General features: G+C 58.5%; 44 protein-coding genes and 1 pseudogene (2 of these 45 cut by a window edge). 24 read left to right on the forward strand and 21 right to left on the reverse strand.

Going from position 1 to position 57671, the window contains the following annotated elements; translation table 11 throughout:
* The 3 genes in view from QD409_RS13970 to QD409_RS13980 are tightly spaced (each overlapping or abutting the next) and all read right to left on the reverse strand, a layout consistent with a single transcriptional unit that may run on beyond the window.
* Nucleotides 1-1194: the 5' portion of an MATE family efflux transporter gene (locus QD409_RS13970; RefSeq protein ID WP_245298145.1), read on the reverse strand. 177 nt of this gene lie to the left of the window's left edge; 1194 of the gene's 1371 nt are visible here — the first part of the coding sequence; the start codon lies at nucleotides 1192-1194; the stop codon falls past the left edge of the window.
* A complete protein-coding gene (locus QD409_RS13975; protein WP_092854724.1) occupies nucleotides 1194-2348 on the reverse strand; it encodes a GNAT family N-acetyltransferase in 1155 nt (384 codons plus the stop codon). Before QD409_RS13975 ends, QD409_RS13970 begins: the two co-directional genes overlap by 1 nt.
* Nucleotides 2333-2506: a hypothetical protein gene (locus tag QD409_RS13980; protein ID WP_430762929.1), complete on the reverse strand. Its 174-nt coding sequence runs from the start codon at nucleotides 2504-2506 to the stop codon at nucleotides 2333-2335. The genes QD409_RS13975 and QD409_RS13980 overlap by 16 nt, the downstream gene beginning before the upstream one ends.
* A gap of 169 nt (nucleotides 2507-2675) precedes the next feature.
* Between QD409_RS13980 and QD409_RS13985 the strand changes: the two genes are divergently transcribed.
* From QD409_RS13985 to fhuB, 8 genes are all read left to right on the forward strand, one after another.
* A complete protein-coding gene (locus QD409_RS13985; RefSeq protein WP_430762930.1) occupies nucleotides 2676-6671 on the forward strand; it encodes an amino acid adenylation domain-containing protein in 3996 nt (1331 codons plus the stop codon).
* A gap of 33 nt (nucleotides 6672-6704) precedes the next feature.
* A complete protein-coding gene (locus QD409_RS13990) occupies nucleotides 6705-8024 on the forward strand; it encodes a lysine N(6)-hydroxylase/L-ornithine N(5)-oxygenase family protein (protein WP_430762931.1) in 1320 nt (439 codons plus the stop codon).
* 1 nt (nucleotide 8025) lies between these two features.
* The gene (locus tag QD409_RS13995; RefSeq protein ID WP_430762932.1) at nucleotides 8026-8757 is read left to right on the forward strand and encodes a 4'-phosphopantetheinyl transferase family protein; all 732 of its coding nucleotides are present in this window, start codon (nucleotides 8026-8028) and stop codon (nucleotides 8755-8757) included.
* Nucleotides 8758-8909: 152 nt separating this feature from the next.
* Nucleotides 8910-9500, forward strand: coding sequence for a sigma-70 family RNA polymerase sigma factor (locus QD409_RS14000; protein ID WP_092854732.1), 591 nt, complete (start codon nucleotides 8910-8912; stop codon nucleotides 9498-9500).
* 51 nt (nucleotides 9501-9551) lie between these two features.
* On the forward strand, nucleotides 9552-10025 hold the full coding sequence (locus QD409_RS14005; RefSeq protein WP_092854734.1) for a GNAT family N-acetyltransferase: 474 nt from the start codon (nucleotides 9552-9554) through the stop codon (nucleotides 10023-10025).
* 60 nt (nucleotides 10026-10085) lie between these two features.
* A complete protein-coding gene (locus tag QD409_RS14010) occupies nucleotides 10086-10898 on the forward strand; it encodes an ATP-binding cassette domain-containing protein (protein WP_208858707.1) in 813 nt (270 codons plus the stop codon).
* On the forward strand, nucleotides 10888-11814 hold the full coding sequence (locus tag QD409_RS14015) for an iron-siderophore ABC transporter substrate-binding protein (RefSeq protein ID WP_092854738.1): 927 nt from the start codon (nucleotides 10888-10890) through the stop codon (nucleotides 11812-11814). Before QD409_RS14010 ends, QD409_RS14015 begins: the two co-directional genes overlap by 11 nt.
* Nucleotides 11811-13802, forward strand: a complete 1992-nt coding sequence (gene fhuB / locus QD409_RS14020; protein WP_092854740.1) for a Fe(3+)-hydroxamate ABC transporter permease FhuB — start codon at nucleotides 11811-11813, stop codon at nucleotides 13800-13802. Before QD409_RS14015 ends, fhuB begins: the two co-directional genes overlap by 4 nt.
* A gap of 267 nt (nucleotides 13803-14069) precedes the next feature.
* On the opposite strand, the gene QD409_RS14025 is transcribed toward fhuB, so the two are convergent.
* Complete coding sequence (locus QD409_RS14025; protein ID WP_430762933.1) at nucleotides 14070-16259, reverse strand: TonB-dependent siderophore receptor; 2190 nt, start codon at nucleotides 16257-16259, stop codon at nucleotides 14070-14072.
* 298 nt (nucleotides 16260-16557) lie between these two features.
* Between QD409_RS14025 and QD409_RS14030 the strand changes: the two genes are divergently transcribed.
* The 6 genes from QD409_RS14030 (at nucleotide 16558) to QD409_RS14055 (ending at nucleotide 26885) form a co-directional block, all read left to right on the forward strand.
* Entirely contained in the window at nucleotides 16558-17460 is a 903-nt protein-coding gene (locus tag QD409_RS14030) for an alpha/beta hydrolase (RefSeq protein WP_092854746.1), read from the forward strand.
* A 257-nt stretch (nucleotides 17461-17717) separates the two neighbouring features.
* Nucleotides 17718-18707: a cellulose biosynthesis protein BcsN gene (gene bcsN, locus QD409_RS14035; RefSeq protein ID WP_430762934.1), complete on the forward strand. Its 990-nt coding sequence runs from the start codon at nucleotides 17718-17720 to the stop codon at nucleotides 18705-18707.
* Nucleotides 18708-18764: 57 nt separating this feature from the next.
* The gene (gene bcsA, locus QD409_RS14040; RefSeq protein WP_092854750.1) at nucleotides 18765-20954 is read left to right on the forward strand and encodes a UDP-forming cellulose synthase catalytic subunit; all 2190 of its coding nucleotides are present in this window, start codon (nucleotides 18765-18767) and stop codon (nucleotides 20952-20954) included.
* On the forward strand, nucleotides 20954-23443 hold the full coding sequence (locus QD409_RS14045; protein ID WP_430762935.1) for a cellulose biosynthesis cyclic di-GMP-binding regulatory protein BcsB: 2490 nt from the start codon (nucleotides 20954-20956) through the stop codon (nucleotides 23441-23443). Before bcsA ends, QD409_RS14045 begins: the two co-directional genes overlap by 1 nt.
* Nucleotides 23440-24489 carry a glycosyl hydrolase family 8 gene (locus QD409_RS14050; protein ID WP_430762936.1) on the forward strand — a complete coding sequence of 350 codons (1050 nt, stop codon included), beginning with the start codon at nucleotides 23440-23442 and terminating at the stop codon, nucleotides 24487-24489. The genes QD409_RS14045 and QD409_RS14050 overlap by 4 nt, the downstream gene beginning before the upstream one ends.
* Nucleotides 24480-26885, forward strand: coding sequence for a cellulose synthase (locus tag QD409_RS14055; protein ID WP_430762937.1), 2406 nt, complete (start codon nucleotides 24480-24482; stop codon nucleotides 26883-26885). Before QD409_RS14050 ends, QD409_RS14055 begins: the two co-directional genes overlap by 10 nt.
* A gap of 420 nt (nucleotides 26886-27305) precedes the next feature.
* Here QD409_RS14055 and QD409_RS14060 read toward each other — a convergent pair whose 3' ends face one another.
* The 14 genes from QD409_RS14060 to QD409_RS14125 form a co-directional block, all read right to left on the reverse strand.
* Nucleotides 27306-28553, reverse strand: coding sequence for a Zn-dependent hydrolase (locus QD409_RS14060; protein ID WP_092854756.1), 1248 nt, complete (start codon nucleotides 28551-28553; stop codon nucleotides 27306-27308).
* Complete coding sequence (locus tag QD409_RS14065) at nucleotides 28550-29392, reverse strand: BtpA/SgcQ family protein (RefSeq protein ID WP_092854758.1); 843 nt, start codon at nucleotides 29390-29392, stop codon at nucleotides 28550-28552. Before QD409_RS14065 ends, QD409_RS14060 begins: the two co-directional genes overlap by 4 nt.
* Entirely contained in the window at nucleotides 29377-30309 is a 933-nt protein-coding gene (locus QD409_RS14070) for a ribokinase (protein WP_245298148.1), read from the reverse strand. Before QD409_RS14070 ends, QD409_RS14065 begins: the two co-directional genes overlap by 16 nt.
* Nucleotides 30309-31079: a glutamine amidotransferase gene (locus QD409_RS14075; RefSeq protein ID WP_092854762.1), complete on the reverse strand. Its 771-nt coding sequence runs from the start codon at nucleotides 31077-31079 to the stop codon at nucleotides 30309-30311. The genes QD409_RS14070 and QD409_RS14075 overlap by 1 nt, the downstream gene beginning before the upstream one ends.
* Before the next feature lie 26 nt (nucleotides 31080-31105).
* Complete coding sequence (locus QD409_RS14080) at nucleotides 31106-32194, reverse strand: phosphotriesterase (RefSeq protein WP_092854796.1); 1089 nt, start codon at nucleotides 32192-32194, stop codon at nucleotides 31106-31108.
* A 5-nt stretch (nucleotides 32195-32199) separates the two neighbouring features.
* On the reverse strand, nucleotides 32200-33213 hold the full coding sequence (locus QD409_RS14085) for an ABC transporter permease (RefSeq protein ID WP_430762938.1): 1014 nt from the start codon (nucleotides 33211-33213) through the stop codon (nucleotides 32200-32202).
* On the reverse strand, nucleotides 33210-34007 hold the full coding sequence (locus QD409_RS14090; RefSeq protein WP_430762939.1) for an ATP-binding cassette domain-containing protein: 798 nt from the start codon (nucleotides 34005-34007) through the stop codon (nucleotides 33210-33212). The genes QD409_RS14085 and QD409_RS14090 overlap by 4 nt, the downstream gene beginning before the upstream one ends.
* 89 nt (nucleotides 34008-34096) lie before the next feature.
* Nucleotides 34097-35038, reverse strand: coding sequence for an ABC transporter substrate-binding protein (locus QD409_RS14095; protein ID WP_430762940.1), 942 nt, complete (start codon nucleotides 35036-35038; stop codon nucleotides 34097-34099).
* Nucleotides 35039-35160: 122 nt separating this feature from the next.
* Nucleotides 35161-35775: a cupin domain-containing protein gene (locus QD409_RS14100; protein WP_430762950.1), complete on the reverse strand. Its 615-nt coding sequence runs from the start codon at nucleotides 35773-35775 to the stop codon at nucleotides 35161-35163.
* Between the two features lie 359 nt (nucleotides 35776-36134).
* Nucleotides 36135-37055 carry an SMP-30/gluconolactonase/LRE family protein gene (locus QD409_RS14105; RefSeq protein ID WP_430762941.1) on the reverse strand — a complete coding sequence of 307 codons (921 nt, stop codon included), beginning with the start codon at nucleotides 37053-37055 and terminating at the stop codon, nucleotides 36135-36137.
* A 32-nt stretch (nucleotides 37056-37087) separates the two neighbouring features.
* Nucleotides 37088-38038, reverse strand: a complete 951-nt coding sequence (locus QD409_RS14110; RefSeq protein WP_092854770.1) for an ABC transporter permease — start codon at nucleotides 38036-38038, stop codon at nucleotides 37088-37090.
* A complete protein-coding gene (locus tag QD409_RS14115) occupies nucleotides 38035-38979 on the reverse strand; it encodes an ABC transporter permease (protein WP_430762942.1) in 945 nt (314 codons plus the stop codon). Before QD409_RS14115 ends, QD409_RS14110 begins: the two co-directional genes overlap by 4 nt.
* Nucleotides 38976-40439: a sugar ABC transporter ATP-binding protein gene (locus tag QD409_RS14120; RefSeq protein WP_245298149.1), complete on the reverse strand. Its 1464-nt coding sequence runs from the start codon at nucleotides 40437-40439 to the stop codon at nucleotides 38976-38978. Before QD409_RS14120 ends, QD409_RS14115 begins: the two co-directional genes overlap by 4 nt.
* Before the next feature lie 108 nt (nucleotides 40440-40547).
* A complete protein-coding gene (locus QD409_RS14125; RefSeq protein ID WP_092854776.1) occupies nucleotides 40548-41564 on the reverse strand; it encodes an ABC transporter substrate-binding protein in 1017 nt (338 codons plus the stop codon).
* 297 nt (nucleotides 41565-41861) lie between these two features.
* On the opposite strand from QD409_RS14125, the gene QD409_RS14130 reads away from it, so the two are divergent.
* From QD409_RS14130 to QD409_RS14140, 3 genes are all read left to right on the forward strand, one after another.
* Nucleotides 41862-43100, forward strand: coding sequence for a GAF domain-containing sensor histidine kinase (locus tag QD409_RS14130; protein ID WP_092854778.1), 1239 nt, complete (start codon nucleotides 41862-41864; stop codon nucleotides 43098-43100).
* Nucleotides 43097-43828 carry a response regulator transcription factor gene (locus QD409_RS14135; RefSeq protein ID WP_092854780.1) on the forward strand — a complete coding sequence of 244 codons (732 nt, stop codon included), beginning with the start codon at nucleotides 43097-43099 and terminating at the stop codon, nucleotides 43826-43828. Before QD409_RS14130 ends, QD409_RS14135 begins: the two co-directional genes overlap by 4 nt.
* 103 nt (nucleotides 43829-43931) lie before the next feature.
* Nucleotides 43932-45461, forward strand: coding sequence for a UxaA family hydrolase (locus QD409_RS14140; RefSeq protein WP_092854782.1), 1530 nt, complete (start codon nucleotides 43932-43934; stop codon nucleotides 45459-45461).
* A 936-nt stretch (nucleotides 45462-46397) separates the two neighbouring features.
* Here QD409_RS14140 and QD409_RS14145 read toward each other — a convergent pair.
* A complete protein-coding gene (locus tag QD409_RS14145) occupies nucleotides 46398-47393 on the reverse strand; it encodes a GntR family transcriptional regulator (RefSeq protein ID WP_430762943.1) in 996 nt (331 codons plus the stop codon).
* A gap of 432 nt (nucleotides 47394-47825) precedes the next feature.
* Between QD409_RS14145 and QD409_RS14150 the strand changes: the two genes are divergently transcribed.
* Nucleotides 47826-48392: a cytochrome b gene (locus QD409_RS14150; RefSeq protein WP_430762944.1), complete on the forward strand. Its 567-nt coding sequence runs from the start codon at nucleotides 47826-47828 to the stop codon at nucleotides 48390-48392.
* A gap of 271 nt (nucleotides 48393-48663) precedes the next feature.
* Here QD409_RS14150 and QD409_RS14155 read toward each other — a convergent pair.
* Both QD409_RS14155 and QD409_RS14160 read right to left on the reverse strand, forming a co-directional pair.
* Nucleotides 48664-49520, reverse strand: a pseudogene (locus tag QD409_RS14155) (IS5 family transposase).
* Between the two features lie 747 nt (nucleotides 49521-50267).
* Nucleotides 50268-51125 (reverse strand): GNAT family N-acetyltransferase, encoded by an 858-nt coding sequence (locus QD409_RS14160; protein WP_092854625.1) that lies wholly within the window; start codon nucleotides 51123-51125, stop codon nucleotides 50268-50270.
* 262 nt (nucleotides 51126-51387) lie between these two features.
* Here QD409_RS14160 and QD409_RS14165 point away from each other — a divergent pair, with 262 nt between their 5' ends.
* The 6 genes from QD409_RS14165 to QD409_RS14190 all read left to right on the forward strand — a co-directional run.
* A complete protein-coding gene (locus QD409_RS14165; RefSeq protein ID WP_092854613.1) occupies nucleotides 51388-52716 on the forward strand; it encodes an NAD(P)/FAD-dependent oxidoreductase in 1329 nt (442 codons plus the stop codon).
* Between the two features lie 8 nt (nucleotides 52717-52724).
* Nucleotides 52725-53852 carry an acetylornithine deacetylase gene (argE, locus tag QD409_RS14170; protein WP_092854623.1) on the forward strand — a complete coding sequence of 376 codons (1128 nt, stop codon included), beginning with the start codon at nucleotides 52725-52727 and terminating at the stop codon, nucleotides 53850-53852.
* A gap of 30 nt (nucleotides 53853-53882) precedes the next feature.
* A complete protein-coding gene (locus tag QD409_RS14175; RefSeq protein ID WP_092854611.1) occupies nucleotides 53883-54806 on the forward strand; it encodes a 2-hydroxyacid dehydrogenase in 924 nt (307 codons plus the stop codon).
* Nucleotides 54807-54830: 24 nt separating this feature from the next.
* The gene (locus tag QD409_RS14180; RefSeq protein ID WP_092854609.1) at nucleotides 54831-55184 is read left to right on the forward strand and encodes a cupin domain-containing protein; all 354 of its coding nucleotides are present in this window, start codon (nucleotides 54831-54833) and stop codon (nucleotides 55182-55184) included.
* Nucleotides 55185-55201: 17 nt separating this feature from the next.
* On the forward strand, nucleotides 55202-55636 hold the full coding sequence (locus QD409_RS14185) for a GNAT family N-acetyltransferase (RefSeq protein ID WP_092854621.1): 435 nt from the start codon (nucleotides 55202-55204) through the stop codon (nucleotides 55634-55636).
* Nucleotides 55637-55736: 100 nt separating this feature from the next.
* Nucleotides 55737-57671, forward strand: partial view of a hydantoinase/oxoprolinase family protein gene (locus QD409_RS14190; RefSeq protein ID WP_092854607.1) — the 5' portion only. It continues 108 nt past the right edge of the window; the window shows 1935 of its 2043 coding nt (coding positions 1-1935); the start codon lies at nucleotides 55737-55739; the stop codon falls past the right edge of the window.

A 57671-nucleotide genomic window follows, 5' to 3' on the forward strand; every position in this document is an offset into this window, starting at 1 on the left:
CACCAGCAGATAGCCTTGCGGCGCAAGCCCCACGAGCGCAGACAAGCCCGCCCGGCCCCGAGATTGGAGCATGACGAGCAGCACGGATTGAAAGGCAGCCAGGGGAAAGACGGGAAAGAGCGCGCGCAGCCACGCAACCGCTTCGCTGATGACCTGTGGACTATCGGTAAACAGGCGGGCCAAAGGCTCTGCAGCGACAAACAGCAAGACGGAATAGAGCAGCCCGACAGGCACCGTTATAGCCAGCATAAAGCGGATTACGCTTTTAAGGCGCGATGCATCGCCGGCGCCGAAGGCATGGCTTACGATACTCTGGGCGCCAAGGCAAAAGCCGAAGACGGGAAGCTGCCCCAACGTCATCAATCTGACGGCAATCGCGGTCGCCGCCACTCCGGTATCGCCGCCATGAACCGCAGCTTCACGCATCAGTACGAGAAGGCCGAGACCAGTTACGACGCTGGTAGCCGCAGCAGGAATACCGATCCTGGCCATCGGCCACAGCAAGCGCCAGCGCACCAAACCGCTCGACACCCTGACCTTCCCCCATTTGCGAGCGAAATAGACGAGATAGCAGGCAATTGCCGCGATGGAAGAAAGAATGGTCGCAACAGCGGCGCCCGATGCGCCGAGTTTAAAGAAAAAGATAAAGACGGGATCAAGGAGGGCATTGAGCGCAAAGCTCGCGATCAGCACGATCATCGAAAAGCGCGAATTGCCCTCGGCTATCGCGATGAAATCGCAGATCGCCTGCAGCAGCCCAAGCGTCACACCGAAAGCAAGCAGCCGCCCGTAATCGAGACCCGGTGCCAACAGGCTGTCGCTCGCACCGAGCGCAACGACAAAGTCGGGCAGCCCGAGATAGATCAGCATAGACAAAAGAACGCCGAGCGGGACGGTGGCAGCAAGCGCGGTTGCTGCAATCGACGAGGCGGCCGTAAGATCGCCCTCGCCTAGATGGCGCGCCAGAAGCGTGGCAAGGCCGATGCCGAGCCCTTGGCCGGCTGCCGCAACCAGCAAAAACAGCGGCATGACCAGGCTGATACCCGCCAGCGTGTCCGGCCCGAGAGCACCCAAAAAGATGGCGTTAATCGCATGATGCCCGGCGCTGGCAGTCAATCCCGCAACCGCCGGAAGCGCGACCGTCAGAACGAGCCGCATGATACGCGGATCATTCATGTCGACGGCTGTTTTCATTATGCGGTGCTCCTCGGCAGCGAACCGAGCATAGGCAGGCCATCCTCGCCAAGAAGCCCGTCAAGATCAGGCGAAAGCAGCCGATCCATGAAGAAACGCTCACGCAGGAGCATGACCAACAGCGCCTTCTTGTGCGGAAACTGGATGTGTTTGACCTTGGCGAAGCCAGACCGATCAAGATTGCGAATCTGCTGCGCATGATGATGGATCGGCTCGCCGACGATACGCCGGGTGCGCGGGTCGGCAAGAAACATGTAGTGCATCAGCGATGGCAGCCAGGCACTGACAAAGGCTTTTCCGCGGAAATTGTCCTCACCGATCGCCACATGCCAGCCGCGATCAAAACCATCAGCATCATAATGCGGGCCGATCCGGTCCTCCTTGGCCCAATAAAGTTCGAAATAGCCGAAGGGAACGCCGCCGAAGGTCCCGATCAGCGGCAGCGTACGCGGGTCGGCAAGGCGGCCAGCGATGAAATCGCGGTGATAAGAGAGATCCCCGCTATCTTCCCAAATGGCTGCCACGCGAGGATCGTTCATCCAGCGATGGAAATGCTCGAGATCGGCCTCGATATCAACAACGTGGAAGCCAAGCTGGGTATTAAGCCAGGGAATGAACCGGCTATAGACCCGACCGGCAGGTTTCGGCGGCCTTTGCGGATGAAGGACGCCCTTGGTCAGGACCGACACTTCCGGATAGGCGTTGACGGCGCCTCCGAGCCAGGGCTTTGCCTGCTGAAAGAAGGATTCGGGACGCACCACCTGGTGGCCTCCGTGCCGCTCGACCGCGCCCAATTCCAGCAGGCGCTTCACAAGACCATGGTCTGCAAATTCGATCTCGAAGCAGTTCAGTTCCGGATTGCATGCCAGAATGGCTTCCAATACCGCATTGACGATATCCTCATTGGAAACCGGCGAGACTGCATCAGATATGGTGTCAAAAACCAAAAGCTTGGCATCGCGAGCGGACAGACAAGCAGAGGCAATTTCGACCCCCTGATATTCGACATGAAAGCTACCTTGCGCCTGCCCCAGCGAAACAATAAGCGGCTGATCGGAACCGAGTGCGTTGCTTGCAAACCCTGCCGGCGGCAAGCGCAACTCAAATGACTGTGTCGCCATCTTTTCGCTCATCATCGTCACAGCGACATCCATAATTTTCTCCGTTTTTCGAAATCGTGCGCCGCCGGGCTCAACAGATCATGCATCCGGCGTTTGTCTCGCAGTGACGAATGGTTCCCGGCTAAATTCAAAATATTTTTCGAAAAGATTTTTTGAGAATCTCCTGAATTTCCCGCGCCGTCGTTCGTCATGCAAATGCTTCTATGTAATTATCGGGAATACCGATCTCATCGGCGCAGCAAAGCCAGAAACATAAGGAATATAGACCCCACATTCATTACGGATGATTGGTATATATACTTTATTATATTTAAAATATTCGAGAAATACCGCAAAATCTTCGAGGAGACGAGTAAAGAAATGACAATTGTTGACCGGAACGCCAGAGCATTAAACGACTCCGATCTTGTCGCGAAGTGCTCGCTATCGCCGGCGCAGTCGCGAATCTGGCTACTGTCGGAGACAGGTAACGAGGTCATCTACGGACGACAGATTCTCGGCTTCGCCTTCCCTCCAGTTTCCCTTGCTGTGGCGAGAGAGGGACTTTCGGCACTTTCTCGTCACCATCCCCTCGTCACCTGTGAATTTGAGGCGCGTGCAGGCGGTGCTGTTCAGCAGATCCTGAAAAACGTCGGCAATGTCGATGCTGTCGAGAAGGGTCTGGCGGCAAACGAGGATGTTGACGAGGGGCTGGCGGCCGTCGCTTCCGCGGAACGACAGCGCCTGATGGATCTTGCCGGTGGCAATCCGGCCCGTTTCATTCTGCTGACGAGAAACGGCCAGGCGATCGGCACCATATTGTCTCTTCACGCGATTCTTGCGGATATCGCAGTACTCGATCTTCTCGCTACCGATTTCCTTCGCAATATCTATAGCGACACCGATGTCCCACTTGATGTTGCCGAAACAGCGATGCCCGACGCGGTGTCATGGATGACCGGCAACGGCGCTCCACGCAATCCGGCGGTCGAGTCGGTCGATTTCTGGTTTCAGCGCCTGACGGTGCAGGAAAATATCGCTTCGCTTCTGCCGCAAACATTAACCGGAACAGATTTGGTCGACGAAGCATGGTTCGAGCACATGCTTGATGTGCTGATGCCATCGCCGCCCGCGCGGGCGCAGCCAACAACCGAAATATCCGGCGCCGTCCTTGCCGCACTCGGGATCGCACTGCGTCGCCATTCCGGCTACGCCACACAGCGGATAGGCTTGGTCACCCGCCCGGAAACGCGTGTGGTCGCAGCCCGAAGCGAGGTCATCCTGATCCTGACGGCTGAGCTGAGCGGCGCCATGACGCTTCAGGGCGTCCGCGAGGCATTCGCTGAGGAAATCGACACCGCTGCCCGCCAATCAATGTCCTTTGAAGCTCTTGCGGACGCATTGCTGCGGCGGGACGAATCCTTCGACACGACGGGATTGGTCAAGACGCTTCTCGACATCCGTCCACCCCTGCGATTTACGCAGTCGGCCCAGGATATCCGTAGCCTGATCGAGCCGCAGGCGCGCCGCGACGCCGAGCTGGTCATCACCGTTTCGCAGACATCCGACACCAAGCTTCGCCTCAGCTTCGGCTTCGACCCGCAAAAGCATGACCGAAAGCAGATCACCCGCTTTGCCGATGATCTGGCAATCGCGCTCGTGCGTCTGCACAGCAACCCCAATGAGGAGATCAAGCACATCCCGTTCGTGTCGCCGGAGGAGCTCGACAGGCTGTCGGCGCCCTATCCCGATGCGCCCGAGCCCGACGATGGCGTGCCTATCCATGAAGTCATCGCCGCGCAGGCCAGACGGCGGCCGAAAGCCTTCGCGGTCGCACAAGGTGAAAAATCGATCACCCACGGCGAACTCGAGGCGGCGGCCAATCGGCTGGCACATCGCCTGATTGCCATGGGGATCGGACCGGAGAAGCGCGTGGCAATCGCGCTCGAAAAGTCGATCGACGCGATGATCGCCATTCTTGCCGTATTGAAGTCAGGCGGCGCATTCACGCCGGTCGAACCGGATCACCCGGAGGCGCGCAACCGCCATATCCTGACGGCGCCTGGTCTGACGCTCGTCATTTCCCGGACGCGGCACATCGCAAACCTGCCGAACGATATTGCGACGCCCTTCCTCAACCTCGATGCAATCGACCTTTCCGCGGAAAGCAGCGAAGCGCCAGCCACGGCGATCGCCCCGCAGCAGCTCGCCTACGTGATCTACACCTCCGGATCGACGGGCGTGCCCAAAGGCGTCGCGGTCGAGCATGCTCCGCTGGCGCATCACTGCAAGGCGACATTGCGCATCTACGAGATGAGCGAGGAGTCCTGCGAATATCCCGTGCTTCCATTCACCTCTGACGGCGGACATGAGCGCTGGATGGTGCCGCTGATGGCGGGCGGCGGCGTGGTGCTGACGCAGGACAAGCTCGCCACGGCTGAAGACGCCTTCGCGATGATGAAGCGGCACGGCGTCAACAATGCAAGCCTTCCTACAAGCTACGTGCGCGGCCTGGCCGAATATGCCGGCGAGAACGGCGACATACCGCGGTTGCGGCTCTATTCCTTCGGTGGCGAGGCACTGTCGCAGGCCGTGTTCGACATGATCACTGAAAATCTCAAAGCGCAGCTGCTGATCAACGGCTATGGACCAACCGAAACGATCATGACTCCGATGATCTGGAAGATCCCGGCGGGAACTCGCTTCGAGGGAGCAGTCGCGCCGATCGGGCGCGGTGTGGGCGATCGGCGTATCTATGTGCTCGATGCCGATCTTTCGCCTGTTCCGGTCGGCGTGATCGGCGAGATTTACATCGGCGGCAGCGGCCTGGCGCGCGGCTATCTCGGCCAGCCGGAGCTGACGGCGGACCGCTTTATCCCCGATCCCTTTTCGGAAGGCGGTCGGCTCTATAAATCCGGCGATCTCGGCCGCTGGCGGGAAGACGGCATCGTCGAATTCGCCGGTCGCGTCGACCACCAGATCAAATTACGCGGCTTTCGCATCGAGCCCGGAGAGATTGAGGCCGCGCTTCGGTCGGACCAGCGCGTCGCCGAAGTGGTCGTGCTGTTGCACAATAAGGACGGCCGCAGTTCGCTCGTCGCCTATGTCGTTCCTCGCGAGGGCGAAAGCTTAAATGTCACCGAACTGCGTCGCACCGCCATGACCGCCCTGCCCGACTACATGGTGCCGCAGACGATCATGTTGATCGACAAGCTGCCGATGGGTCCGAACAGCAAGCTCGATCGTGCGGCCCTGCCGGCACCGCGCATCGAGCGCGAGATCGTCGCACCGGCCAACGACAAGGAGAGAGCGATCCTCGATGCCTGGAAGGAAATCCTCGACATCGGCGACATCGGCGTCACGGAGAATTTCTTCGATATCGGCGGGCAGTCGCTGGCTGCGGTGCGGATCGTCTCACGCCTGAAGATGCGCCATCCAGAATGGCCGCTTTCGATCGCCGCTATGTTCAATCATCCGACCATCCGCGACCTGGCGCTTGCCATCGACGGTAGCCGCGACGAGACCGGCGTCGATATCGTCTACCTCCGCCGTAACGGCGACCGGCCGGTTCTCTACTGCTTCCCCGGCCTCCTCGTCAGCACGCGCGAATATATGCGCTTGGTTGACTATCTCGGCCCGGAGCAGCCGGCGACGGGCTTCATCTGCTACTCGCTGACCGAGACCAAAACGCTCAGCACCCGCGTCGAGGATATCACCGCTCGCTATGCGGAGGCTATCCGCAAGAAGGCCAAGGGTCGCCCTTGTGCATTCCTCGGCTGGTCATGGGGCGGGCTGCTTGCCTATGAGGCCGCCCGGCAGCTCGGCAATGACATCGATTTGCGCATGATCGGCATGGTCGATGTCTGCGACATGGACGAGGAGTTCACCGTCGGCATCATGCCGCGCTTCGAAGACGGCATCCGGGATCGCACCCATGCCGCCGTGCAGAGCTGGCTTGCAACCACGCCGATGCGCGAGGATTGGAAAAGGCTTTTCGCCGCCATGAACGAGGAGGTCTACGAACAGTTCCTCCACCACGTCGTCAAGCATAACGTCAAACTACCGACGGATGGCCCTGATATCGGCTCGGAGGAGCACACATTCTGGATCCTCATCGACAATGCGATGATCTTCCGAAACTATCGTCTCCCGCCATCCGATTTCCGCATTCATGCCTTCGCCGCCGAAGATTCCCTTACGCGCGCCCTCAACGTCATCGATTGGCGCCGCTATTCGCCGAACGCCACTGCATCGGAGATCGTTACCGGCACCAACCATCTGACGATCATCGGCAAGACACCCTTCCACCAGCGCTTCGCGCGACGGCTGGACGATGCCTTTGCGCCGCGTTCCCTCTCCGCAGGCATCGCCAAGTAACTCCCTCTTTCTAAATCATTCTGGAGCTGCATCATGACATCGTATGTACTCGACCTCGCAGGGGCCGGAATTGGTCCATTCAACCTCAGCCTTGCCGCCCAGCTCGATTCCATACCTGAGCTGTCGGTGCGCTTCTTCGAACGGAACCCATCCTTCGCCTGGCATCCGGGCATGATGCTGCCCGGCGCTGAGATGCAGACATCCATCCTCAAGGATCTGGTGACAGCCACCAACCCGACCAGCCCATGGAGCTTTCTTGCCTATCTCGTTGCACACAAACGCTTTTATCAGTTTCTGAATGCCGAATTTGAGGCCGTTCCCCGCAAGGAATTCGCCGATTATCTAGCATGGGTCGCGCGTGGGCTCACTTCGCTTTGCTTCGGCACAAGCATGCATGAAGTCCATGCCAATGACGGCGTCTTCTCCATTGCCACGGATGATGGCGCGATCACCGCCCGCAATCTTTCCGTCGGCGTCGGCAAAATGCCGGCTCGCCCCGCCTGGGCCGAACAACTGCCGAAATCGATGAGCTTTCACAGCAGCGAGGCCGCCGCGCGTCTCGGCGAGATCAAAGTCCCGCGCGTTGCTGTCATAGGCGGCGGCCAAAGCGGCGCCGAGATCGTCGATGCGCTTCTTGACCTGAATAGCGTCACGGCAGTCCACTGGATCAGCCGCCGACCGAATTTCGAGCCGCTGGATGCAACGCCCTTCACCAACGAGCTCTTCACGCCCGGCTATATGGAGCGCTTCCACCGGCTACCTGAGGAGTTGCGGCTCGTCCATACCGGCCGACAGGTTCTCGCGAGTGACGGCATCTCCGCATCGACCCTGAAGAAGCTCTATCGCCGGCTCTACGAGAGAAAGCTCGAGAGCGCCGGCGAGCCTGATCATGGCATATCGCTGCGCCCGTTCCGCGATGTCATTGCAGCCGAGCGGGATGGTCCCGAAATCGCGTTGACCATGCGCAACGGCTTCGACAACAGCATCGAGACGCTGGCGGTCGACATGATTGTGCTTTCCACGGGCTATCGGTTCGTCCTACCTGAATTCCTTCATTCGCTTGAGAACCGCGTCGAGCTGAACTCGATAGGCGAGCCGGTGCTGGAAAACGATTTCTCGCTGGCCTGGGACGGTCCGCGTGAAAACCGCATCTTCGTTCTCAATGCAGGCCGCCACAGCCACGGCATCGCCGAACCGCAGCTCAGCCTTGCCGCATGGCGCAGCGCCGTCATCGCCAATGCGCTGCTCGGCCGCGATCATTTCAGTCTCGGCCAGCTCGATCCCATCGTTCAATGGGAAACACAGACACATTCGACGCAACTTTCCTCGCATATGGGACAGGCGGCGGAATAAAGTGATTTCCTTCGAAGCGGGGAAAGAGATCGCGCAGGTGGAGCTTCACAGCCTTCACCTGCACGACGGCCTCTATATCCCGGAGCTGATGCTAAGCGAGGCGGAAAAGGTGCGTGCGGCAGCGTTTTGTTCACTCGAGGCGCGGCGTATGTTCGTTGCAGGACGTACGCTTTGCCGAAACATTGTCAGCAGGATTACCGACTGCACGCCGGCGGCTCTTTCCATAGCGATTACGCCGTCCGGGCGACCCTACCTGCCCGACCATCCCGATATCGACTTCAATCTCTCCCATGCGGGGAACATGGTGGTGCTTGCCGTTAGTCGCGGCGGCCATGTCGGCGTAGACATCGAACCGCTCAACTTATTTTCCGAAGCAGAAGTGCGCGAGATCCTGCCGCTGATCCTCTCCGCTCAAGAGCTCAACGATCTCCACCATCTGACATCACAGCAGCGCCAAAACGAATTTCTATCCCATTGGGTTCGAAAGGAAGCTGCTCTGAAATGCCTCGGCCACGGCTTCCTCGCCGACCCGCAAAGCGTGACCCTCATTCAAAAAAATACAACCTTTGGCATTATAGAATCCCCGCCGAGAGAGGCAGTTTTTGTTCACTCTGGTCAATTCAAGTGCGGAAACGGCAGCGATCTTCAATGGGCTGTCGCTGCTTCAACCATGATAGCTGAGCCAATATGGCGCCATAACCTCGACCTCGTTCATTTTATGAGAGTTGTTTAAAATTCCCATGAAATCACATGGATATATCGAGATTCAGAAGAAGATTGACTGCCTATCGATTTTATCTTGACTATTATTATCATGTTTTATAGGGTCCCTTCAAAAGGAGGGGCGCAACGAAATGCAACTTTGGATTTCATCGAGAGCCCGACATGATTGCCAACCATTCACAGCCGACTTCCAATGAACAACTCCAAACAGCGCTTCGCGCCTACCCGAAACTCCTCTCCGTCGCCCGCAGGATCACCGGTAGCATGACCTTGGCCGAAGACGTTGTGCAGGAGGTTTTGCTGCAACTGGTCTCCAAACCGCTCAGGCAAGATATCGCGGCACTGCCCCCCTATTTGATGCGCATGGTGCGCAATCTGGCAACCGACCATATGCGGCGCTTGCGATATGAGAGAGGTCTGTTTGTCGAAGAAGAAGTCGGCGGCAATGCATCTGCCTACGGAAGTCCCGAAGAACATCTGCACGAGGCTGAAGCATATAAGGCCTTTCGTTGCACCGTCGAGGCGATGCCCGCCAGGACCCGCAAGTTTTACGAGGAGCATTATTTCGACGATGTGCCCCAAAACGTCATCGCCAAAGAAGCCGGAGTATCCTGCGCGCTGGTTTGCGGCCTGTTGAGAGAAGCGCATTCGCGCTGCCTCGCAGCGTTAGCGCTGGAGGTCGATCAGAACATGACGTCCAGTCGTAACCAAAGGCGGGACCGGTCTTCGCGCTCTCGGGAGATGCGTGCCTGATGGCGGCGCGCCGCCATTTTCCGCAACCGTTACCCGGCAAGGGAGAAACACATGCTGGAAGCGATAGAGATAACCGAATCCAGGGGCGAAATCTGTCGTGCCGTCATGTCGGAGCTAACAGACTGGTTTACGGACCGGGCTGTTGTCGATGCCTGCGCAGAAGCTGCGGAAACTCTGCCGATGTTCGCCTGCGTCGAGGCTGGCACTATCGCCGGTTTCGTTTCGATGCAGGCGCGCACGCCTTCTGCCATGGAAATCCTGGTGATCGCAACTCGACGCCGATACCACCGAAGCGGCGTCGGCAAACGATTGCTCGCCGCCGCCGAACGGTTTGCGCGCGCTGCCGACTGCAAGCTTCTGACGGTGAAGACGCTCGCTCCAAGAGGCAAGGACGAGCCGCAATATGAGGCGACGCGGGCCTTCTACGACCGGAACGGCTTTATCCGTGCAGAGGTGTTTCCTACGCTTTGGAGTAAGGGCAATCCGTGCCTGTTCTTCGTTAAGCCGCTGACGGCAACTAACTGATCTCACTCATTTACAGACGTTCGACACATGCTGAAACCATATGCTTCGCCAAAGATGGCCATGAAAGACCAACCGATTGCTCAAGCCGACCTAGACCGGCACGCCGTCTTTACGACGGAGGGCCTGCGTTTCGAAGTCGACGGCAACCCCATCCTCCATCCGCTCGATGCGACTTTCAACGCCGGCGAGATTTCGGGATTGATTGGCCATAATGGTTCCGGCAAGTCCACCCTGATCAAACTGCTGGCGCGACAAATCCGGCCCGCCGGCGGGCGGATCGTTTTCGATGGCGCCTCGGTGCATTCCTACGACATGCGTGCCTTCGCCCGCGCCGTTGCCTATCTGCCGCAAGATACCACATCCGCCGCTGGCATGACCGCCGAGGAACTTGTCGCCTGCGGACGCTATCCCTGGCATGGAGCTCTGGGCCGCTTCACTGAGCTCGATCGGGAGAAAGTCGAGACCGCGATGCGGCTTACTCACGTCGATACTTTGAAGGGCCGCATGGTGGATACGCTTTCGGGCGGCGAGCGCCAGCGCGTGTGGATCGCCATGCTGGTTGCCCAGGACAGCCGCTGCCTCCTGCTGGACGAACCCACCTCAGCGCTCGATATCGCCCATCAGATGGAGATCCTGGGCCTGGTACGGGAACTCTCACGGACGAAAGGCCTGAGCGTTATTCTTGTGCTTCACGACATCAATGTCGCCGCGCATTTTTGCGACCATCTGTATGCGTTGAAGCACGGACGCCTGATTGCCGCCGGCCCGTCGCCCAGTCTCATGACAGCCGAGACGCTGCATATGATCTACAACACGAACATGGGCATCACGGCTCACCCCGTGCATGGAACACCGCTCGCCTATGTCATCTGAGCGACCTTACTATCCCTTGAAACTTTACTATCCCTTGAAACTTTCCCGCCGCCGCGCACTCCTTGCCGCCGCAGCGTTCTTTGCCGTTCCGCGAGCGGGATTTGCTGCCGAAACGGTATCCGGCCCGATCGTTTCCCTCGATTATGGTTTGGCTTCGACGCTGCTGGCGCTCGGTGTCACGCCGGCTGCCATCGCTTCGCTTGCCGATTGGGATAGATGGGTGGTGGAGCCGAAAATGCCGGCCGGCGTTATCGATCTCGGCACGACCAGTGAAATCAATCTTGAAGTCCTGGCGAGCATTAAGCCGGCACTGATCCTGACGACACCCTATCTCGCACCGCTTAAGCCACGGCTGGAGGCGATTTCGCCTGTCATGGAGCTGACGGTCTATGCCGAAGGCGGAGAAGCTCTCCAGCGATCGATTGAGGCCACACGGCTGCTGGCCGCTGCAATCGGGCGACACCAGCAAGCGGACGATTTTCTGGCGCGATCCGAACAATTCTTTGACCGCTGCGCGAACAGAGTTGGGAAGCTCAATCCTCCGCCATTGGCACTTATCAATTTCGTCGATCAGCGCCACGCCCGGATCTATGGCGGCGCCGGCCTTTACCAGAACGTCATGAGCAGGATCGGTCTCAAAAACGCCTGGACAGGGCCTGGCGACTATTGGGGTTTCGAAACGATCGGCCTGGAACAATTGGCAACGCTCGATCAAAGCCTGCGCCTGATCGCATTTGAACCTCTCCTTCCCCCCAATATATTCGACAATCTGCAGGACAGCCCTTTGTGGACCAGCCTGCCCTTCGTGCAGGCCGGACGTGTCTCGGTGCTGCCGGGCACTCTGATGTTCGGCATGGTGCAGGAGGCAGAGCGCTTCGCTCGCATCCTGCTCGACCATTTGGAAAAACTCGCATGAGCCATATGGAAGCAAATAAGGCCCTCGGCGCTCCCGTCGTGGCATTGACGCTTTTGGGGCTCGCCGGGTTGCTCGTCTGGCATCATGTTGCCCCAGATTTTTCGCGCCTGCTGGTACAGGATACCTGTTACGATCCACAGCGCCTGTTGTTGCTCTATTCGACGCTGCCACGGATTGTTACCGCACTTCTTGCCGGCGCAGCGCTGGCTCTTTCGGGAAGCTTGTTACAGCAGGTACTGCACAATCCACTTGCCTCGCCTTCGACGCTCGGCATTTCTGCCGGCGCAAATCTCGCACTTGTCGCCGTCATGCTCGCCCTTCCGGCCCTTGAAGGCTTTGGCCGCGATGCCGTTGCTCTGTTCGGGAGTGCTGCGGCCGCTGCCGTCGTCTTTCTGATCGGCTCAAGGCGCGGCTTCTCGCCCTTTGCCCTGGTGCTTTCGGGATTGATCGTCAGTGTCTGGAGTGGTGCGCTTGCCGCCATTCTCGTTCTGATGAACGATCGCTATCTCTCCGGCCTCTTCATCTGGGGCGCGGGGTCGCTGGTGCAGCAGAGCTGGACCATTCCCCTTTCCCTTCTCCCGAAAATCGCGGTTCTTGCCGCCATTGCTTTTCTGATGGCGCGGCCGCTATCGCTCATGGAACTTGGGGACGGCGGCGCCAGTGGTCTCGGCCTTTCGGTAAGGCGGACACGCATTGCTGCGGTCTGCCTTGCCATCGCGCTTGCCGCCATCGTGACCAGTGCGGTCGGCGTTATCGGCTTCATCGGCCTTATCGCCCCGCGGATTGCTAAGCTTGCCGGCGCCCGCCATATGAGGAGCCAGCTTGTCTGGTCGCCGCTCATCGGTGCGGGATTGCTGCTTCTAACGGATCAGGCGCTGATACTGCTTTCCGGCGCATCCTCGACCTTCCTTCCGACCGGCGCCATCACCGCATTGCTCGGCGCTCCGCTATTGCTTCTGATGCTGCCGCGATTGAAGGTGGCACAACGCAACGTTCCGGTCTCGCCCCAGACGCTAGGCCGAACGGCACATACCTCACAAAAACCGCTCCTCATAGCAGGCATCGGACTTCTAGCCCTCCTTCTAGGCGCAGCCTTCTTCGGACGGGCGCCGGATGGCGCCTGGACGACTCTAGTCTACCTGCATTGGCCCGATGTCCTGCCCTATCGGTTGCCGCGGGTGATCGGCGCCTTCGCTGCAGGCACGATGTTGGGTGTCGTCGGGACAATCCTGCAGCGACTCAGCGGTAACGAGATGGCAAGTCCCGAAGTATTGGGTATCTCCGCCGGCGCGACCATCGGCGTAACGGCCGCCCTTTTTGTGTTTTCAGCTCCAGGCATGGCAGCTCAGCTCGGCCTCGGCGGCCTTGGTGCATTCGCCGTTTTGGTTGCTATTTTCCTTTTCGGCATTCGCTCCGGCTTCGCGCCGGAGCGGGTCTTGCTGACGGGTATTGCGCTCGGCGCCATGCTTGACGCCTTCATAAGCGTGCTTGCCGCTAGCGGCGATCCGCGCGCGATGATTATCATGCAGTGGATGAGCGGCTCGACTTATCTTGTTGACACAACGAGAGCAATTTCCGCAACAGGTGCGGCGGCCATGGGATTCGCACTGTCATTTCTTGGCTGCCGCTGGCTCGACTTGTTACCGCTCGGCCCGCAGGCCGCGCAAGCGATCGGCGTCCGCGTCAATCTCGCCCGCGCCGGTCTCTTTGCGCTCGCCGCATCCATGACTGCTGCTGCGACGCTCGTCGTCGGCCCTTTGAGTTTCATCGGCCTTATGGCCCCACACCTCGCGAGAGAGCTTGGGTTACGACGCGCAGCGCCCCAGCTTGCCGGTGCAGCCCTTGCCGGCGGCGGTCTCATGGTGCTTGCCGATTGGTTCGGCAGGATGATCGCCTTCCCATACCAGATCCCCGCCGGCCTGGTCTCGGCGCTTGTTGGTGCGCCTCTGCTATTGATGCTACTGATCAAGCGGCGCAGGGCCTCTTAAACGCATCGGAGCACGCTGCCAGTATTCGAGGTTCTTGCCGATGGAAGAAATGTTTCGCCCGCCGAATGCCAGCGAATATTGATCGCATCGGATCAAGGCCAGCATCTGAAGGAGCAGGCCTGACACGATCCATGTACCGTCCTCTGGATCGCTGCAGTTCGGGAAGATGGCTGAACTCAAGCGCATCTGGCAGGTCTTGCCGCTCTGTTTGCTTTTTTCAAGCGAAAATCGCGGGCGGCATGTGGAAACACGACGCCCGCGAAGAATTTACCAGCGATACTTCAACGATGCCGTGATGTTGCGGCCTTGTCCAAGGTAGCAATAGCCTTCGTTGCAAACCGTCAGTCGGCGGTTGGCGATATTGCGGACGTCGACCGATGCAGTCAGGCCTTTGTACTTCTGATCGACCGCGCCGAAGTCGTAAGAGAGTGCCGCATCCAGATAGACGCTGGCATCGTTCTTGGCGGTGTTCGCCGTGCTGGCATAGGTCTCGCCGGTGTAGCGAATGCCGGCACCGACCGTTAGACCCCTGGCAGCGGAATCCTCCTGGAAGGTATAGTTTGACCAGAGGCTGGCGATATTCTGCGGGGTTACCGCAGGCGTGTTGCCGGCATTGTTGCCGCGCGTGATTTCGGAATGATTGTACGAGTAAGCGGCAACCACGTCCCAGCCATCGGTTATGTTTGCCTTGGCTTCCAGCTCGATGCCCTTGTTGGTTACCTCGCCGAGCGAGGCATAGATGCCCGTCAGCGGATCGACCAGAACGGGCTTGTTTTTCTCGACAAGGTGATAGGCGACGGCCGACAGCAGGATATCGGTGCCCGGCGGCTGATATTTCACGCCAAGCTCATACTGCTCGCCTTTCGCGGGATTGAGGATACTGCCGGATGCGGATCGCTGGGTGACCGGATTGAACGAGGTCGAATAGCTGGTGAAGGGCGCAATCCCATTATCGAAGAGATAGAGAGCACCGGCCTGCATTGAAAATGCACTCTTGTTGAGACTGTCGTTCGTGGTCGTATTGGAAGAGACAAGAGTGGTATCGGTCGACTGCTTGACCCAGGTCTGGCGCCCGCCGAGCGTGAAGCGCCATTTGTCGACTTCGATCTGGTCAAGGGCATAGGCACCGAACTGCTGCAGGCTGGCGCCGACCCGGCTGAAGTTATAGGCCGGCGTTGGGCCTGACACTCCATAGGTCGGATTGGTGATATCGAAGTCATAGGCCGGGCTGGTCGTCGCATCCATCCCATATGCGAAGGAATCCCTCATACGAGTATAGTCGAGGCCGAACAGCATGGTATGGGCTGCCGGACCGGTATTGAACTTGGATTCGAGTTGGTTATCGACCTGGAAGACATTCATCCTATCGCCAATCGCAGTTGCACCACGATTGGCGACGGTTCCGGTCCAACCAAGCGTGCTGAGATAACGCGATTTTAGATTCAGGTGCGAGAAGCGAAGATTTTGGCGGAAGGTGAAGCCACCATCGAACTCATGCTCGAACTGGTAGCCGACCTGCTGCTGGCGGGTCTTTTGATAGTCATAATCGGGATCGCTGTCGCGAAAATCAAGAATATTGCCGTCGGGGCCTTTCATTGCACCGACATTGGCATCGGTCTCAGTCGACTGCGCCGATCCGTAGACCGTAAATCTCGTCGCATCATCAGATTTCCAAGTGAAGGACGGCTGGATGAAATAGCGATCGTCGGCAATGTCAAAATTGGTGTCACCCTTTCGCGCCAAGCCGACGATCCGGTACCACATGGTGTCGTCGTCCTTGCTGACCGGCCCGCCGAAATCGAACATTGTCTGGGCACGGTCAGAGGTTCCATAGAAAACCCCGACCTCCCTGATCGTCTCTTCCGTCGGCAGCTTCGATATCTTGTTGACGATACCGCCCGGCGAGCCGGCGCCGTAGAGCACAGATACCGGACCCTTGATGATCTCGACACGGTCGAGCGCATAAGGATCGGTTCGGAACATCGCGTAATTCATGTAGGGTTGCCGCAGCCCATCGCGATAATCGCCGTCGGTCGTGACATCATTGCCGCGAATATAGATCTGGTCGAAGCGCGGATCAAAACCATACGAGCCCGTCTGAACACCGGCGGAGTAGCGCACGGCCTCGGTAATGTCCTGCGCACCGCGCTCCTCCAATTCCTTCCGGGTCACCACCGAAACGGAACGCGGCGTCTCAACCAGAGGCGTATCGATCTTGGTGGCGCCGCTGCTTTTCTTTGCCGCTACCGTTGTATTATCGCTTGCACCGCTCGACTGCCCGCTGACGACGATCGGCGCAAGCTGGGTCGCAGCACCGTTGTTCGCGCCGGCAGCGGAATCTTGTGCAAAGGCGTTTCCACTCAAAGCAAACAGGGTGGCAAGCGCTGTAGCGCTGCGCGCAAGAGCGATCCTACTATCTATCAAGTTATTGATATAATTATATTGTCTCTGTTTCATAAGTTTTTTCGTCCATCCGTTTTTGAGAAAGATGGCGCAAATTAGATTGCAGCTCCGGCCGCCGTCAATAATATATGAGTATAATAGTCATCTTTTCATCGAATTCGATGCCGCTGCGATAAAATCGCCGAAATGGCGACACTGCGTTCTGCGAATATACAACCTCGAATTATATTTTTGACATATCGGAACTGCTTGTCAGATGTCGAATCTCATAATATGGAGAATTACAGTCATCTTTTTTAAGCGCCTTTACGATCCTGCAAGGCAACCGCATTTTCGGTCTTTCGGGGAGACAATGTCCCAATCGTCATCATGCAGCTCAACGGTCCAGTCGAGGCCGGTCACTCTTGCCGGCGCGACATTTGCCGATCTGAAATTCGAAAATGCCGATCAGCCGCACAGGATCTTCCTTTACCGCCCCGACAAGCCGGCGCCGCCGGAGGGATGGCCCATTCTTTACCTGACGGATGGGAATGCCTGTTTCGCAACTGCGCTCGACGCCCTCAAAGTGCAGGCCTCCTATCCGAACGGAACCAATGTTAGCGAAGGTGTCATCGTCGCCATCGGCTACCCCACGGACGAACCCTATGATCCGCTTCGGCGTTCATGGGACTTGAGCCCGCCTCCCGGTCGGATCTATCCACCATTCTTCCCCAACACACCTGATGTCCGGACCGGCGGCGGAGCGCGTTTCCTGGCTTTGATCGAAGACGAGCTCAAGCCCTGGATAGAACGACAGGTGTCGATTGACCGATCGCGCCAATCGCTTTTCGGTCACTCGTTCGGTGGTCTCTTTACTCTCTACGCGCTGTTTTCGAAACCACACGCCTTCAGTCGCTGGATCGCGGCAAGCCCCGCAATCTATTGGGAAGATGCCGCAATCCTTTCATTGGAAAGCGAATTTCTCGCCGATCTTAAAGTTCCGCTGGACACAGAGCTGCATCTCTCTGCCGGCGGATACGAAGGCGAGAAACTCGCGCCTTTTCACAAGGGTACGCCCGAAGAGCAAAAAAGGCAGGAACGCGCCAAGGAAACACGCACCATCGAACTCGCCCGTGACATGGCACAGCGATGGGCAACAATGAGCTCCTTCACAGGGGCGGCTACATTCGAGGAATATGCCGGCGAGAACCATATGTCGGCCCTTCCGGTCGCCCTCAATCGGGCCGTACAAGTAGCGTTCCGAAGGACGTTATAGAAAACCGGGGTCACCTCTTCGGCAGCAGCTCGGGCTGCATGTGGCGTCATCTCTGGGCGGCCGCTCAACCGATTTTTCCGCGACATCATGATCGGCATTACTTTACCCTTTTGCCTGGGTCTCAATCGCTAAATTAACGATTGATTAACCATAGTCCTGCTTATTCGTGTTACCAAATACAAGGGCCTGATTCCCAACTCCGCCGCGCAATTTAGCGAATTTTATAACAGACAACCACTTTGCCGCGACCCGAAAAGATGCATCTTTCAAAGACGATAGCCCTGATTACGTTAGCCGGTTTGATGGCCGGTTGTACGACGACGGGCCACGTTCGGCAATCAATCGGCGTGGAAACGGTCGACAACGACAAGGCATTGGCCTTCCCACCGCCCGGTGGCCCGGCAATCGTCAATGTGGTCGAGCGCAGACATGCCAAGGATGTGGATCAGACGATTTCGCTCGCTACTTCCTCCTCCGTTCCCGGCCAGAATTTCCTCAAGGTACAGTTTCTCGGCATAGATGGATCGAACCCGGCTCTCGGAAGCAGGCCGTTCAATACCATCAACGAGCGTACGATCGCCCGCGAAATGGCCTCGGCCGTTCCGGGCGTGCGGCTCGCTCGCTCGGCGATCTTCGTCCAGAACAGCTACGGGCCTTTCGGCTACGCCTCCGGTCAGAGCATGGCCGGCGATACCTGCCTTTATGCGTGGCAGCAGGTTCAGGCAGGTTTCGCACCGTCGCGCGAGCAGCGCAATTTCGGCACGGTGCAGGTGAGGCTCAGGCTCTGCGACGCCCATTCGACGGAGCGCCAGCTCCTAAGCAGGGTGTATGGCTATACGATCGCCGGTCGTTTCGATGGCGCTGCCTTGAACCCCTTCGGTGCGCCGCGCGGTGCTGATGCCGTTCTGGGCAAGCCGGGCGAATTGGTCTATCCCGACGCTGCCCCTTATCGTACGGCCCCGATCAGCATCGGCTATCAGAGCCAGCCGGCACCCATACGCCCTGCCGTCATACGCAGGCCCGCAGTCACACCGCAGCAGCCCCAGGTGCAGCCGGCCCTGCCACCCATCATCGGCCCGCGCGTACCTTTGCCGGATGGACAGAACGATTCGCCGCAGACGGGCGGCGCGAATGGCTCGACGTCCATAATGGCACAACCGTCGAGGCCAAATACAGCGAGCAATATTGCCGTGCCTTTACCGGACTGTAACGGAGAATCGGGCATATCCGCGACGTGCAGCCGCTAGGCTGAGCGATCTCGGGGCGCCAGGATGGCGCCTGGCAATACCTTTGAAGGAACATCGATGCAGACAGCACGCAGCATCTTGATATGGGCCGTGATCGCGCTATGCGGGGTCGTTCTGATCACACTGCCCGTCAACCTTCAAACGCAGTTGATCGCCGGCACCGTCGCCGTCACCATTATGGCAATCATCAAGATTCTCAAGCGTCAGGGCACTTGGCGATTGGTGGCGCTTGCCTTCGGCACCGCCATCGTCCTGCGCTACGTATACTGGCGGACGACCAGTACCCTTCCGCCCTTAAATCAGCCTGAGAATTTCATTCCGGGGCTGCTGCTCTATCTTGCAGAAGTCTATAACGTGGCGATGCTGATGCTCAGCCTCTTCATCGTTGCCACTCCTCTTCCCCCGCGCACGGCGCGCGCATTGAAGACGCAGGACTTCCCGTCGGTGGACGTTTTCGTGCCCTCCTACAATGAGGACACCAATCTTCTTGCCAACACGCTCGCCTCTGCCAAAGCAATGGACTATCCGGCCGACAAGCTCAAAGTCTGGCTGCTCGATGATGGCGGCACGGCGCAAAAGCGGAACTCGACCAAGGTGCTGGAATCGCAAGTGGCCATTGCTCGCCACGACGAACTCAAGCAGCTCTGCGCCGATCTGGATGTCGAATATTTGACGCGAGAGCGCAATGAACATGCAAAAGCGGGTAATCTCAACAATGGACTTGAGCACTCCACCGGCGAGCTGATTGCCGTCTTCGACGCGGACCACGCGCCGGCGCGCGATTTTCTGATGGAGACGGTGGGCTATTTCGAGGACGATCCGAGACTCTTCCTCGTCCAGACGCCGCATTTCTTCATCAATCCGGACCCGCTGGAACGAAATCTGCGCACCTTCGACACCATGCCGAGCGAGAACGAAATGTTCTACGGCATTATCCAGCGCGGTCTTGATAAGTGGAACGCAGCATTTTTCTGCGGTTCCGCCGCAGTCCTCAGCCGCAGGGCGCTCGAATCGCAGAACGGCTTCAGCGGCATCAGCATTACAGAAGACTGCGAAACGGCGCTTGCGCTTCATGGCGCCGGCTGGAACAGCATCTATGTCGACAAGCCGCTGATTGCGGGCCTGCAACCGGCGACCTTTGCAAGCTTCATCGGCCAGCGCAGCCGCTGGGCGCAAGGCATGATGCAGATCTTGCGTTTCCGCTTCCCGCTGCTGAAACGCGGTCTGACACTGCCACAACGCTTCTGCTACATGTCTTCGACGCTGTTCTGGCTTTTCCCTTTCCCGCGCGTCATCTTCCTGTTCGCGCCGCTCTTCTATCTGTTCTTCGATCTCGAAATCTTCACCGCATCTGGCAGCGAGTTCCTTGCCTATACGCTCGCCTACATGCTCGTGAACCTGATGATGCAGAATTATCTTTACGGCTCCTTCCGCTGGCCTTGGATTTCCGAGCTCTACGAATATGTCCAGACGGTGCATCTGCTGCCGGCCGTCATTTCCGTCATGCTCAATCCCCACAAGCCGACCTTTAAAGTGACGGCCAAGGACGAGTCGATTTCGGTCAGCCGGCTTTCTGAGATCAGTCGCCCGTTCTTCGTCATCTTTGCGGTTCAGATCATCGCCCTGGCGGTGACTATCTATCGTGTTTACGCCGAGCCCTATAAGGCAGATGTGACGCTCGTCGTCGGCGGCTGGAATCTCATCAACCTCATCATGTCCGGCTGCGCGCTAGGCGTGGTCTCGGAACGGGGCGAGCGCGCCTCGTCGCGGCGCGTACGCGTCGATCGCCGCAGCGAATTCGGCACCGGCGACAAATGGAATTCTGCTTCGATCGAGGACGTCTCCGTTCACGGCGCAAAGTTGAACGTCTTCAACAAGGATCTCGGCCCGATAAAGGTCGGCTCGGAAGGCACGCTTCGCTTCCAGCCCTATAGCGGCGCCGAAATGGTCACGCTGTCGGTTGTCATTCGCAATATCGAACCGATGGGAGATATCACCGCGATCGGATGCCAGTATGTCCCGAAAGGTGCCGCCGATCATCGGCTGATCGCCGACCTTGTTTTTGCCAATTCGGACCAATGGACGAAATTCCAGCAGGCGCGTCGGCGCAATCCGGGCATCATCCGCGGAACGATCTGGTTCCTCGGCCTGTCGCTCTACCAAACCAGCCGCGGCTTGATCTATCTTTTCAGAGGGGTGGGCGGCGAGCGCTCAACTCAACGGCAGGGCGCAAAGGCGAAGAGCTGATGAATCGCGTCCTCCCAATTCTCATCTTGCTCCTGGGCGCCGCGGCCGCCCAAGCGCAGTCGACACCATTTGACATGTCGGGCGAACGCCCGAAAGGCGAGCCGCCCGTCACGCCGCGAATTTTCGCGCCCCAGACGACAACACCCCAAGCTGAACCGCCAAAGACGACCCTCCCTCCCGCAGCGACACCTTCGGCTGTTACCCCTCGGGTCAATCCGCCCGTTGCGATAACGCCGCAAACTGCCATTCCTCAGACCGTAGCCCCACAGGTCACGCCGCCCGTCGTTCCGGTTCAAGCACCGCCGCAAGCAGCACCGAAGGTGCAACAGATCGCATCGGCGACACCCGAGCTCCGCCGCTTTGTCGTTCCTTATTCGAAGCTGCGCCTGGAGGGTGAGATCGATCACAAATCCTGGTCGATCTACCTTACGCCCGAACAAGCGGCAGCTCCGGCGAAGTTCAATTTTTCCTACCAAAACGCGGTCGTCGTTGCCCCTGAAGCATCGCAGCTCACCGTGCTCTTAAACGATCGTATCGTGCACCAGCAGCAAATCGGCTCCTCCGACAACCCGTCTGATGTCAATTTCGACATTCCGCGCGGCCTGCTGCAGCCGGGCTCTAACCTGCTGACCTTCGAGGCGTCGCAACGACATCGCACCGACTGTGACATCCAGTCGACCTACGAATTGTGGTCCGATATCGATCCGACGAAAACCTTTCTGACATTCGCCGGGCGCGAGGCTGAAAAGCTTTCGACAACCGATGCAATACGCGCGATCGGCATCGACGAAGCCGGGAAGACGCAATTCAATCTCGTCGTGCCGGCGCTGGCGCAACCCGGCACCACCAAACCGATGTTGCGGCTCGCACAGGGTCTGTCACTGCTTGCCGGAATGCCGAACGAGACGTTCTCGTTCAGTCCGGATGCTTTGCCGCCGCCAGGCCCGGGCAAAATGACGGTTGCCGTCGGCACGCCTGCCGAATTGCAGCCTCTGTTTGCCGTGCCCGCCTCCGCTCAAAATGGCGCGTTGGCGACATTTGCGACGGATCCACGCAGCGGACAGCAGCTTCTGCTCATCAGCGGCCCGTCCTGGCAGGCGATCTCCTCGGCGATCGATATGGTGGTTTCGCCAACCGACCGGGATCCGAATACGCAGCGCGATCTGCTGGTCACGCAGCGCTGGACTGCGCCGGATGCCCCTTTCCTCTATTCTGGAACCAGCCTCTCTTTTGAGCAACTGGGCGTCAAGACGACGGAATTTTCAGGACGGCGTTTTCACACCAGCTTCAACGTTGCAATTCCGTCCGATTTTTATGCGAACGCCTATGGTGAAGCCACCGTCCTTTTGGATGCCGCCTATGCGAAGGACGTGCGACCTGGCAGCCATATCGATGTCTATGTCAACGGCAACATCGCCACGACAAAGCCGATCACCGCGACGGGCGGCGGCATCCTCAAGCAATTGCCCATTCGCATCACGATGCGCCATTTTAAACCCGGCCTCAACACGGTGACGCTCGAGGTAATGTTGCTGGCCGACGAGGATTCGGCCTGCGTGCCCGCCACCACGTCAAGCACGACACCGCGTTTTGCGCTGTTCGATACCAGCCAGTTCCGCATTCCGGATTTCGCAAGGGTCGGGCAGCGACCCAACCTGGCCGCCTTCGCCGGCACGGGCTATCCTTATAATCGCGATGCCGAGGCAACGGCCTTGTTCATCGATCGGATCGATGCCGATATGCTGTCCACGACCGCCACCCTCCTCGGTCAGATGGCGCTGGTTGCCGGCCATTCCATTGCCATTGAGCCGATAGCGTCGCCCAGCGCCGTTGGCAGCCGGAATGCGATCTTTATCGGCTCAATCTCGCAGCTCCCGTCGACGATCCTTTCGCAAATGAATATTGCCGCCACAAGCCAGGTCGCCTGGCGCTCGCCGACACCCGGACAAGGCACTACACAAGATGCCTCCGTCACCATCGCGGATTGGCGTACCCGCATCAGCGGCGGCGTAGTGCAGGGGCAACTCGATCGCTTTCAGGAGTGGATGCATCGTAATTTCGATATCTCGCTCAGCTCCCTGCGCTTCATGCCAGGCTCTGAGCAGGTTTTTGCACCGTCGAATGCCAATACCTTCCTGATCGCGCAGGCGGCAAACCCCACCAAGGACGCGACCTGGACCGTGATTACGGCACCAAGTGCCGGAGACTTGCGGACGGGCGTGGATGCCATGACCTCGCAAGTCAATTGGCCGCAGATCAGCGGCCACATCACCCTCTATTCCGCCAAGACGGGAAAGATCGACACCGTACCGGTCAACCGCTTCGACTTCGTCCTGTCCGGCCCCTGGTCGCTGACCAACTATCGTCTGATCGCCGCGAATTGGCTTTCCAGCAATATCCTTTCCTACGCATTCCTGTTGGTCATCGGCTCGCTGCTGCTCGGCATTGCCACAGCAAACATTCTCTCCAAGATCGGCAGGCGCGAATGAGACGCTGGTGCTCCATTCTGGCCATTTGCAGCGCCGCCATCCTGGTGGTCGCCCAGCCGGTTGCGGCTCAACGTGCTGCAATCGACCCGCACGACTGGATCGCCTACAAGGCAAAGTTCGTCGATGCGAGCGGCCGCGTCCTCGACAACGGCAACAGTGGCATCAGCCACAGCGAAGGCCAAGGCTACGGCTTGCTGCTCGCCTATCTCGCCAATAATCCGGCTGACTTCGAGCAGATCTTGTATTTCACGCGGACCGAACTCCTGTTGCGCGACGATGGTCTTGCGGCGTGGAAATGGGATCCGGCGGTAACTCCTCATGTGACGGATACCAACAACGCCTCGGATGGCGATCTGCTGATCGCCTATGCCCTGGCGCTTGCGGGATCTGCCTGGAACAACAAGGACTATCTGCAGTATGCCGCAGTCATGGCGAAAGCGCTTCTCTCCAATGTCGTCATAGATGCGGGCGGGAGGACGGTGCTCATTCCCGGTGTTGAGGGCTACACTGCGCCAGGGCGCAAGGACGGCCCCATCATCAATCCGTCCTATTGGGTTTACGAGGCTATTCCTGTCATGGCCTTGCTGGCGCCATCAGAGCGATGGCAGAAGCTGCGGGACGATGGCCTTGCTCTTTTGCGCTCGATGCAGTTCGGCCCGCGCAAGCTGCCAGCCGACTGGGTTAGCCTGCAGGCGAAGCCAGCACCCGCCGACGGTTTCGAGGCGGAATTCGGTTACAATGCCGTTAGAATCCCGCTTTATCTGTCCCGCGCCGGCATTAACGACAAAGCACTGCTCACACGCTTGCAGCGCGGCATGACTGTCGAAGGAGACGAACCAGCGACGATCGACCTGACCACGGGCAAACCGAAAGACCTGCTTTCCGACCCCGGTTATAGGATTGTTAACGATGTTGTGGCGTGTGTGGTAGGCGGAACAAAACTGCCCGCTCCGGTTCGGCAGTTCGCTCCGTCGCTTTACTACCCGGCCACTTTGCAGCTCTTGAGCCTGGCTTTTGTCACGGAGAAACACCCGGAGTGTTTATAAAGTCCACCTTGATCATGGCTTTTATGGCCGTCGCTGTGGCGGGGTTTACGCTCGCAACGAAGGATCACGACTCGCCGGAAGACAAGATCAAGCTGGCGAGATCCCATCGCCTGGAGCCTTTGGCGACGCTCGCGGCTGACGCCAAGCCGGCGACCTCCCAAGGGCAGTCCATCGATCTGCAGGCAATCGCCAATCACATACAGGCAACGGCGCCGTCGGCGGTTCTCGCCGATCCGCCATCGACGTCTCAGGTCGACAAAGCCAGCCCCGCTGCAACGGCGCAGGCTGCGCCACAGCCGACGCCTCAGCCCGTCCCACAGCAGTCACCTCAGCAGCAGCCGAGCCAGCCTCAACCCGCCGCGGCACCCAAGGTGGATGAAAGCGCATTGCGCTATTTTGCCAGCCATGGCGACAAGGCGCGTCTGCAGGCGGAAATTTCTCGACTGCAGACGCTTTACCCGAACTGGACGCCGCCCGCCGATCCGCTGGCCGTACCACAAAACAGCGACAAGCAGCTGGAAGCCATGTGGCAGCTCTATTCCGAGGGCCGTTACGCTGAGGTGCGCAAGGCAATCGCCGACCGTCAGACTGCGGATACAGGATGGCAACCACCCTCCGACCTCCTGGAGCGCCTTGCCGTGGCCGAAGCGCGCACGCGCATCGTCAATGCTTCCGATCTGAAACAATACGCAACGGTGATCGACATCGGCTCAAAGAACCCGAGCCTGCTCACATGCAGCGATATCGATATTCTCTGGCGCGTGGCCGAGGCTTTCATTCGCACCGACCGCGCACAGCGCGGCCAGGATGCCTATAGCTACATCCTGAAGACCTGCACAAATCCGCAGGAGAGGCTCGCGACCATCCAGAAGGCCTCCTCATTGTTGGCCTACCAGCCCATGCAGGATCTCCTTTCTCTTGAGAAGCCGGATGGCAATGGCGGACGCGAGTTTGACAGCATAAGGACCGAGCTGGCTCGGCGCTTCGTGGCGCAGGGCAATGATGATCCGAAACTGACCGTTTCGCAGGACTATCTCTCCCAGGTCGAGCGCGTTGCCCGCAGCCAGGGGTTAGCGTCAGATGACTCGCTGCTCGGCTGGTATTATCTGCGCCGCGGCAACTACACCGACGCCGAGCAATGGTTCAAGGCTGCACATGAGAAGGAAGATTCAGCCGCAATCTCGCAGGGCCTGGCCCTGATATTGATTGCCGACCACAAACCGCAGGACGCCGAAGACGCTATGTATAAATGGCGCAACGAATCCAAGGATGCGATGGCGACCTATCTCGCAGCGACGGCAAACCTCATGGCCTTGCAGCCGCCGGCCAATCTCACGGAGGATGTCCTTGCGCGCGTCGCCGCTGAGATCGTGAAGGAAAAATATGTTCCGACGGCGCAGCAGTTCGGCTGGTACGCCCGAACCGTGAACCAGCCGCAGGCAGCCGCACGCTGGTTCGAAACGGCGCTACGTTGGAAACCCGACGACGAGCCTTCTGCCTACGGCCTCGCTATCACGCGCAATCAGCTGAACGACCGACAGGGTGTCGCCGAAGTCCAGCGCCTATGGGCAGGTCGTTCGCAGCGCATCGCCGTCCTCGGAGAACCGGCGCCGCGCACACCTGTCGCCGCGCCATTGCCATCACCGAACCAGACTGCACAGACCGCCCCCCAGCAACCCGTGCTCCAGCAGCCGCTCCCGAACGCGCCGTTGACCGCTCCCCAAGCGACGCCTCAGGTTCCAGCTGCGCAACCCTACGCGAACACGCAGGCCGCCGCCCAGCCAATCACACCCGTTCGTCGCTCGGCAGCCGTCGAATATGCTCAGCCTGAAATTCGCGCCAGAACCGCTGCTCGCACGACGCGCCGTCAGGCCGGCTGCACCACGACAATCAATGCCGAGCTGCTGACGCCGGCCAATGCGCTGTCACGCGGCTGGTGCCTCATGAACCTCAATCGGCCCATGGAAGCGGTCGAAGCCTTTGGCGTTGGGCTGAACAATAGTGACCCCAAGTCGCGAGAAGATGCCGCATACGGGCAGAGCCTTGCCTATCTCCGGGCCGGGCTTGCCAACAATGCAGCCGTCGCGGCGACCAAAGCACCCATGAGCCATCAGCGCGCCGCCGAACTGCAGGTGGCAATCCTGGCCGATCGCGCCCTTTCGGCATTCAATGGCAAACGCTACCACGAGGCACTGCTCTATCTCGACCAGCGCTCGCAGCTCCAGCAGGAGCGTGTCGACCTGATGGTATTGCGCGGATACAGCTATCTCAATCTCAAAATGTATGACGACGCCCAACGCATCTTCACCGCGGTCGCGGCCACCGGCAACCGCGACGGCAGCCGCGGGCTTAAGGACCTGATGCTGGCGACCCATCCGCAACCGGGCGAGTATTGAGACCGACAAATCACGCCCAAAATTCCGCATATTAGCGCGAAACTAGTTGCTTCCAACGCTCATCGAAAACCGGAAACAATCCGCCATCTTCTGGGCAGAACCACTACGGCGTAAGCGATAACGTGGGGCCATTACTTTTCGAAGGTCCATGGCACGACGGCGTAAAGATCGCTCGCCGACCAACCTACGGCAGCCCGGAGACGACCGTAAAGTTGCCCGCCAATTGGTGGGATCCGCTGTCCAGCGAGCTGGTAAAACAGAATGTCTTCTGGATACTTGCAGATTGCTTGTGCTCGAACGACATGGCCAGATCTAGTGGCTCACTTCTATCTATGGCTGCACAGTACATCCTGGTTCTGCCGAACCCGTTCATCGGGCGGAGTTCACAGACATCCAGCCATGACATCGATCACCGGACGATTATTGTTCTTTGGACAAGGCAAGAGTGGTCTCAAGCAGGACCGTTGCGCCGATTTCAATGTTTTCTGCGGCAACGAATTCAGCCTCATTGTGACTGATGCCATCCCGGCACGGGACAAAGATCATCGCCGTCGGCGCGACGCGGCTGACGAAAAGTGCGTCGTGAAAAGCTCCTGAGACCAATTTCATGTTGGAAACGCCGAGCATTCTGCAGGCATTGTCAATCATATCCACGATCGCCAGGTCAAACTGTCCAGGCGCTAGGTCAAAGCGCTTTGCGATCCGCACGTCGACCATATGACGCTCGGCCGACGCACGGCATTCCGCATCGACCTGGGCCTCGATCGAGGAAAGCACGTCTTCCTGAGGATGGCGGATGTCGACGGTGAATGTAACCCTGCTCGGAATGACGTTGACGGAACTGGGTTCAACAGTCATGCGGCCAACCGTCAGCCGCGCCATTGGATCAGCTGGCATGACGACTAGCTGCAGGTGCGCGATCGCAGCGGCAGCGGCGGCCATGGGATCCTTGCGGAACTCTAGTGGCGTCGTGCCAGCATGGGCCGCTTCGCCGATGAAGGAAATCTCAAGCCACTTGGTTCCCTGCACGCCGGTGACGATGCCAATCGGCACGCCTGTGCGCTCAAGCACGGGGCCTTGTTCGATATGCACCTCAACGAAGGCGGAAACAGAATGGCCGATCGGCTGCGTTCCAGCTTCCGGTAGTGCATTCAATGTTGCAGCCAGCTCGTCGCCGAGTTTGGCTCCATCGGCACCATGCATATCCTGCCATCTGCGCACGTCGCCTGCGCCGACAAAAGCCGTCGACCCCATGCAGCCAGGAGAAAAGCGGCTACCTTCCTCGTTGGTCCAGGACACGACTTCCACAGATCGCTCGGTGACGACGCCTGCATCCTCCAGAGCTTCCAATACTTCAAAGGCAGACAGCGTACCCAGAGCGCCGTCGAACCTGCCTCCGGTAGGCTGACTATCAAGATGGCTACCGATCAGAATGGGCGGAAGCGAAGGATTAGACCCTTCGCGCCGGATGAAGAGGTTGGCAATCGCGTCTTGGTGGATGCCAAATCCGCGCGCGACGGCTAGCTCCGCAAGCAGGCGTCGGGCCGCCCTATCCTCGGCGCTCAGTGCTTGGCGGTTCACACCGCCAGCGGGCGTTGCGCCGATCGCTGCAAAATCGGCAATGCGCTGCAACAGACGCTGCGCATTGATCTTCGGATATGGCTTCATCGATGGATGCCTGCCACGAAGTCCTTTACCCGTTGGGGATCGACTGCATTCCACCAGACTCCATCATATTTCAGGGAGCTTGCGATGATCACGCCATCGGCAACCGATAGAATGTCGTTGCCATTCTCTGTGGTTACGCCGCTGCCGACGAGCGTCGGCAGGCCTGCCGCCCGCTTGATCATGCTTATGTAGTCCAGATCGGCTGCATGCCCGGTTCTCTGCCCCGTGGCAATAACCACATCTGCATCAAAGAAGACGAGATCCTTGACCTGCTCCTCGACCGAGCGGTCCGCAACGATAGCATGCGCTCCGTGTTTGACATGTGCGTCAGCGAAAATACGGATGCCATATGCATTGAGCCGCGCGCGATAGCGCATTGCACGGGCAGCTTCACCCTCGATGAAACCTTCATTGGCGACATAGGCGTTTGCCCATTGATTGACGCGAACGAAGCCCGCGCCCGCCGCACTGGCGATCGCAAGCGCGGGGATGGCGGCGTTGGCAAGAACATTGATGCCGATCGGACCGCCGAGTTCACGGCGGATGCGATCCGAGACGACGGCCATGTAGGTCGAAGTCTCCGGACCGATATCATCGGGCTTCGAAAATGGAATGTCGCCATGGTTCTCGATGATCACGGCGTCGCAGCCGCCGGCAAGATAAGCGCGAGCATCATCGAGGCCGCGCTGGTAGACGGTCTCTATCTCCTCTCCCGAATAGCGTGGCGCGCCGGGAAGCGGCGCCAAGTGTACGACGCCGATAATTGCTTTGTCGCGCCCGAAGAGATCGATAAGCGCGTTGCCCGCTACCTGCCCGATAGGCTTCATTGTCCCAGCCATGTGTTTTCCAGTTCTGATATCTTTATGATTTCCGAAAACTCCGCCCGCGAGGGATAGGAGGAGAGCGTTCCGAGACGAGCAACTGAGATGGCGGCAGCCTTGGTTGCCACCTTTGCAGCCGCAGCCAAGGTTTTTCCCTGCGCCAGCAAGCCGACGAAGGTGCCCGCAAAGCAGTCACCGGCACCGCTGGTATCGACAGCGGCGCTCCTGTGCGCCTCAAGAACAAAAGGTGCATCATCTGCCTGATCCCAAACGAGGCTACCCTCACTTCCCAGCGTCACGACCACGCTTCTGGCCCCTCTATCGAAGAGCAGGTCTGCCGCCGCAGCCGGGCTTTCCAGACCCGTCAGCGCGCAGGCTTCACCCCGATTGACGATGACGACATCCACATCGGCAAGATCCTCGACGTTCGTGTCTGACAGCGGGCTCGGATTCAGCACCGTCTTCAGGTCCGACCGTTTGGCAAGTTTCAGACAAGTGGCGATGACCTCCCATGGTAGATTTCCCTGCATCAAAAGGATGTCGTCTTTACTCCAGATCTCGGTTAGATTCGTTTGCTGGATCGGATCGAAAGCTCGCGCGCAGACGACGGCACTCACGATGGCGTTTTCGCCGCCTTCTTCCAACAGGATCGTCGAACGATCCGTGGGAAGAGGCAGTCGAATCAGTCGATCGACGTCAAGATCGCTCTTCAGCATCTCGGTCACTCTATCCGCCATATCGTCGTCGCCAAGCGGGGCCCAGAAGCACACATCCGCCCCGCTTCGGGCCGCCGCGACGGCTTGATTGGCGCCCTTGCCTCCGATGCCCTCAACTGTCGAGGTCGCATTGAGCGTCTCGCCCGGACGCGGCAGGCGCGGCAAGCGGAAGCTCGTATCGACGCAGACATTGCCGACGACATGGAGGCGCATAGGCATCAGTCCCTGATCGTTGCCCAGGCTAGCATCTGCTCGAACAGTGTCTTATAGCCGTTCCAGGCGATGAATTCGGGCGGCAGCCAGTGCGGGCCGACATCCGATGTCCAGACGAGTGTCTTGCCGGCGCCATAGGTGCCGGTTACCAGCAGCGGCTGCGAACCATACTCGCTGGAAACCGTCGCAAGAACCTGGGCGCCCTGCTTGACGGCCACTTGGTTGAAGCCGAGGAGATAGGGCCAGTCGCCTCCCAGGCCCTTGAGGACAGGATGATCGGCACTTCCCGTGACGACAGGCGAAAATCCCTCGGGAACCTCGACACGATCATCGATCGCCAGGCAGGTCACGGGCAGTACTTCTTCGACCGGGGTCTTATGATAGCGCGCGCCACCGTTAATGCCTTGGAAGCTGTAATAGCCACCAAACATCAATAGTGCGCCGCCGTTTGCCACATAGTCGCGCAACAGTTTCAGACGGTTCGGTGTCCTCTTGGAATGAATCCAGGTATCCGGATGCAAAAGCAGCGTGTTGGCGCCGATATCCGACAGAATGATAGCGTCATAGTCCGCAATCACCTCTGCCGTCAGCGGAAAATCACGCTGCGCCTCATGTGCCGGCATGAAGGTGACGTCGAAGGCGCTGTCCTTCAAAGCCTTGAGAAGCTCGTCGGCGCCAGTGTGATAGGTCACCGTCGGAAACTGGTCGAAACCTTTGATGTGGGTGGCGGTCGAAACCCATGACTCACCTGCCAGAAGAACCTTTTTCTTGCTCATGTCTGCTCCTTGAATGCACCCGACCTTCAGGCCGAGGCGGAAAATACCGATTGGGGATTGGTGATCAGCATCTGGTCGATCGCCTGCTGATCGACGCCATGGCGTTTCAGCCGCGGCAGGAAATGCTTGAGAATGTAGCCATAGCCGAAGCCGCCATAGCGGGTCAGCATGATCTTGAGAAAGACGTCCTGCGACAGAAGCAGGCGGTCGGTAAAGCCTAAGTCGACGAGCGCCCGGATCGCCCTGGCGTTCTCTTCATCCGACGGCGATTGGGCATCCTGATCGGCGTAATAATAGTCCATGCCGATCATGTCGTATTCCAGAAAAGCGCCACGTTCGGCGAGACTCTTTTGATAATCGAGATCATTGTGGCTGGGATTTATGTGGCAGAGCACCGTATGACGCAGGTCCGCGCCTTCTTCCTCGACCACATCCAGTACGCGATGGGCGAGGCGCTCCCATCCCGGCAGGTGGATGGACAAAGGCAGGCCTGTCAGCCGCGAGGCTCGCGCCGATGCCCGCAAGGACTTCTGCTCCTCGGCCGTAAAGTCCTTGCTGACGCCGACCTCGCCGATGACGCCAGCCATGATATCAGGCTGGGTCTCGCCACCGCCGACGTCGTTGACGATGAAGGCCGTGACCTCGTCGAGATCCATGCCCTTCAGCCATTCGGGATGGGTATGTTCCAGATAGAAGCCCGTACCCATGATGATCTTCAGACCGGACATGCGAGCAATACGGCGCAACTGTTCGGCATCGCGCCCTATGCCAAAGTTGGTGGTTTCCACCACGGTGTGGCCGCCAAGCTTCTGGAAGCGGCCGAGTTCGGCTAGCGCCAGATCCCCGTCATCCAACGAGACGTTGTCGCGGTTCATATAGGGGTTCATCCGAAGTTCGCCGATGATCTCGATTCCCACCGGCTGTTCGGCGATCGCCTTTTCATCGGGATGGCAGGGGCATTTCCACGAACTCGCCCCATCCAGAAAAATGTGCTCGTGCATAAGCGTCACGCCCATATCCACGACCGGTATCGGGCCCAGCACCGTCATGGCGCATCCGGTTTGAACGCCGATGGCATGATGCGCTTTGGTCGTATCCGCAAAGAGATGGTCCATCATGCTCAGCGGCTCCTCGTCGCGCCCTTGAAGAGGCGGAAGTTCAGCCAGATTGCCACCAGGATGATGACGCCAGTCACGATCGGCGTGAAGAAAGGCGACATGTGCGAGAGGATCAGACCATTGGCGATAACGGCAACGGTCAGTGCTCCAAGCACCGTGCCGACAACCGAGCCCCGCCCACCGAACAGGCTTGTACCACCCAGTACCACTGCGGCAATGACATCGAGTTCGAAACCCTGCCCGGCATTTGAAGAGCCGGAACCCAGGCGCGCGGCAAGGATGATGCCGGCGATTGAGGCAGCGACACCCGATATCACATAGACGAACAAGGTGACGCGCCGGGTATTGACGCCGGCGCGGCGCACCGCTTCGGCATTGGCGCCGATGCCGGTGACATAGCGGCCGAAGGGCGTTTCATTAAAGGCGACATAGGCCGCGGCAAGGGCCACGATCGCAATCATTGCAGGTGCAGGAATGCCAAAGAACCAGGCCTGGCCAATCGCCGTGAACGGGCTCTGCGGATCGACCGGGATCGAATAGCCGCCGGTGATGAGCAGCGCCAGGCCCCTGATGACCGATAGCCCAGCCAGGGTGACGATGAAGGCTGGGATCCGCTCGTAAGCGATGAAATATCCCTGGATCAATCCAGTTGCGCCACCAAGAAGCATCATCAGAACGACAACGAGCGGCCATGGGATTCCGGCCTGAATGCAGGCAGCCGAAAGCGTTGCGGCAAGGGCCAATACGGATCCGACCGAAAGATCGATGCCGCCTGTTGTGATGACGAAGGTCATAGCCGCTGCCACGATCAACAAGGGCGCGGATTGTCTGACGACGTTCAGGAGGTTGGGAGCCGTCAGGAAGACATGGGTAAAGAGGGAGAAGAAAACGCAGACGACGATGAAAAACAAGGCGATCGAAACGATGCCGCCATTGGCTATCGCCTTGTCGTAGAGGCGCGCCTTACGCAGGCGAGACGACTGGCTGGTTTGGGCATGAGAAGAGGCTATGGTCATACGGAAGCACCTCGCTCAGTGGGTTGTCCGGCCGAGCGAGCAGAAAACTTGCGACCGACGATCAGGTTGACGACCTCTTCGATATTCGTTTCCGCGATAAGGCGCTCGGCAACATTCTGTCCCTCGTACATTACCTGGATGCGATCGCAGACGAGGAAGAGATCTTGCAGACGATGTGTGATCAGAATGACGCTGACGCCCCGCGCACTGACTGTGCGGATGAGCTCCAGTACCGCTTCGACTTCGGCAACTGCCAAGGCTGCCGTCGGCTCGTCCATGATGAGGACCGACGGATTGAATGACGCCGCGCGTCCGATTGCGATGGACTGGCGTTGGCCGCCTGAAAGATTTTCGACCTTGAGATGCGTGTCAGGAATGACGATGCCAAGCCCTTCCAGCATATGGCGCGCCCGTTCATGCATGGTCTTTTTGTCGAGGATCGGGATGCCGGCAAGCTTCCATTTCGGCTCACGCCCAAGGAAGAGATTTCCTGCGACGTCGACCGTGTCGCAAAGGGACAGGTCTTGGTAGACCATCTCGACATGCGCAGCGCGTGCGTCGGCTGGCGACGCAAAGGAAACCGGTTTGCCGTCAATCTCGATCGTCCCCGAATCCGGGATCACCGCGCCCGACAGGGCCTTGCTCAAGGTCGATTTGCCTGCGCCGTTGTCACCGACAAGGCCAAGGACCTCGCCCGGCTTCAAGGTCAACGATACATTGTCCAGGGACTGCATCGTACCATAGCGTTTGGAAATACCGGTCATCCTGACGCGGTAGGTATCAGCGTTTGTCATATCAATGCTGCCTTGCGGAAATGGCCTGAGCCATGATGCCACAACGTCATGGCCGATGCGAACGGCCATGACGTGACGAGGTGTGAGAGCTACTTGAACATGCCCCGGAACTTGTCGACATTTTCCTTGGTGACGATGGTCACCGGCACATTGATGATTGGATCGATCTTGTCGCCCTTTTTCACCTTGACGAGCGCTTCGACCGCCGCTTTGCCTTCGCCAGCCGGATCCTGCTGGATGACAGCCGTAACCCAGCCCTGATCGATGCCTTCGATCGCCTGCTTGGTCAGATCCCAGCCGAAGACCTTCACGCTACCCGTTTTGCCCTGGCTGGTGACGGCCGCAACGGCACCGAGCAGCGCAGGCTCGCCGGTCGCATAGAGCGTCGTCATGTCGGGATTGGCGGTGATGAGATTTTCCGCTGCGCTGAGCGCCACATCCTGGACGTTCTGGCCGTCTACGGTATCAAGGAAGTCGACCTTCTGCCCGCCCGCCTTTACCGCCGTCTTGAAGCCGTCAAGACGCTGGTTCTGGATGAAGGAGTTGAGCGCGCCGACAACGCCGATCTTGGCACTGCCGCTCAACTTGGCTTTGACATAATCGGAATAGAATTTGCCGATCTCCCCGCCCGCCTCGGTATTGTCGACACCCACGAAGGCGATGTTATCGCCGTTCGGAATCTGCGCATCGATGGCGATGACCGGGATACCGGCCTTTTTGGCAGCAGTAATTGCCGGCTTCACCCCGTTCACGTCGATGGCGACCAATATGATACCGTCGACTTTCTGGGTGATGTAGTTCTCGATGGCATCATTCTGTGCACTGGGCACGTTGTTTGCGTTGAAGATGACAAGATCGACACCGGCCTTCTTTGCCGCCCCCTTGGCGCCATCATTGATCTGGTTGAAGAAGAGAGCCTGCTGGTTGATCGTCACCAGTGCCAGCGTATCCGCCATGGCGGCACCGGCGCTGCAGGCAAGCGCAACGGTTGCGCCAAGCGCGCAACCGAACAAATATTTCTTAAGACGCATGATCGTTCCCCATGTTTTTGGATTGCATGAGGAGTATTCAAGTAACTTGAATTCTTGTCAAGTGACTTGAATGGATGATTTTCAAGATGGTCGCGAGCTTGCTCCGACTGGATCCGCACGAATTAAAAAGTCGCTGGCGTATTGACCCAGAAGATGCTGGCGCGTTCCGCTCCCACGTTGCGATACCAATGGGGCAGTTCGGAGTTGAAAACAAAACTATCGCCAGGAGAGAGCCGGAAAGTACGCTCACCGACCATAAGCTCGACTTCACCCGCAAGGACGTAACCGACCTCCTCGCCGACATGCTGGATCGGCCCGGCACTTTGACCGCCGGCCTCGATATGATGGATGTTGCATTGGAGCAGATGACCTTGCGAATAGGGGATAATTCGTTCGAGAGAGATACCTTCCCCCCTGCGCAACGGGTCCAGTCCGATCAGCGGCCTCGTTCCCGAACGGAAGACGATGCCCTCCTCACCATCGGCCTCCTCAAACATCCAGCCTATATTGGTGCCGAGAACGCCGACGAGCCGATGGAGCATTGGCAATGAGGGCGAAGCCTTGCCGTTCTCGATCTTCGACAGCAGGCTTTCAGAACAATCTGCCGCCAGGGCAAGAGCCTTGAGGGTCAACCCCCGTGTCTGCCGGGCGAGCTTCAAGCGACCTCCAAGCCGCACTGGATTGGTCAGTATCTTTTCCTCGCCGACGTCTCCCGATTTGCGCGGGGGTTCTATCATGTTCATGGTTTTGGTATCGCCGTTATCAAAGCCAAAGCTTAACGCCAGCCCATTGCTTATGTCTAGGCATTGCATCTCGGCCCGTGCAAAAGGTCATCACTTCACCTGTACAGTTGCGAATGAGAGAGAGCATCGCAAATGGTAGCTCTTGAAACGACGGGCACTCGCGGTCACGATGAGCAGCATTTGGATAAGGCTGACTATAGAAGCGGATAAACGACACCTGCTTGAAACGTAGCTTCCGGGCGATCAGCGCAAATCAGCGCGGAATTTCGAGCTTGTCGTGCCAGATGCGGCCGCGGCGGACGAGGTGGACCCGGTGGCCGCTATTTCGAGTATTGGCTTATCGACGACGAACCTTATGGCATTTGCACGCCGGTTGCCGTCGTAAAGACACGATAGAGCGATCGCGTCGCGGTGATGAACAGCTGATTTCGGCGCGGGCCACCGAAAGTGAGATTGGCCACCGTCTGCGATATCTTTATCTTGCCAATCAAGGTGCCATCAGCCGCGAAACAATGGACGCCGTCGCCGGCACTTGTCCAGATATTACCCTCGACATCGGCGCGGAAGCCATCCGGGACGCCGGCGTCGATGTTGCAGAAAACGCGACCGTTTGCGAGTTTTCTGCCATCCACGAGGTCAAAGACACGAATGTGCCTTGGGGCATTGACGTCGTGGCTTGCAGCAGAGTCGGCCACATAGAGCTTTGTCTCATCGGGAGAAAAGGCCAGGCCGTTCGGCTGGGCGAAATCCTCGACCACGACATCCAGCTCTTCTTTAGACGGATCGAGCCGGTAGACATTGCGGGTTGCCTGCTCGGGCTCCGCCTTATAGCCTTCGTAGTTTGAGAGGATGCCGTAGGTCGGGTCGGTGAACCAGACGGTTCCATCCGAACGGACAACAACGTCGTTCGGCGAATTCAGGCGCTGGCCCTTATAGCTATCGGCGAGGATCGTGATCGAACCGTCGATTTCGGTGCGCGTCACCCGACGGCCGCCGTGTTCGCAGGATATAAGGCGCCCCTGACGGTCGCGAGTATTGCCATTGGTGAAATTGGATGGTGCCCGGTAGATCGACACGCCGCCGCCTGGCACCCATCGCAACATACGTTCGTTGGGAATGTCGCTCCAGATAAGGCATCCGGTATCGGCAAACCAGACTGGGCCTTCTGCCCAGCGGCAATCTGAATAAAGCTCCTCCAATCCAGCGCTTGGAACCACGAGGTTGCGAAAGCGGGTATCGTAGATTTCATAGAGAGACGATGCGTCGTTCGGCATTTCGGATGTCCTAAAACTGCTGGGGATCAGTGTCAGCGACCGCCGGTTGGGCGGCCGCCTGCAACCAGGATGACGGCAATGATGATGAGGCCGGTGAGAACGAGCCTGGGGCCTGCGCCAAAGCCATAGGTATTCAGCATAGACACGACCAGGAACATGAACAGGGACGCGCCCCATATGCCCGGAACGTTCGAGTCTCCACCGGCGACCGCCGTTCCGCCGATGATGACGACGGCGATCGACATCAGCAGATATTCGGCACCCATATTAAGGGCAGCCCCACCGGAAAAGCTCGCCAGCAGATAGCCGCAAATCGAAGCGAGGATGGCGCAGAGCACATAGGTTGCAAGCCGCGTTCCATCGACGGGAATGCCTGCCATGCGCGCCGCAAACATGCTTTGTCCGATTGCCGATATCCACCGGCCGTAGATCGTTCGCTCCAGCAGCGCCCAGGCAAGCAGCGAGAGCAGGAGCGCAACGATGGCAACATTCGGGATGCCAAGAAAGCCCGATGTCGTGAAATCAGCGAGTTGCTCAGGCGGCTTGATGCGAAGGCCACGATTGCTCCAGATTGCCGTCGACTGAATGATGAAACTCATCGACAGCGTCGCGATAATCGGCGGGATGCGCAAAAGCTTGATCAGGGCATAATTGCCGATGCCAATGCCAAGACCGATCAGGATCGACACCAGCAGGCCTGGCACGATCATGCCGTCTTCGACATTCATCAGCTTCAGCGCCACGGTGCCGGCAAGCGTCATGGTGGCTGGCACGGAAAGATCGATATTGCCCGGGCCGAGCGTGATGACGAACATCTGCCCGATACCGACGATCACCGAGAAGGCTGCGAAGGTCAATGCGGCCTGCGACAGACCAAGGGAGCTTGCGCCACCGGTGAAAAGCACAGTGACGAGCCATACGGTGATGGTGGCAAAAAACGACCAGATCCAAGGCTTCCGCCCGAGCACGCGAAGAGCGATCATGAGTGTTTCTCCCGCTTCTCGACGTGGCTGAGCAGCAGCCGCAGGGCCAGCACGACGATCAGGATGGCGCCCTGAGCGCCGATCTGCCAGTCCGGCGAAATCCGTAAGAATGACAGGAAAGAGCCTGCCAATGTCAGGGTCAACGCGCCGATGACGGCACCGATCGGCGAAACCCTGCCGCCAATAAATTCCCCGCCGCCAAGAATGACGCCGGCGATCGACAGCAGCGTGTAGCGTAGCGCGATGTTGGCGTCCGCCGATGTGGTAAGCCCGACAAGCGCAATGCCGGATAGCACCGCGAACAGACCGGCAAGCCCATAGGCGGCCGCGCGCAAGGTTACAACGGACCAGCCGGCGCGCTCGAGCGACCGTTGGTTGCCGCCGACGCCACGGATCAGTACGCCGAAGGAAGAGCGCATGAGGATCAGCTGGGAAATCAACGCGATCACGACACTTGCAACAATCGCCATGGGGACCAGCGGCGGCTTTGACGTCATCAGCCAGCGAGCCCAGTCGGGCGCGGTGCCACCCGGCGCAGGCAACAGCAATACGGCAAGGCCACCCCAGACAAAGCTCATGCCGAGGGTGACGACGATCGACGGCAAGTCCCTGATATAGATGATCACGCCCATTGCGGCGTAGACGACGATCGAGGCGAGAAGAATGAGGATGCCCAGGAGCGGTGCTGACTGTAGATAGGTCGCAGCCACGCAGGCGGTGAAGCTGACGAATGTTCCCATCGACAGATCGAGATCATTGACCGACATGATCATCATCTGGGCGATCGTCGCCAACGCGATTGGCACGGCGAGATTGAAGAGCAGATTGAGACCGACATAGCTCATGGCGCGCGGCTGAAGATAGAAGACCGCGCTCAGCAGAACGACCAGTGATAGCGCCGGGATTAGCAGGCGCAAGGTGGAAGACGATGGGCGGATCATGCGCCCTCCCCGGCAAAAGAAGCCGCCAGCACATTTTCCTCCGTGATATCCTCTCCGACCAGTTCCGCGACAATGGCACCGTCGCGAAAGACGTAGACGCGATCACACAGGCGGATCTCGTCCATTTCAGTGGAGTACCAGATAAAGGTCCGGCCGACGGAGGCCTCGTCATTCAGGATCCGATAGACTTCCTGCTTGGTGCCGATGTCGACGCCGCGCATGGGATCATCCATCAGCACGATCGGCGACGTGGTCGCGAGAGCGCGGGCGAACAGGACCTTTTGCTGATTGCCGCCGGACAGTGACAGGATGCGGTTTTCCATCGTTGGCGTCCGGATTTCGATACGTGCCTTCCAGTCCGCGCCGAGGTTCTCTTCCTGCTGTTTGTTGACGAGGAACATCTTCGATAGATCGCCGAGCGATGCGATACTGAGGTTCTTCAGGATGCTCCACAAAGGGAAGGTCCCGTTCAGGCTGCGATCACCGGCGACGAAGGCAATATTGTCCCGCCTGCCCGGCAGCCAGTTGCTTGATAGTGATCGATGGAGATCGAGCAACATATCGGTCTGACCATGGCCCGCGAGACCGGCAAGGCCAATCACCTCTCCTTTGCGAACTTCGAAGGCAAGCCCCCTGCCGCCGCGCGAAGGCAAGGCCAGGATGGGAGGCCTGGTGGCATGCGCCTCATTCCTTAGCTTGCGGTCCTGTTCCTTGACGACGCTGCCCATCGCCTGGACAAGGCTGTTGACGCTGAAGTCCTGCGCGGCACGATCAGCCACGACGCGACCATCCTTCATGACGAGAATGCGGCTCGCAGTCGAAAGGATCTCGCCAAGAATGTGAGAGATCAGCATGACCGCACCGCCAGCTTGGACAAAGCTTCGCACATAGGCCATCAGCTGTGCCGCCAGCCCCGCATCGAGCGATGAGGTCGGTTCATCCAGAATGACAAGTTTCGGCTTCTCGCTGACGGTAGAGAAGGTAATCGCGATTTCCACCATTTGCCGTTCGGCGATAGAAAGCTCACCAACCGTGCGCATGACATCGATCTTGTGACCGACAAAGATCTCGTCGAGCTTGGCTCGAACGATCGCCGCCGCCCGCCGACGCCAGCTCCAGCCGGAAAGGCCGTGGTGGACGATCCGCATGTTCTCGACGACGGTTAGATTGGGCGCGAGCGAAAGCTCCTGGAAAACACAGCGAATGCCATGCGCGCGCGCCGCATTGATACCATGGACCCTATCATTGCCGTCATAGGCAACTGTTCCTTCATGGGGGCTTAGGCCGCCATTGATGACGTTGACGATCGTCGATTTCCCGGCGCCATTGTGTCCGACAAGACCGATACATTCGCCGGCATGAATAGTCAGGTCGGCGCCGTCGAGCGCCTTGACGGCGCCGAAACGCATCTTGATGCCTCGGGCCGAGACGACGGCTTGCCGCTCGGCATTTTCTCTCATCAAGCTATTATCTTTAACTGCAATCATGGATCGTCCGGCCGGGCGTTGGGTCCAACCGGCGCCGCCTTTGATCGGCGGCGCTGGCCTTCATTTGCTGGCTGATATCGACTACTTCGCCGTAGCGATCACCTTCTTGGCGTCGTCGAGTGTGTATTCGACATTGGCGACGCCGCCCGCCTGCGTCGTGGAAAGGTTGGTTTCGAGATTACCCTGATCGATGCGCAGGAAGGGGACGACCAGATCCTTCTTCACCTGCTGACCGTCGAGGATCTGCTGGGCCACCCAGAAGGCGAGAGTTGAGACGCCTGGCGCAATCGAGACCGACATGGTCTCGTAGCCGCTGGCATCCTTCTCCTTCTTCCACCAGGCAAGCTCGTCCTGTCGGTTCCCCATGACGATCGTCGGCATCGTGCGCTTTGCGGCCGCGAATGCCTGAGCGGCGCCATAACCGTCGCCGCCCTGGGTCACGACCGCGGCAATGTCGGGAAGGCTTGGGAGGATCCCGGCAACGGCGCGCTGCGCAACGTCCTGCGCCCAGTCGCCATGGACCGAGCCAACGATCTTGAACTGCGGATATTTGGCGGCAGCGTCGTGAATGCCGGCAGAAATCTCGTCATCGACGGAGACGCCGGCCAGTCCGCGAATTTCGAGGACGTTGCCACCTTTCGGCACCTTCTTGGCGAGATATTCGATCTGGCTGGCGCCCATGCCCTTGAAGTCGACGGCGATGCGCCACGCGCACGGCTCGGTGACGATACCGTCAAAAGAGACGACGACGATCTTGGCATCGCAGGCTTCCTTGATGGCACCATTCAGCGCGGTCGGAGATGCTGCATCGATGACGATCGCATCATAGCCCTGCAGGATCATGTTCTGAATTTGGGCAGCCTGTTCGGTTGCCTGATTTTCCGCCGTGGTAAACGGATCGGCGGCCGCAACGACACCAGTTTTGACCGCTTCGCCGGTTACCTTCTGCCAGCTGGTCAACATGGCTTGGCGCCAGGAGTTGCCGGCATAATTGTTCGACAATGCAATCTTCTTGGATGCTGTATCGGCAAAAGCGGAACCCGGCACGACAACGCAAGCGAAGACGGCGGATGCCAGAAGCATCTTGGCAATATTCATATTTTCCTCCCAATGAGCCCGTACTTCCACTTCCAGGCTAAGATTTTCGAACGCGCTCCTCAACGAACGATCGAAAATAGTATTTGCACTGAAGGCTCCCCTGTCAGTACAAGCAGGATGTCCGAGATTGTTTCGCTTGTACAGGAGCTTAACGCATTGGACCCTGCGGGATCCCGCAGAAAAGATGCGTAAATCCGCAGGACGAATGGCTTGGATCAGCGCTTAATAGCATGGGAATTCGCGTGCTGCGATCGACTGGAGGATAAGCGGTCGACGCGTTGCCTGGGAGGGCTTGTTTTGCGCAATCTGGCGCCGACCTCGGTCTTCGACCACTATCTCAACATATCGAGGCTACTTGCCGGCCAGCTCGACTTTCACTCGGTCATCCGAGCAGTTGCCGTTGAAATCAGCCATGTCATCCCACATGACCACCTTGATGTTTGCATTATCCTCGTGGACGAGCAGTTTCACACGGCCTACGAGAGCGGATTGGAAACAGACTGGGGCCGCCGCTTTCCAGCGCCAGTGAGCAACAGCCCCATCCGCACGCTCCTTTGGGGTGAGACAGATTACCTTCTCACCGACGATGCCTGGAGCGACCCCCAGTTCCACTTTCAGGGCGCCTTCTCGCATCCGATCTTTCATCAGTCGCTGCATAGTCGTCTGCATGTGCCGCTCAAGGTGCAAGGCCATGTCATCGGCGCTCTGTCCTGCTCAAGTCATCAGACCGGCTTCTACACCATGCAGGACATTGAGAGCGCCCGCGTGATTGCCGACCTCCTGGCGCCTCATTTCTTCGCCATCCGCGCCGCCGACCAGGCTAAACGTTCGGCAATTGTCGAAGCCGAAGCCCGCGCCCGCGAAGAGGGTTTGCGGCTCGGCGCACTGAAACTGACCGAAGCCTTGGAGACTGAGCGTCAACGTATCGGCATGGACCTGCACGACCAGATCCTGGCCGATCTGACCCGCCTCTCCCGGCGGCTGGAGCGCCTTGCCCGCCAACCCGATGTCACCGGTGAAGCGCTTGAACCGCTGTTTCGTGGTTTGCAGCATAGTATGCATGACCTTCGCCAAATCATCGAAGAAGCAAAGCCTTCGGTTCTTCAGCTATTCGGCTTTGCGCAAGCCGTGGAGAATCATCTTGAACGATCAATCCAGGAGAGCGGGGCCACTTTGACCTGGAACCTCAAAGATGAAACCAGCGGCGCCATCGATAGCCTTGATCAATCGGTTTCTATTGCCCTATTCCGCATTACGCAGGAAGCCATCAACAACGCTATCCGCCACGCCCAAGCAAGCAGTATCGCCGTTCAACTGAAGGCGGCTGAAGGCGCGGTGACCATCGATGTCATCGATGACGGGCTTGGACTTGGGAATGCCCGCAGAACGTCAGGTGGCGGCTTAGAAAATATGAGGACCCGAGCGCGCCTGATCTCGGCGCGCTTTATGATCAGACCGGCAACAGCTTCCGGAGGAACGATTGTCAGTGTCAGCTTGCCAGCCAAGACGCGATCGGCGGGAGGATCCGCGGCATGAAGGTCCTGATCATCGAGGACGATCCGCTTCATCGCTCCTATCTCAACGAGGCGATCCGCGCCGCACTTCCCGAATGCGACGGCGTGCTGGAGGCCGAAAATGGCAATGCCGGCGAACGGCTAGCGCGGGATTGCAAATCCGAGCACATCGTCATGGATCTCCAGATGAACCAGCGCAACGGCATCGAGGCCGCCCGCACCATTTGGAAAGAGCGGCCGGAAACGCGCATTCTCTTCTGGTCAAATTATTCGGACGAGGCCTATGTCCGCGGTATCTCACGCATCGTGCCTGGCGGTGCGGTCTATGGCTATGTTCTGAAATCGGCCTCCGACGACCGGCTGAAACTGGCGCTCCGCAGTATCTTCATCGAGAGCCAGTGTGTGATCGACCGCGAAGTGCGCGGCATGCAGCAAAAGAGCCTTGGAAACGTCAACGGGTTCACCGAGGCCGAATATGAAATCCTGGTCGATATCGCTCTCGGATTGACGGATCGCGCCATCGCCCAAAGGCGCAACCTCTCGGTACGCAGCGTCCAGAATCGATTGCAGCAGCTCTATGTCAAACTTGGGGTCTATCAGCCGCTTGGTAGCCAAGACGATGATGGCCGTTTCAATCTCAGAGCGCGTGCGGTTGCCGTCGCATTTCTTCGAAAGCTGCTCAATCACAGTGCACTCGAGCGGGCGGAAGGCGATCTCAGCGTGTGGCTGGCGCGCCAACCACACGATTGAGCGAGAGAAACCGATCGTCGAGATCGATCATGCTTGACGTCATCCACCGAATGAATGTCTATTGCTAGCAATAGACATTCATTCAACCAGTATGGAATTTCTCATGTCCGCCGTTTCGCCTGTTATCCTGCTCAATCCCATCGACGATGTCGCGGTCGCTCGCTCGATGATCCGCGCGGGCAGCCCGACCGGCATCGACGGTTTGACCGCTGCAGACCAGATCCCGCGCGGTCACAAGGTGGCGGTACGTGACATTCAGGCAGGCCAGGAGATCCGCAAGTTCGGTCAGCCGATCGGCGTCGCGACACAGTTCATTCCCGCGGGCGGCCATGTCCATCTGCAAAATCTGGCGGTGATTGAGTCCGATCACCCTTACCAGTTCAGCGTTGATATCGACGAGATGGGCATGTTGCCGCAAGAGGACTGTCGGACCTTCATGGGCTTCGATCGTGGCGCTGGCGGCGTCGGTACGCGCAATTTCATCGGCATCGTCACCACGGTCAACTGTTCGGCGACCGTGTCAAAATATATCGCCGAGCATTTCAATCGCACCGGCGGCCTGGACGGCTTCGACAATGTCGATGGCGTGGTGGCCCTCACTCACGGCGGCGGCTGCGCCATCAACACCAATTCCGAGGGCTATCGCTATCTGGCGCGCACCCTCCAGGGTTATGCCCGCCATCCGAATTTCGGTGGTATCCTGATGATCGGCCTTGGCTGCGAAACCAATCAGATCGCGCCCATTCTGGAGCATTACAAGCTCGAGGAGGGAAACCGGCTGCGCACCATGACCATCCAGGATCTCGGCGGCACACGCAAGACGATCGCAGCCGCATCCGAAATGATCCGCGACATGCTGCCGGAGGTGAATTCCGCCAGACGCACCATTCAGCCGCTCTCAGGACTTAAGCTCGCCTTGGAATGCGGCGGCTCCGATGGCTATTCGGGGATTTCGGCCAACCCGGCACTTGGTTATGCCTCCGATCTGCTCGTGCGCAATGGCGGTACGTCGGTTCTGGCGGAGACCCCGGAGATCTATGGCGCCGAGCATCTGCTGACGCGCCGCGCCGTCACTCCAGCAGTTGCCGAGAAGCTGCTCTCGAGGATCGACTGGTGGCGCGATTATACCCGCCGCAACGGCGCGGAACTCAACAATAACCCCTCCTATGGCAACAAGCTCGGCGGATTGACGACGATCCTCGAGAAGTCGCTGGGCGCGGTCGCCAAGGGCGGATCCATGCCGCTGAAGGCCGTCTACGAGTATTCGGAGATCGTCGATGAGCCTGGCTTCGTCTTCATGGACACGCCTGGATATGACCCCGTTGCCGTCACCGGCCAGGTCGCTGGCGGCTGCAATGTGATCTGCTTCACGACGGGCAGAGGCTCGGTCTCCGGTTTCAAACCTGCGCCTTGCGTCAAGATCGCCACCAACACCGAGATGTACAACCATATGCGCGAGGATATGGACATCAACTGCGGCGACATCGTCAGTGGCGACGACACGATCGAGGCAGCCGGCGAACGGATCTTCGAGGAAATCATCGCTGTCGCCTCAGGCAAGAAGACGCTGAGTGAGACCTTCGACTATGGTGACAACGAATTCGTTCCCTGGCAGGTCGGCGCCATCACCTGATACAGCCTCTCTCTGGCGCGTGGACGAATGTGAGCCATTTGAAATTTGCTTATCTAGTGGCTCTGACCAGGCCAGCGACAAAATGAGGCTTCCTCCTGGTTGACCTTGCTGAAGCACGGTAAACTGTCGCTTCGGAATGCCGAAACCGGCCGAGTGGACAGTTTGATGAAGCAAATGGATCGCATGAACTCGTCGGCCAATATCTGGGAGGCTGATCCATGGGACGCCTCTGACGAGGTGGCAGACCTAAAGCTCGCAGGATTTCAGGATAGGGCAGCCAGGTCAATTACCTGGACTTCGTTACTTGATGCTGGCCAGTTGGTATTTGGCACAGAAGTTGGAGAACTTCGCGGGTTTGATGTCTAATTTTACGCGACGTGTGATGGTGAAGATATGCTTCTGATGCGGTTGAACTGGCATGGGTTTCCCGACCCTCCAGAATGGAGGCTAGCGACGCGACCAAGCAACAGGAATGATCTGTCTTGGGCGTCGTTGGGTTATTTTGCCGATTTACCGGAAAGATGGCGGATACCGGATATTTAATTGGCCGTGGCGCGGGGGGATTGGCGCATTTTGTGCGGACCCGACCGGCGGCACAATGGGTGACACACCGCCCTTCCCGGTTCAGCTAGACTTGAGCTCTGACATCCAAGCCGGGGTGGCGGTTGTCGGCAATGGCTACTCCAGCAAGACCAATCGCAATGCAGCCGGTCACGCGGCATGCCTCCGTGTGGTCCGATATAAATTCAACGAAACGACAAACCGACGTTCTTCGCGGCGACTATTTAAAAATGGCCGCGCGTGCATCGAACAGTCCGCCGGTAATCTCGAGCGTTTCAAGAGAGCCGCGGGAGGCTGCAAGAAGGCCGAGAGCAATGTCTCTGCTGGCGTTTCCATGACCGCATTGTGTATACCGGTCAAGTCCGTCTACACCGCCTAGGAAATGAAGCTGTATTCGTCCGGCCGATAGTGCTCGCGAATATAGGCGGCGCGGGCTTGGACATTGGGTTGCGAGTTGTGGATGTGATCGCGCATAGCTTTCCGTAAACCCTCCTCATCGCGTTTCTGCACCATCTTGAACACACCCATATGCTCGGCAAGAAATGGCTCATATTCCGGCATCTTGATGTGGCTGCCGACGACATGCTTGCTGAGCGTTAGAACGCAGTGCGTCCGTTTCAGGATGCTGAGAAATTCCTTGTTGGGGCAGGCCTGAAGGCTGCGCTGATGAAGGTCGAGCTCCAATTCGTACATGGTCGAGGCCGAGACATCGGGATAATCCGCAAGCGCCTGCGAAAGGCGTGCGAGCATCGCGCCGACATGTTCTTGCGAAAGTCCTCCCAGAGCGCTTGAAAGAGCCACCGGCTCGATCTGTTCGCGCACCTCATAAAGGTCACGGATGCGCTGGCTGTCGAGCGGCACGATCGACCAGCGGAAATTATCGTCCTTTTCCGTTATGCCGAGCGTCTCAAGCTTCAACAGAACGTCGCGGGCCACGGCGCGCCCCACACCAAAATGTCGCGCGAGCTCGATTTCATTGATGCGGTAACGACCAAAGAAGGAGCGGTAGACGACGATGCGCTCGACATCTTCGTAGAGCGCCTGCCAGGCAAATATCGGCCTGTCGTCATCTTCATGGAACAATTTGCCGAGATAGGCACCGAGCTTGACCCGCTTCGGTCGCACCACGCCGGTACCTACGATAAAGCCACGTCCATCGAACCGCGCGATTAGTCCATCATCGAACAGGAGTTGCAGTGCTTGGCGAACCGGCGCCCGGCTGCTCCCAACCAGTTCGGCAAGGGCGGCCTCGGTCAGAACAAGTCCTTCGGGCAAGGCTTCCCCCAGGATCGCCGCCTTCAGCCGCCCATGAAGCTCCTCGTAGAGGCTAGTCTTGCGCGGGCCGCCGCTTTCTAAATTTGATACGCGCATTTCACCCCATATTTCGCTTCTAAGGCTGCGACCTCTAGAGGGAGCATCGCACAGATAGCGGAAGTGCAACAATCCCAAAGTGGCTTCCAAATTGGGCGGAACTCCCCAACTCTATTGGCGACCAATCTGTTACCCACAGATGCTGTCGAGATGTCTCCTCGACTTGTCTCAGAACAAATGCCCCGCCCGGAGCATCCCAAATGGGACTGGACACTATTTTGTTGTTTTGCAAATGGTCACAGGCCTTCTCAGGAGCGGGTCAGATTTGGTGGCATTTGTCACTTAATTCCGCGATTGACGATGGATATCTTCAATCCACGCTTTCTCCATGAATCGTCCACGAACGACCAACAATTCAATGCCTTTTGTCTGCGCTGAGTTCATGAAGCCCTCTTCTTCAAGACGAATTATCCATTCTAGAAAGGAACTTGCATGATCGAACGGCCGCCAACAGCGAGCGTTGCGAAATATCCGCTATTCATGCGGATTCTTCATTGGCTGCGCGCAAGTCTGGTCCTGGGGTTAATAGGGTCTGGTCTGTATATGACCGGCCTACCGGAGGGTAATGTCGCGGCTACTTTATATCCCAACCACAAACAGTTTGGCGTTCTAGTCTGGCTTCTGGCCCTGATACACCTCGCCTTACGCTGGTGGTATAAGTCCTCAATCCCCTATCCGCCTTCCAACTTGGCGCCGTGGGAAAAATGGCTTTCGCACGCTGTACATCAACTTATTATCGTGCTGACCTTGATTACTCCATTGCTTGGTTACTCCCTATCGAGCAGCTTCACGCAAAGCGATGGAGTACCGTTCTTTTTCATCTCACAAATTCCGGAACTTCTACCTAAGAACGACACCGCGTTTGCGATATTTCAAATGCTTCACAAGTATAGTTCCTTTGCACTGCTGGCCATTATACTTCTGCATGTCGCGGGTACATTGAAACACAGGCTGTTAGACAAGGGCGGAGACACGGATGTGCTTCCACGCATGTTTTAGCCGGGATCAAGAACGAGAAAAGGCCGAGAGAGAAGCCGATTTGGAGTCTATGCCCCCCGGACGATTTGACGGTCCTTTTTCGCCGACGCCTCGCGTGTCGGCGGAAGTATTCGTCATTCGATGCCACAATCTTCACTTATCTTCAGGCTTTAGCGCCTCCACTATCCCCGCTGTTGAGCCGCAACTGCCACCAGAATCTTCATTGGTGAACGACGCGCCGTTATGCTACCTGCGTCATTTTGCAAATGTAAGAGCCTGACTCGAAAAGAATTCAATAAACATAATATCTTGCGAGGCGTCGGGTCAGTATTCGGATGTGGGCGATGACGATCCAGGCTTCGGCTGATGCGATCGATTTCTCCCAATCCTTTGCCAAACGTCGGCATCTGCCAAGCCATGCGAAGGTGCGCTCCACGACCCAGCGGCGCGGTAGGACTTCGAAACCCTTGGCCTTATCGGTCCGTTTGACGATCTGAAGCGTGAACGCCGCGACCTTCTGCAATGCGCCCCTCAGTTTTGGTCCGGCATAGCCGCCATCGGCGAAGATGTGCCTCAGCCAGGGCCAGCGCTTGAGAATGGTTTTGAGAACGGCAGGTGCGCCGTCGCGATCCTGGATATCGGCACTGTGAACCACGAGCCCAACCATCAATCCGAGCGTGTCAACGACGATGTGCCGCTTGCGACCCTTGATGTCAGCGCAAACGCAGTTTGTCGCGTCTTACCGGCGTCATAGCCGGCAACTCCTCCGCTTTCGGTGGTTTTAACGCTCTGGCTGTCGATCACCCCAGCAGATGGGGAGGCCTGTCTGCCTTCCAGCTCGCGCGTTTCCATCACAAGCCGGTGGCTGATCCGGCCCCATAATCCAATGGCTCGCCATTCGTAGAAGTAAGCCTGAACCGTCGTAAAGGGCGGAAAATCCTTCGGCAGCATCCGCCACTGGCACCCCGTCGTGGCAATGTAAAGCAACGCATTCACGACCTCGCGAAGATCGGTGCTGCGCGGCCTGCCCAACCGCCTCGGGCCGGGCAGGCAAGATGAAATTAACCCCCATTCCCGGTCCGTCAGATCGCCTGCATACCGCCTTGCACGTCGGGCATATTGCCCACGGGTGAAATCAGTCCAGCCCATTGTGGTCTCCGTTCGTCCTAAGCAAACAAACAGAATCACAAACGATTGATTTCACTCAACTCTTTTTCGGTCAGGCTCTAAGACTGGCCGATCGCGCCAGAAGTGCCTTTGACATGCCCAAGCCCAAGCCTGCGGGAGCTTTTTAGCAAGCGAGGCAACCCAGCAACGGGAGGAAGCCAGGGTTCTCGGCGAACCGTTCAGACCTCCGGCATCGGCTTGATGTCGTAGGGGCTGGTCCGGAGTTTCGAGGAAGATTTCGACACCGCCGTAGAACTGAGGAAATGGCGCGAACCGCTTAGAGGGTCGCAGCAATTCACCCAGGCGATCATCTTACGGAGCATGTTGTGGTGTTGACCTGCCACTGAACTTTCATCCCGCGGCGATTAGACCGCATGTTCGCAATAGAACCGTCTTCCCTTTTCTCCACGGGAGAAACGTTCAAGAGAATATGCCGAACCTCGCCGTCGCAAGCCGTGTCAACATCGTCTACAGTCAGATCGAAAGGACAAAGACAAGCTGTTTGTAACTGCCGTTGCAGTAGGCAAAGACGGCAAGCCTCCGGGATCCTATCGAGAGACTTAACTTTCGCAGCGAGATAAACCTTGGGCGACCGCAGGCGATCAACTTCCAGTGTTCTATCTTCTAGATTTCGGTAACAAGATGAGCATCAGCGGGAAGGCCCATCGCAACATCGTACATAACGGCTCCCGCTACAAAAGACACCGCAACGGCAACAGCAGTTAGACGTCAACCAAGCGTCTGACTGGCAAGTGCATATGTGGTCGTTGTCTCAGTTGCTGCCCTGTTTCTATTGGGGGGATGTTTTCCAAGCGACATGGTCAGGACGGTATCGTCGACGATCATTCCAGATTGCACGAGGTAAGACGCAAAATCACCTGCGCCCACATGCGTATCGAGACGAAGAAATTGGCCGGTATTGCGGACCACATGCGGAGAGACGACTGCAATTGCGTCGGCATCATTCGACGCAACGACCGGTCCGACGACATGGCCGCGTCCAAACGGCCGGCATAGAGAAAAAGCATGCAAATCCTGGCCATGAAACAGGCCATAGCCGATCGACTGCTCATCGAGACGCCCGATCAGTTCCGACCGATCGACACCGAATGCAACGGCGTCGAGCTGGGAGATCGCCGCAAGATCGTCGGCAACAAGCTGCCGTACCGCGCCCTTCAAAGGCAGCGAAGCAAAACCCTTTGCGATCCTTGCCTCCCCCTGGCATTGGTAGACCGTTTTCTCCGGCTTGAAATCTAGCGAAAGATACAAGCGACGCGACGCCCGCGTTGCGCTGAGGCTAAGATGGCGACCGGCAACCGCATCGAGAATCTGGTTCATCAGCCATTGGCCGGTGCCATTGGTCTGCAGGCGTGGCGAAGTAATCACCATGCCAACGGTGGCAAACCCGTCTCCATGCGGAAACCACATGGCAGATCCCATTACGCGCCCGATCTCATCGAGTGCGACGATCCCACTGCCCGTCTGTCGCAAGAACTCCCAGTCCTCGGCTCGATGCGGCCACTGGACCGAGATCGACAGCGCGTGCAACTGGTCGAGCTCCACGTCTTTAATGTCGCCGATATGCATCGAGAAAGCATCGACCCGCAAACTGTCTGATACCTTCACTGGATCACCTCAAAGATTGCCACCCATAGCCACGCGCCAAATTGAGGCGCTCCCCGCAAACAAGGATAGGCGATGCGGGTCGGTACAATTTGCTCGAATTGCCCATGCCAACACAACAATTGACTGAAACACTCCGACATTCGGCATGCAATCACGAATATAGACGGCGATCCTCTTGGGCGAAGTATGTGCAAATTGCCATATCTACCGACGAGATCGAACAATGTCTCCACCCGTGCGGAAAGTCGCTACCGCCAGCCAGATCCCCCAATCTGCGGATGTCGTTATCGTTGGTGCTGGCATGGCAGGCATCGCGGCCGCACTCTATTTGGCACGCCGTGGTACTTCAGTCGCCGTTGTCGAAAAGGGCATCATCTCCGGCGAACAATCCTGCCGAAACTGGGGCTGGTGCCGGCAGCAGAACCGCGATCCCCGCGAGTTGCCGCTCGCACAGCTTGCCCTTCGTGTCTGGAGGGATATCAACCAGGAGATCGGAGAGGAAACCGGCTTTCGTGAAACGGGCCTAGTCTATGCCTCCAACAGCGCTGCGGACATCGCGACCTGGGAAAACTGGGGCAGGACTGCTCGCGAACACGGTGTGGACACACGCATGCTCTCAAGCGCCGAGGTCAAGGCGAAGCTGCCCGGCAACAGCCGGCACTGGCTCGGAGGCGTCCATTCTCCGAAGGACGGTCGGGCGGAGCCGGCCCTTGCGGTTGCCGCACTCGCAAAAGCTGCAATGGCCGCCGGAGCAACCATCGTGCAGAATTGCGCCGTCCGCGCCTTCGAGACGAGCGGCGGTTCCATTTGCGGCGTGGTAACGGAACAGGGACTGATCCGCTGCCAGGCGCTGCTGGTGGCCGGCGGCGCATGGAGCGGCATGCTGCTTCGCCATCACGGCATAAAATTTCTTCAGGCATCGGTGAAATCGACATCCTTCTATACCGAAGCCGCCGAGGCTGTCACCGAAGGCGGAGTGTCCATGCAGGATGTGACGATCCGGCGTCGCCTCGATGGCGGTTACACCGTGGGCTTAAGCGGCCGGGGCCAATTGCAGGTGACGCCTTGGGGCCTCCTGCAGGCCAAAGCCTTCTGGCGAACATTCAAAGCCCGTCGAAAAGGCCTGACCTACGCGATCGGACGCCAGTTCATCGATGGCCCCGAGGCACTGACACGCTGGCGTGCCGACGGCATCTCGCCGTTCGAGCGCATACGCACACTCGATCCGGCACCAGATCTGCATCTGGTGAGGAAAGGACTGGCCAAACTTCAGGAGATCTATCCTGCGCTCACCGGCATCAAGGCAGCACAAAGCTGGGGCGGCATGGTGGACTCGACACCCGATGCCATTCCCGTGATAGCGCCGGTCCGCTCCAGGCCCGGGCTGTTCATCGCTTCCGGCTTCAGCGGCCATGGGTTTGGCATAGGCCCAGCCGCGGGCCAGCTTGCTGCCGATCTCATTCGCGGCGACAGGCCTTGCGTCGATCCCGCGCCCTATCGCTACGAACGCATGGTCGACGGCTCCGATCTCGGCAAGCCTGGCATGCTGTGAGGGACATCGTGGACACTGTTGAAATCCTTGCTCGCCTTGTTGCCTTTCAAAGCGTCGTCGGTACGCCGAATGCAGCGATCGTTGATTGGATCAGGACATATCTGGAAGGCCTCGACATCCACGTCACCGTGCTTCCTGGACCCGAAGGCGACCGATCCAACCTCTTCGCCACGATCGGTCCCCGGGATGTCGCTGGCTATGTCCTGTCCGGACACATGGATGTCGTCCCCGCCGCACAGCCAAACTGGAGCTCGGAGCCTTTCACGCTCAGAAGGGAGACCGGCCGGCTTTACGGGCGTGGAACGACCGATATGAAAGGGTTTCTTGCCGCTGCGCTCGCTGCTGCGCCGGAACTTGCCAGGGCAAATCTTAGCCGACCTATTCATCTGGCATTCTCTTATGATGAGGAGGCCGGATGCCGTGGCGTGCCGCATCTGCTAGCGCGCTTGAAGGAGCTTTGTGCTCATCCGCTAGGCGCTATCATCGGCGAGCCAAGTCGCATGCAGGCCGTGCGTGCGCACAAGGGCAAGGCAGCGGCTCGCGTCACGATCGGTGGACGCGCGGGCCATTCCTCTCGGCCAGATATCGCGCTCAATGCCATTCATGCCATGTCGAAAGTGCTCAACACCGCGGTCGACGAAGCCCAGAAACTGACGCGTGGCCCATTCGACCTCGTATTCGAGCCCCCTTATTCGACGCTTCAGGTCGGGATCATTTCCGGCGGACTGGCGCTGAATATCGTTCCCGACAATTGTCGGCTCGAGCTTGAGGCACGCGGCATTGCCAATGCGAAGCCCGAGGAACTGCTCGCCCCCGTTCGGCGTAGCGCCGAGATACTGACGCAACAGGGCTTCTCCGTGGAGTGGACCCCGCTCAGCGTCTATCCTGCGCTGTCGCTTGCAAAGGAGGCACTGCTCGCAACCTTGCTGGAGGAGATCACCGGCAGGCCATCGCTTGCAGCAGTCAGCTACGGGACCGAGGCCGGCCTCTATCAGGCGGCCGGGATCGATGCAATCATCTGCGGGCCTGGCGACATAGATCGCGCACACAAGCCCGACGAATATATTCTGGAGGATGAGCTCGACGAGTGCCGCCGAACAATCCTGGCCTTGGCCATGCGATGTGCACGAGCATAACGGAGCGATCACCATGAGAAAGCGATTGTCATGACATTTCTCTTCAATTCAGACGCCAAGCGCGGTGCGATTTTTGCCCGGGCCTTTGCCGACGAACTGCCGGATCTAGTCTTCTCCATGGATGCGGCGAGCGTCGATCCCGATGAGGTGCATTTTCTGATCACATGGACGGTACCGGAGGATCTTGCCCGTTATCGCAATCTGGAAATCCTGTTTTCAATCGGGGCCGGCGTCGACCAGTTCAAGACGGAGCTCGTGCCCGATCATGTGAAGATCGTCCGCATGGTCGAGGATGGCATCGTCAAGATGATGCAGGAATATGTGACGCTTGCCGTGCTTGCGCTGCATCGCGACCTTCTCTCCTATCTTGCCCAGCAACGCGCCGGAGAATGGCGCGGCCTGCCTCAACGTCAGGCGCATGAAAGACGGATCGGTGTTCTGGGATTGGGTGTATTGGGAACGGCGGTGCTCGAGCGGCTGAAGCCCTTCGGCTTTCCGCTTGCGGGTTGGAGCAGATCCGCCCGAACAATCGAAGGTGTCGAGTGCTATCAAGGCGAGGCTGGCCTCAAGACCATGGTAGCGACGACGGACATTCTCATTTGCCTGCTGCCTTTGACCCAAGAGACCATGGGCTTCCTGGATGCCAGATTGCTTGGCACCCTTCCTGCAGGTGCGATGCTCGTGCATGCCGGCCGTGGCCAACAGCTCGATGCGCCGGCCCTGATCGAAGCGCTTGATACCGGTCATCTCACAGCAGCAGTGATTGACGTTACCGACCCGGAGCCCCTGCCCCCTGATCACCCTTTGTGGAGACATCCGAGAATAATGCTTACCCCGCATATCGCCAGCGTGACGCAGCCCGGCACAGCGGCGCATACGGTGATCGACAACATCAAACGTCATCGCGCCGGCCTTGCCCCCATCGGGCTCGTCGATCGGCGGCGCGGATATTGAACCCACTGCAATGAAAGGATCAACATGTCTCTCCTCAAGACCGTTATGACCAACCCCGGTTCGGCCCCGCGTGAATCCAAAGCCTTGCCAGAAAGACTGATTGCCGGCGATCCATCATTCAGGACCTGGGCACAGGACGAGGCGAAGGACGGTGCAGTGCGCACCGGCATCTGGGAGGCTACGCCCGGCGAGACCCGGTCGATCAAAGGCGAGACCTTCGAATTCTGCCACATCCTGTCCGGTATCGTCGAAATCACCCCTGACGGCGGTGAACCTGTGGTCTACAAGGCTGGCGACAGCTTTGTGATGAAACCGGGGTTCGTGGGCCGATGGAAAACGATCGAGACTGTTCGCAAGATCTACGTAACGGTAGGATAATGGCTGGAGGCGGCCGCATGTCTATCCACGTCGCCCATCGGAACGGTTATATCTTGAGTACGGATCCTGCATTGATCGATATCGGTATCGTGCATGGCTTTCTCGCCAACGACTCCTATTGGGCAAAGGATCTGAAGCTCTCGACGCTTCGGCGCGCGCTCGATCATTCACTGGTGATCGGCATGTATGCTGCCGGCGGAGCGATGGTGGGTTTCGGCCGCCTCGTCACCGATTATGCGATATTCGCCTATCTCCGCGATGTTTTCATCCTTCCCGACCATCGCGGTCAAGGGCTTGCGTCATGGCTTGCCCAGGAAATACGCAATCATCCTGAACTTGCGACCGTGGAAAGCTGGATGCTGGCGACGCAGGATGCGCATGCGGTCTATGAAAAGGCTGGATACCGGCCCGCACCTCGGCCGGGCAACTATATGACGGTGCCTAAGCTCTGAGATCACCCATAACTCCTGGTTATGGATTCCCCTCGAGTTTTCTGTGGTGCCCTTCGTACCGGTTTGCGAAGCTTCCCCTCGCAAACAACGGAGTGGAAGCATGACCTATCGGGTTGGCGTAGATGTCGGCGGTTCGTTCACGGACTTTGCCGTCTTCGATGAAGCAACGAATGCGCTATCCACGCTCAAGGTCTTTTCTCGACCGGACGCGCCCGGCGAGGAAATTCTCCTCGCCCTCGACAGGCTTCAGGCCCGAGATGGCATGGACCCGGCCGATATCGCCTATTTCACCCACGGCACCACGGTCGGCATCAATACGGTCATCCAGCGCAATGGTGACGACATCGCACTGTTCACCACGCAGAACTTTGAGGACGTACTGGAAGTCGCCCGGCTAAAAATCCCTCAGATCCACAACCTATATTCGGCGCGGCCACGGCCGCTCGTGCCGCGTGAGCGCGTCTTTGGCATCAAAGAGCGGATGCTTGCGACCGGGGAGGTCTTGCGTGCGCCCGACGAAGCCGATGTCGCGCGCGCCGTTGAAGCGGTCGTCGCGGCGGGCTGCAACGGCATTGTGCTCGCCTTTCTGCACGCCTACCGCAATCCGGCCAACGAAAAAACCGTGAAGGCAATGATCAAGCGTACCGCGCCACATTTGAACGTCATCTCTTCGGCTGAGACCTGGCCGGTGATCCGCGAATACGAACGGACCATCACAGCCGTCATTAGCGGCTATGTGCAGCCGCGGGTCTCGCATTATCTTGATAGGTTCGAAGCCGTCCTGCGCGGAAAGGGCGTCACCGGCCCTCTGACCACCACCAAGAGCAATGGCGGCCTGATGAGCATCGATCAGGCACGGGCGGAATGCGTACAAATGATCCTTTCAGGGACTGCGTCTGGCGTTATCGGAGCGAGCTACCTCGCTCATGCCAGCGGTTTCGATCGCATCCTGAGCCTCGATATCGGTGGCACCAGCGCGGATGTCGCCGTCATCATCGACGGACAGGCACAATATGGGAGCGGCGAACTGATCGGCGATTTCCAGATTCATATCCCATCGGTCTCTGTCAGTTCCGTCGGTCAGGGCGGCGGCTCCCTTGCGTGGCTCGATACGCTCGGGACATTGCATGTCGGCCCGCAAAGTGCCGGTTCGACGCCCGGCCCTGCCTGTTATGGCCGAGGCGGTAAGAGCCCGACGATTACCGATGCAATGGCCGCAGCCAATCTCATCGGCCACATGCCGCTCGGCTATGGCGCGGTGACGGTGGATCATGCAGCTGCCAGGCAAGCGCTGGCGCCGATTGCGCGTAAGCTCGAAACACATGTCGAGACTTTGGCTGGCAACATCATCGATATTTCCGTTTCCGGCATGTATGCCGAAGTCAGCGCTCTGCTTTCCCGCTACGCCATCGATCCGCGCGAGTTCCATCTCTTCGCCTTCGGCGGTGCAGGCGCGATGTTGGCCTGTTTCCTGGCCAAGGAACTCGACATGAGGGGTGTCATCGTGCCGCTTGCACCCGGCGTCGTGTCGGCACTTGGAGGCCTCGTCGCCGACTTGAAGAACGATTTCATCCGGACCGTGTATTGCGGCGTCACCGACGACCAACTCGCCGCACTCGCACCGGTACTCGACGAACTCGAAACCAATGCTCGGACTTGGCTCGCCGCACAAGGATACAATCGTCCCGGTATCATGCGACTGACGGCGGATATGCGGTATGAGGGACAGTCCTTCGAGATCGAGACTGACATCGAAGCCGATTGGCTGCGCATCGGCGATGCACGAACCGTTGCGGCGGCGTTCCACCGGGAGCACGAGAGGCTTTACGGCCATGCCGACACGGATGGCTCCGTGCAACTCGTCAACCTTCGCCTCGTGATCGTCGGCAAAACGCAAAAGCCTGTGTTGCGGGAAATGCTCGCCACCGGACGCCCGCTTCTGCCTCTGAAACAAGTCGAAGGCTGGTTTAATGGTCGCTCCTGGCTGACCGGCGTCTATCAACGCCAGGATTTCGGGGCCGGCGACAAGCTGACA

It is taken from the genome of Rhizobium sp. BR 315, assembly GCF_050577975.1.
Taxonomy (GTDB): Bacteria; Pseudomonadota; Alphaproteobacteria; order Rhizobiales; family Rhizobiaceae; genus Rhizobium; species Rhizobium miluonense.

Excerpts from the sequence above, each read along its gene's own strand:
- bcsA (WP_092854750.1), top strand. The coding sequence starts at position 18,765 with ATGCAGACAGCACGCAGCATCTTGATATGGGCCGTGATCGCGCTATGC.
- QD409_RS14165 (WP_092854613.1), top strand. The coding sequence starts at position 51,388 with ATGTCTCCACCCGTGCGGAAAGTCGCTACCGCCAGCCAGATCCCCCAA.
- QD409_RS14005 (WP_092854734.1), top strand. The coding sequence starts at position 9,552 with ATGCTGGAAGCGATAGAGATAACCGAATCCAGGGGCGAAATCTGTCGT.
- QD409_RS14080 (WP_092854796.1), bottom strand. The coding sequence starts at position 32,194 with ATGGACCATCTCTTTGCGGATACGACCAAAGCGCATCATGCCATCGGC.
- QD409_RS14185 (WP_092854621.1), top strand. The coding sequence starts at position 55,202 with ATGTCTATCCACGTCGCCCATCGGAACGGTTATATCTTGAGTACGGAT.
- QD409_RS14025 (WP_430762933.1), bottom strand. The coding sequence starts at position 16,259 with ATGAAACAGAGACAATATAATTATATCAATAACTTGATAGATAGTAGG.
- QD409_RS14065 (WP_092854758.1), bottom strand. The coding sequence starts at position 29,392 with ATGGCTGGGACAATGAAGCCTATCGGGCAGGTAGCGGGCAACGCGCTT.
- QD409_RS14095 (WP_430762940.1), bottom strand. The coding sequence starts at position 35,038 with ATGCGTCTTAAGAAATATTTGTTCGGTTGCGCGCTTGGCGCAACCGTT.
- fhuB (WP_092854740.1), top strand. The coding sequence starts at position 11,811 with ATGAGCCATATGGAAGCAAATAAGGCCCTCGGCGCTCCCGTCGTGGCA.
- QD409_RS14125 (WP_092854776.1), bottom strand. The coding sequence starts at position 41,564 with ATGAATATTGCCAAGATGCTTCTGGCATCCGCCGTCTTCGCTTGCGTT.
- QD409_RS14135 (WP_092854780.1), top strand. The coding sequence starts at position 43,097 with ATGAAGGTCCTGATCATCGAGGACGATCCGCTTCATCGCTCCTATCTC.
- QD409_RS14000 (WP_092854732.1), top strand. The coding sequence starts at position 8,910 with ATGATTGCCAACCATTCACAGCCGACTTCCAATGAACAACTCCAAACA.
- QD409_RS13985 (WP_430762930.1), top strand. The coding sequence starts at position 2,676 with ATGACAATTGTTGACCGGAACGCCAGAGCATTAAACGACTCCGATCTT.
- QD409_RS14075 (WP_092854762.1), bottom strand. The coding sequence starts at position 31,079 with ATGAGCAAGAAAAAGGTTCTTCTGGCAGGTGAGTCATGGGTTTCGACC.
- QD409_RS14140 (WP_092854782.1), top strand. The coding sequence starts at position 43,932 with ATGTCCGCCGTTTCGCCTGTTATCCTGCTCAATCCCATCGACGATGTC.
- QD409_RS13975 (WP_092854724.1), bottom strand. The coding sequence starts at position 2,348 with ATGGATGTCGCTGTGACGATGATGAGCGAAAAGATGGCGACACAGTCA.
- QD409_RS14160 (WP_092854625.1), bottom strand. The coding sequence starts at position 51,125 with ATGCATATCGGCGACATTAAAGACGTGGAGCTCGACCAGTTGCACGCG.
- QD409_RS14085 (WP_430762938.1), bottom strand. The coding sequence starts at position 33,213 with ATGACCATAGCCTCTTCTCATGCCCAAACCAGCCAGTCGTCTCGCCTG.
- QD409_RS14070 (WP_245298148.1), bottom strand. The coding sequence starts at position 30,309 with ATGCCTATGCGCCTCCATGTCGTCGGCAATGTCTGCGTCGATACGAGC.
- bcsN (WP_430762934.1), top strand. The coding sequence starts at position 17,718 with ATGCATCTTTCAAAGACGATAGCCCTGATTACGTTAGCCGGTTTGATG.
- QD409_RS14090 (WP_430762939.1), bottom strand. The coding sequence starts at position 34,007 with ATGACAAACGCTGATACCTACCGCGTCAGGATGACCGGTATTTCCAAA.
- QD409_RS14010 (WP_208858707.1), top strand. The coding sequence starts at position 10,086 with ATGAAAGACCAACCGATTGCTCAAGCCGACCTAGACCGGCACGCCGTC.
- QD409_RS14110 (WP_092854770.1), bottom strand. The coding sequence starts at position 38,038 with ATGATCGCTCTTCGCGTGCTCGGGCGGAAGCCTTGGATCTGGTCGTTT.
- QD409_RS14100 (WP_430762950.1), bottom strand. The coding sequence starts at position 35,775 with ATGATAGAACCCCCGCGCAAATCGGGAGACGTCGGCGAGGAAAAGATA.
- QD409_RS14150 (WP_430762944.1), top strand. The coding sequence starts at position 47,826 with ATGATCGAACGGCCGCCAACAGCGAGCGTTGCGAAATATCCGCTATTC.
- QD409_RS14015 (WP_092854738.1), top strand. The coding sequence starts at position 10,888 with ATGTCATCTGAGCGACCTTACTATCCCTTGAAACTTTACTATCCCTTG.
- QD409_RS14030 (WP_092854746.1), top strand. The coding sequence starts at position 16,558 with ATGTCCCAATCGTCATCATGCAGCTCAACGGTCCAGTCGAGGCCGGTC.
- QD409_RS14145 (WP_430762943.1), bottom strand. The coding sequence starts at position 47,393 with ATGCGCGTATCAAATTTAGAAAGCGGCGGCCCGCGCAAGACTAGCCTC.
- QD409_RS14060 (WP_092854756.1), bottom strand. The coding sequence starts at position 28,553 with ATGAAGCCATATCCGAAGATCAATGCGCAGCGTCTGTTGCAGCGCATT.
- QD409_RS14180 (WP_092854609.1), top strand. The coding sequence starts at position 54,831 with ATGTCTCTCCTCAAGACCGTTATGACCAACCCCGGTTCGGCCCCGCGT.
- QD409_RS14115 (WP_430762942.1), bottom strand. The coding sequence starts at position 38,979 with ATGATCCGCCCATCGTCTTCCACCTTGCGCCTGCTAATCCCGGCGCTA.
- QD409_RS14120 (WP_245298149.1), bottom strand. The coding sequence starts at position 40,439 with ATGAGAGAAAATGCCGAGCGGCAAGCCGTCGTCTCGGCCCGAGGCATC.
- QD409_RS13980 (WP_430762929.1), bottom strand. The coding sequence starts at position 2,506 with ATGACGAACGACGGCGCGGGAAATTCAGGAGATTCTCAAAAAATCTTT.
- QD409_RS14045 (WP_430762935.1), top strand. The coding sequence starts at position 20,954 with ATGAATCGCGTCCTCCCAATTCTCATCTTGCTCCTGGGCGCCGCGGCC.
- QD409_RS14105 (WP_430762941.1), bottom strand. The coding sequence starts at position 37,055 with ATGCCGAACGACGCATCGTCTCTCTATGAAATCTACGATACCCGCTTT.
- QD409_RS14050 (WP_430762936.1), top strand. The coding sequence starts at position 23,440 with ATGAGACGCTGGTGCTCCATTCTGGCCATTTGCAGCGCCGCCATCCTG.
- QD409_RS13990 (WP_430762931.1), top strand. The coding sequence starts at position 6,705 with ATGACATCGTATGTACTCGACCTCGCAGGGGCCGGAATTGGTCCATTC.
- QD409_RS14175 (WP_092854611.1), top strand. The coding sequence starts at position 53,883 with ATGACATTTCTCTTCAATTCAGACGCCAAGCGCGGTGCGATTTTTGCC.